This is a genomic window from Saccharibacillus deserti, from assembly GCF_013618475.1.
GTDB classification, from domain to species: Bacteria; Bacillota; Bacilli; order Paenibacillales; family Paenibacillaceae; genus Saccharibacillus; species Saccharibacillus deserti.
Genome location: NZ_JABJVN010000002.1, coordinates 806,125 through 863,795 on the forward strand (window position 1 = coordinate 806,125; position 57,671 = coordinate 863,795).

Annotated in this window: 61 protein-coding genes (1 of these 61 running past the window's edge); 60 read left to right on the top strand and 1 reads right to left on the bottom strand. The window is 53.8% G+C overall.

The window, feature by feature from the left end:
• The 13 genes from ffh to HOP44_RS09715 form a co-directional block, all read left to right on the top strand.
• Nucleotides 1-333 carry the final stretch of a signal recognition particle protein gene (ffh, locus tag HOP44_RS09655; protein ID WP_172252769.1) on the top strand. The gene continues 1,047 nt to the left of window position 1, outside the view, so the window shows 333 of its 1,380 coding nt (coding positions 1,048-1,380); the start codon falls outside the window, past its left edge; its stop codon occupies nt 331-333.
• 64 nt (nt 334-397) lie between these two features.
• On the top strand, nt 398-670 hold the full coding sequence (gene rpsP, locus HOP44_RS09660) for a 30S ribosomal protein S16 (RefSeq protein ID WP_037282436.1): 273 nt from the start codon (nt 398-400) through the stop codon (nt 668-670).
• A gap of 23 nt (nt 671-693) precedes the next feature.
• The gene (locus HOP44_RS09665; protein WP_172194419.1) at nt 694-924 is read left to right on the top strand and encodes a KH domain-containing protein; all 231 of its coding nucleotides are present in this window, start codon (nt 694-696) and stop codon (nt 922-924) included.
• A gap of 180 nt (nt 925-1,104) precedes the next feature.
• On the top strand, nt 1,105-1,638 hold the full coding sequence (gene rimM, locus HOP44_RS09670) for a ribosome maturation factor RimM (protein ID WP_172252771.1): 534 nt from the start codon (nt 1,105-1,107) through the stop codon (nt 1,636-1,638).
• The gene (trmD, locus tag HOP44_RS09675) at nt 1,638-2,498 is read left to right on the top strand and encodes a tRNA (guanosine(37)-N1)-methyltransferase TrmD (RefSeq protein ID WP_172252773.1); all 861 of its coding nucleotides are present in this window, start codon (nt 1,638-1,640) and stop codon (nt 2,496-2,498) included. Before rimM ends, trmD begins: the two co-directional genes overlap by 1 nt.
• Nucleotides 2,499-2,673: 175 nt before the next feature.
• On the top strand, nt 2,674-5,055 hold the full coding sequence (locus HOP44_RS09680) for a TPM domain-containing protein (RefSeq protein ID WP_172252775.1): 2,382 nt from the start codon (nt 2,674-2,676) through the stop codon (nt 5,053-5,055).
• 192 nt (nt 5,056-5,247) lie between these two features.
• Nucleotides 5,248-5,592: a 50S ribosomal protein L19 gene (gene rplS / locus HOP44_RS09685; protein WP_172194423.1), complete on the top strand. Its 345-nt coding sequence runs from the start codon at nt 5,248-5,250 to the stop codon at nt 5,590-5,592.
• A gap of 187 nt (nt 5,593-5,779) precedes the next feature.
• Entirely contained in the window at nt 5,780-6,406 is a 627-nt protein-coding gene (gene lepB, locus HOP44_RS09690) for a signal peptidase I (protein ID WP_172252777.1), read from the top strand.
• Nucleotides 6,407-6,497: 91 nt separating this feature from the next.
• Nucleotides 6,498-7,361 carry a ribosome biogenesis GTPase YlqF gene (ylqF, locus tag HOP44_RS09695; RefSeq protein ID WP_172252779.1) on the top strand — a complete coding sequence of 288 codons (864 nt, stop codon included), beginning with the start codon at nt 6,498-6,500 and terminating at the stop codon, nt 7,359-7,361.
• Between the two features lie 222 nt (nt 7,362-7,583).
• Nucleotides 7,584-8,261, top strand: a complete 678-nt coding sequence (locus HOP44_RS09700) for a ribonuclease HII (protein ID WP_172252781.1) — start codon at nt 7,584-7,586, stop codon at nt 8,259-8,261.
• Nucleotides 8,262-8,376: 115 nt separating this feature from the next.
• A complete protein-coding gene (locus tag HOP44_RS09705; protein WP_172252783.1) occupies nt 8,377-10,491 on the top strand; it encodes a flagellar hook-length control protein FliK in 2,115 nt (704 codons plus the stop codon).
• Nucleotides 10,488-10,787 (top strand): EscU/YscU/HrcU family type III secretion system export apparatus switch protein, encoded by a 300-nt coding sequence (locus HOP44_RS09710; RefSeq protein ID WP_172252785.1) that lies wholly within the window; start codon nt 10,488-10,490, stop codon nt 10,785-10,787. The genes HOP44_RS09705 and HOP44_RS09710 overlap by 4 nt, the downstream gene beginning before the upstream one ends.
• Entirely contained in the window at nt 10,784-11,242 is a 459-nt protein-coding gene (locus tag HOP44_RS09715; RefSeq protein WP_172252787.1) for a YraN family protein, read from the top strand. Before HOP44_RS09710 ends, HOP44_RS09715 begins: the two co-directional genes overlap by 4 nt.
• 130 nt (nt 11,243-11,372) lie before the next feature.
• Here HOP44_RS09715 and HOP44_RS09720 read toward each other — a convergent pair whose 3' ends face one another.
• Nucleotides 11,373-12,953, bottom strand: coding sequence for a YifB family Mg chelatase-like AAA ATPase (locus tag HOP44_RS09720; protein ID WP_172252789.1), 1,581 nt, complete (start codon nt 12,951-12,953; stop codon nt 11,373-11,375).
• A 233-nt stretch (nt 12,954-13,186) separates the two neighbouring features.
• On the opposite strand from HOP44_RS09720, the gene HOP44_RS09725 reads away from it, so the two are divergent.
• From HOP44_RS09725 to tsf, 47 genes are all read left to right on the top strand, one after another.
• Nucleotides 13,187-13,654, top strand: a complete 468-nt coding sequence (locus tag HOP44_RS09725; protein ID WP_172252791.1) for a MarR family winged helix-turn-helix transcriptional regulator — start codon at nt 13,187-13,189, stop codon at nt 13,652-13,654.
• 287 nt (nt 13,655-13,941) lie between these two features.
• Nucleotides 13,942-15,102, top strand: coding sequence for an ADP-forming succinate--CoA ligase subunit beta (gene sucC, locus HOP44_RS09730; RefSeq protein ID WP_172194432.1), 1,161 nt, complete (start codon nt 13,942-13,944; stop codon nt 15,100-15,102).
• Nucleotides 15,103-15,189: 87 nt separating this feature from the next.
• Entirely contained in the window at nt 15,190-16,119 is a 930-nt protein-coding gene (sucD, locus tag HOP44_RS09735; protein ID WP_172252793.1) for a succinate--CoA ligase subunit alpha, read from the top strand.
• A gap of 137 nt (nt 16,120-16,256) precedes the next feature.
• On the top strand, nt 16,257-17,384 hold the full coding sequence (dprA, locus tag HOP44_RS09740) for a DNA-processing protein DprA (RefSeq protein WP_172252795.1): 1,128 nt from the start codon (nt 16,257-16,259) through the stop codon (nt 17,382-17,384).
• 114 nt (nt 17,385-17,498) lie between these two features.
• A complete protein-coding gene (gene topA / locus HOP44_RS09745) occupies nt 17,499-19,598 on the top strand; it encodes a type I DNA topoisomerase (protein WP_172252797.1) in 2,100 nt (699 codons plus the stop codon).
• 17 nt (nt 19,599-19,615) lie between these two features.
• The gene (trmFO, locus tag HOP44_RS09750; RefSeq protein WP_172252799.1) at nt 19,616-20,950 is read left to right on the top strand and encodes an FADH(2)-oxidizing methylenetetrahydrofolate--tRNA-(uracil(54)-C(5))-methyltransferase TrmFO; all 1,335 of its coding nucleotides are present in this window, start codon (nt 19,616-19,618) and stop codon (nt 20,948-20,950) included.
• 27 nt (nt 20,951-20,977) lie between these two features.
• Nucleotides 20,978-21,517 carry an ATP-dependent protease subunit HslV gene (gene hslV / locus HOP44_RS09755; protein WP_172194437.1) on the top strand — a complete coding sequence of 180 codons (540 nt, stop codon included), beginning with the start codon at nt 20,978-20,980 and terminating at the stop codon, nt 21,515-21,517.
• A 90-nt stretch (nt 21,518-21,607) separates the two neighbouring features.
• Nucleotides 21,608-23,017 carry an ATP-dependent protease ATPase subunit HslU gene (gene hslU / locus HOP44_RS09760; protein ID WP_172252801.1) on the top strand — a complete coding sequence of 470 codons (1,410 nt, stop codon included), beginning with the start codon at nt 21,608-21,610 and terminating at the stop codon, nt 23,015-23,017.
• A 325-nt stretch (nt 23,018-23,342) separates the two neighbouring features.
• Entirely contained in the window at nt 23,343-23,750 is a 408-nt protein-coding gene (gene flgB, locus HOP44_RS09765; protein WP_172252803.1) for a flagellar basal body rod protein FlgB, read from the top strand.
• Between the two features lie 2 nt (nt 23,751-23,752).
• Entirely contained in the window at nt 23,753-24,205 is a 453-nt protein-coding gene (gene flgC / locus HOP44_RS09770) for a flagellar basal body rod protein FlgC (protein ID WP_172252805.1), read from the top strand.
• A 73-nt stretch (nt 24,206-24,278) separates the two neighbouring features.
• A complete protein-coding gene (fliE, locus tag HOP44_RS09775) occupies nt 24,279-24,590 on the top strand; it encodes a flagellar hook-basal body complex protein FliE (protein WP_172194441.1) in 312 nt (103 codons plus the stop codon).
• A 49-nt stretch (nt 24,591-24,639) separates the two neighbouring features.
• Nucleotides 24,640-26,232 (top strand): flagellar basal-body MS-ring/collar protein FliF, encoded by a 1,593-nt coding sequence (fliF, locus tag HOP44_RS09780; RefSeq protein ID WP_172252807.1) that lies wholly within the window; start codon nt 24,640-24,642, stop codon nt 26,230-26,232.
• A 12-nt stretch (nt 26,233-26,244) separates the two neighbouring features.
• Complete coding sequence (gene fliG / locus HOP44_RS09785) at nt 26,245-27,261, top strand: flagellar motor switch protein FliG (protein ID WP_172252809.1); 1,017 nt, start codon at nt 26,245-26,247, stop codon at nt 27,259-27,261.
• A complete protein-coding gene (locus tag HOP44_RS09790) occupies nt 27,254-28,078 on the top strand; it encodes a FliH/SctL family protein (RefSeq protein ID WP_172252811.1) in 825 nt (274 codons plus the stop codon). The genes fliG and HOP44_RS09790 overlap by 8 nt, the downstream gene beginning before the upstream one ends.
• 159 nt (nt 28,079-28,237) lie before the next feature.
• Entirely contained in the window at nt 28,238-29,557 is a 1,320-nt protein-coding gene (gene fliI, locus HOP44_RS09795) for a flagellar protein export ATPase FliI (protein ID WP_172252813.1), read from the top strand.
• Between the two features lie 12 nt (nt 29,558-29,569).
• Complete coding sequence (fliJ, locus tag HOP44_RS09800; protein ID WP_172253047.1) at nt 29,570-30,013, top strand: flagellar export protein FliJ; 444 nt, start codon at nt 29,570-29,572, stop codon at nt 30,011-30,013.
• A 40-nt stretch (nt 30,014-30,053) separates the two neighbouring features.
• Nucleotides 30,054-30,998, top strand: coding sequence for a MotE family protein (locus tag HOP44_RS09805; RefSeq protein ID WP_172252815.1), 945 nt, complete (start codon nt 30,054-30,056; stop codon nt 30,996-30,998).
• A gap of 30 nt (nt 30,999-31,028) precedes the next feature.
• Entirely contained in the window at nt 31,029-32,405 is a 1,377-nt protein-coding gene (locus HOP44_RS09810) for a flagellar hook-length control protein FliK (RefSeq protein ID WP_172252817.1), read from the top strand.
• Between the two features lie 21 nt (nt 32,406-32,426).
• Nucleotides 32,427-33,083 carry a flagellar hook capping FlgD N-terminal domain-containing protein gene (locus HOP44_RS09815; RefSeq protein WP_172252819.1) on the top strand — a complete coding sequence of 219 codons (657 nt, stop codon included), beginning with the start codon at nt 32,427-32,429 and terminating at the stop codon, nt 33,081-33,083.
• Nucleotides 33,080-33,454 carry a TIGR02530 family flagellar biosynthesis protein gene (locus tag HOP44_RS09820; RefSeq protein ID WP_172252821.1) on the top strand — a complete coding sequence of 125 codons (375 nt, stop codon included), beginning with the start codon at nt 33,080-33,082 and terminating at the stop codon, nt 33,452-33,454. The genes HOP44_RS09815 and HOP44_RS09820 overlap by 4 nt, the downstream gene beginning before the upstream one ends.
• A 167-nt stretch (nt 33,455-33,621) precedes the next feature.
• On the top strand, nt 33,622-34,446 hold the full coding sequence (flgG, locus tag HOP44_RS09825) for a flagellar basal body rod protein FlgG (RefSeq protein WP_172252823.1): 825 nt from the start codon (nt 33,622-33,624) through the stop codon (nt 34,444-34,446).
• 71 nt (nt 34,447-34,517) lie between these two features.
• Nucleotides 34,518-34,742 (top strand): flagellar FlbD family protein, encoded by a 225-nt coding sequence (locus tag HOP44_RS09830; protein WP_172194451.1) that lies wholly within the window; start codon nt 34,518-34,520, stop codon nt 34,740-34,742.
• A complete protein-coding gene (locus HOP44_RS09835; RefSeq protein ID WP_172252825.1) occupies nt 34,742-35,212 on the top strand; it encodes a flagellar basal body-associated FliL family protein in 471 nt (156 codons plus the stop codon). The genes HOP44_RS09830 and HOP44_RS09835 overlap by 1 nt, the downstream gene beginning before the upstream one ends.
• Before the next feature lie 82 nt (nt 35,213-35,294).
• Complete coding sequence (fliM, locus tag HOP44_RS09840; RefSeq protein WP_172252827.1) at nt 35,295-36,293, top strand: flagellar motor switch protein FliM; 999 nt, start codon at nt 35,295-35,297, stop codon at nt 36,291-36,293.
• Nucleotides 36,283-37,626 (top strand): flagellar motor switch phosphatase FliY, encoded by a 1,344-nt coding sequence (fliY, locus tag HOP44_RS09845; protein WP_172252829.1) that lies wholly within the window; start codon nt 36,283-36,285, stop codon nt 37,624-37,626. Before fliM ends, fliY begins: the two co-directional genes overlap by 11 nt.
• Before the next feature lie 28 nt (nt 37,627-37,654).
• Entirely contained in the window at nt 37,655-38,020 is a 366-nt protein-coding gene (locus HOP44_RS09850) for a response regulator (protein ID WP_141449400.1), read from the top strand.
• Nucleotides 38,021-38,027: 7 nt separating this feature from the next.
• The gene (locus HOP44_RS09855) at nt 38,028-38,570 is read left to right on the top strand and encodes a flagellar biosynthetic protein FliO (protein WP_172252831.1); all 543 of its coding nucleotides are present in this window, start codon (nt 38,028-38,030) and stop codon (nt 38,568-38,570) included.
• A complete protein-coding gene (gene fliP / locus HOP44_RS09860; RefSeq protein WP_172252833.1) occupies nt 38,567-39,340 on the top strand; it encodes a flagellar type III secretion system pore protein FliP in 774 nt (257 codons plus the stop codon). Before HOP44_RS09855 ends, fliP begins: the two co-directional genes overlap by 4 nt.
• Nucleotides 39,341-39,376: 36 nt before the next feature.
• Nucleotides 39,377-39,646 (top strand): flagellar biosynthesis protein FliQ, encoded by a 270-nt coding sequence (gene fliQ, locus HOP44_RS09865; protein ID WP_141449403.1) that lies wholly within the window; start codon nt 39,377-39,379, stop codon nt 39,644-39,646.
• 12 nt (nt 39,647-39,658) lie between these two features.
• Nucleotides 39,659-40,447 (top strand): flagellar biosynthetic protein FliR, encoded by a 789-nt coding sequence (gene fliR / locus HOP44_RS09870; RefSeq protein WP_172253049.1) that lies wholly within the window; start codon nt 39,659-39,661, stop codon nt 40,445-40,447.
• A gap of 41 nt (nt 40,448-40,488) precedes the next feature.
• Nucleotides 40,489-41,577, top strand: a complete 1,089-nt coding sequence (gene flhB, locus HOP44_RS09875) for a flagellar biosynthesis protein FlhB (RefSeq protein WP_246369696.1) — start codon at nt 40,489-40,491, stop codon at nt 41,575-41,577.
• A gap of 22 nt (nt 41,578-41,599) precedes the next feature.
• Complete coding sequence (gene flhA / locus HOP44_RS09880; protein WP_172252835.1) at nt 41,600-43,633, top strand: flagellar biosynthesis protein FlhA; 2,034 nt, start codon at nt 41,600-41,602, stop codon at nt 43,631-43,633.
• Nucleotides 43,630-45,066 carry a flagellar biosynthesis GTPase FlhF gene (gene flhF, locus HOP44_RS09885; RefSeq protein WP_172252837.1) on the top strand — a complete coding sequence of 479 codons (1,437 nt, stop codon included), beginning with the start codon at nt 43,630-43,632 and terminating at the stop codon, nt 45,064-45,066. The genes flhA and flhF overlap by 4 nt, the downstream gene beginning before the upstream one ends.
• Nucleotides 45,063-45,950: a MinD/ParA family protein gene (locus HOP44_RS09890; RefSeq protein ID WP_172252839.1), complete on the top strand. Its 888-nt coding sequence runs from the start codon at nt 45,063-45,065 to the stop codon at nt 45,948-45,950. The genes flhF and HOP44_RS09890 overlap by 4 nt, the downstream gene beginning before the upstream one ends.
• A 33-nt stretch (nt 45,951-45,983) precedes the next feature.
• A complete protein-coding gene (locus HOP44_RS09895; RefSeq protein ID WP_172252841.1) occupies nt 45,984-47,459 on the top strand; it encodes a chemotaxis protein CheB in 1,476 nt (491 codons plus the stop codon).
• Nucleotides 47,460-47,488: 29 nt separating this feature from the next.
• A complete protein-coding gene (locus HOP44_RS09900) occupies nt 47,489-49,573 on the top strand; it encodes a chemotaxis protein CheA (RefSeq protein WP_172252843.1) in 2,085 nt (694 codons plus the stop codon).
• A gap of 132 nt (nt 49,574-49,705) precedes the next feature.
• The gene (locus tag HOP44_RS09905) at nt 49,706-50,167 is read left to right on the top strand and encodes a chemotaxis protein CheW (RefSeq protein ID WP_172194462.1); all 462 of its coding nucleotides are present in this window, start codon (nt 49,706-49,708) and stop codon (nt 50,165-50,167) included.
• A 4-nt stretch (nt 50,168-50,171) separates the two neighbouring features.
• The gene (locus tag HOP44_RS09910; protein WP_172194463.1) at nt 50,172-50,798 is read left to right on the top strand and encodes a chemotaxis protein CheC; all 627 of its coding nucleotides are present in this window, start codon (nt 50,172-50,174) and stop codon (nt 50,796-50,798) included.
• The gene (locus tag HOP44_RS09915) at nt 50,791-51,288 is read left to right on the top strand and encodes a chemotaxis protein CheD (RefSeq protein WP_172252845.1); all 498 of its coding nucleotides are present in this window, start codon (nt 50,791-50,793) and stop codon (nt 51,286-51,288) included. The genes HOP44_RS09910 and HOP44_RS09915 overlap by 8 nt, the downstream gene beginning before the upstream one ends.
• A 122-nt stretch (nt 51,289-51,410) precedes the next feature.
• Entirely contained in the window at nt 51,411-51,752 is a 342-nt protein-coding gene (locus HOP44_RS09920) for a hypothetical protein (RefSeq protein WP_343059829.1), read from the top strand.
• Nucleotides 51,753-51,754: 2 nt separating this feature from the next.
• Entirely contained in the window at nt 51,755-52,543 is a 789-nt protein-coding gene (locus HOP44_RS09925; protein ID WP_172194466.1) for a FliA/WhiG family RNA polymerase sigma factor, read from the top strand.
• Between the two features lie 67 nt (nt 52,544-52,610).
• Nucleotides 52,611-54,014: a FapA family protein gene (locus tag HOP44_RS09930; protein ID WP_172252849.1), complete on the top strand. Its 1,404-nt coding sequence runs from the start codon at nt 52,611-52,613 to the stop codon at nt 54,012-54,014.
• Nucleotides 54,015-54,071: 57 nt separating this feature from the next.
• On the top strand, nt 54,072-54,389 hold the full coding sequence (locus HOP44_RS09935; RefSeq protein WP_172252851.1) for a hypothetical protein: 318 nt from the start codon (nt 54,072-54,074) through the stop codon (nt 54,387-54,389).
• Nucleotides 54,390-54,403: 14 nt separating this feature from the next.
• Nucleotides 54,404-54,985 (top strand): hypothetical protein, encoded by a 582-nt coding sequence (locus tag HOP44_RS09940; RefSeq protein WP_172252853.1) that lies wholly within the window; start codon nt 54,404-54,406, stop codon nt 54,983-54,985.
• Nucleotides 54,985-55,869 (top strand): endolytic transglycosylase MltG, encoded by an 885-nt coding sequence (locus HOP44_RS09945; protein ID WP_172252855.1) that lies wholly within the window; start codon nt 54,985-54,987, stop codon nt 55,867-55,869. Before HOP44_RS09940 ends, HOP44_RS09945 begins: the two co-directional genes overlap by 1 nt.
• Nucleotides 55,870-56,132: 263 nt before the next feature.
• Nucleotides 56,133-56,831, top strand: coding sequence for a 30S ribosomal protein S2 (rpsB, locus tag HOP44_RS09950; protein ID WP_141449421.1), 699 nt, complete (start codon nt 56,133-56,135; stop codon nt 56,829-56,831).
• A 143-nt stretch (nt 56,832-56,974) separates the two neighbouring features.
• The gene (tsf, locus tag HOP44_RS09955) at nt 56,975-57,622 is read left to right on the top strand and encodes a translation elongation factor Ts (RefSeq protein WP_172252857.1); all 648 of its coding nucleotides are present in this window, start codon (nt 56,975-56,977) and stop codon (nt 57,620-57,622) included.
• Nucleotides 57,623-57,671 lie beyond the last annotated feature (49 nt).

The following is a 57,671-nucleotide window of genomic DNA, read 5'->3' on the forward strand; positions in this document are numbered from 1 at the left end:
ATGGATATGATCCCGGGAATGAACAAGATGAAACAGAAGACCGACCTCAAAGTCGATGACAAGCAGGTCGGCCGGATCGAAGCGATCGTGCACTCGATGACGAGCGTGGAGAAACAGACGCCGGACATCATCAACTACAGCCGTCGCAAGCGGATTGCGGCAGGCAGCGGAACCTCGCTTGCCGAAGTCAACCGCTTGATCAAGCAGTTCGACGAGATGAAGAAGATGATGAAGCAGCTCTCGGGGATGATGGATCCTAAGGGCGGCGGTAAGAACAAAGCAATGAAACAGATGCAAAAGATGGGTAAGGGCATGCGTTTCCCGTTCCGTTAAGCCGGAAGTGAAGCGATTAGCATAAAGCCTTAAAGCAGTTTATTTCTTGAAGGAGGTGATTTTCGTGGCAACTCGCATTCGTCTGAAGCGTATGGGCGCTCATAAAGCTCCTTTCTATCGTATCGTGGTATCGGATTCCCGTTCCCCGCGTGATGGACGCTTTATCGAGGAGATTGGTTACTACAACCCGGTCGCAGAACCGCAAGTAGTAAGCATCAACGAAGAAAAAGCATTGGCATGGCTGCAAACCGGCGCGCAAGCGTCCGATACCGTTCGCAACCTGCTGAGCAAAGCCGGAATCATGAAGAAATTCCATGAATCCAAACTGCAAAAATAAGACAGTGACGCGGAGGGGTTGACGTGGAACAGTTAGTAGCGGTTATCGCAAAAGCTCTGGTCGATCATCCGGAAGATGTTGCAGTCCGTACCGTAGAGAAAGAGTCCTTGGTCGTATACGAACTTTCCGTGCATCCCGATGACGTAGGCAAGATCATCGGGAAGCAGGGGCGGATCGCCAAGGCGCTGCGTACGGTTGTAGCATCGGCAGCAGTCAAACTGGACAAGCGGGTAACCGTGGATATCCAGTCTTAAAGGGGGAGTTCGGTACGGCAGCGTATCCGAAGCCTCTCCGGTCTTAAAGATATACGAAAAGGGGTTAGGAGGTTTTCTTCCTAGCCCCTTTTCGTACATGGTCAAGACTTTCTCGGCTAACGCCGCCCCTATATAATGTAAGAAAACTCCAGACAAGAACCGAAAGGACAGAACCCAACCATGAATCCGAATACCCAACCCGAATTTTTGAGTGTAGGCAAGATTGCCAATACGCACGGCATACGCGGAGAATTGAGAATTTTTCCGTTTACCGATTTTCCCGAAATCCGTTTCGCCCAAGGCAAACAGCTTCTGCTGATTTCTCCGGAAGACGGAGCGATGCTGAAAGTGAAAATCGTAGGCTCCCGCGAGCAGAAGAATGTTTATGTCGTCAAACTGGACGGTTACGACAACATCAACCAGGTTGAGAAATACAAAGGCTGGGACGTCAAAGTACCGAAAGACGAAGCGGTCGAAGCCGAAGAAAATGCGTATTATTTCCATGAAATCATGGGCTGCAAAGTGTTGAACGAAACAGGCGAAGAACTGGGTCTGATTACCGATATTTTGACGCCGGGCGCCAATGATGTATGGGTAGTGAAAACAAAAGGCGGCAAAGAGCTGCTGATTCCGTTTATCGAAGATATCGTGAAAGACGTCAATATTGCCGAAAAAACGATACGGATCGAAGTCATGGAAGGACTGCTTGACTGATGCGGATCGACGTACTCACTTTGTTTCCGGAAATGTTCGAAGGCGTCTTCGGTGCCAGTATTCTCGGTAAAGCCAGAGACAAAGGCTTGGTGAAGCTGTCGGCGGTGAATTTCCGCGATTATTCCACCAATAAGCACGGACAGGTCGACGATACCCCTTACGGCGGAGGCGGAGGCATGGTGCTCAAGCCCGAGCCGATTTTTGCCGCGGTCGAAGATCTGCTGAGCCGCAGCGAATCGGCGATGGACAAACCTGTTTCGGCCAGTGCGGTTCAGCCGGGAGAAGCGCCGGCAGCCGCGTCTGCGTCTGAAAAATCGTTATCCGTTCCCGCCGCTTCGGGTTCCCGGCCCCGGATCGTTCTGCTTTGTCCGCAGGGAGAGACGTTCACCCAAAAGAAAGCGGAAGAGTTTGCTCAGGAAGATCATCTTATTTTTATCTGCGGCCATTATGAAGGATATGACGAGCGTATCCGGATTGGACTTGTGACGGACGAAATTTCGATCGGCGACTATGTGCTCACAGGCGGAGAACTGCCCGCCATGGTCATGATCGACAGTACCGTGCGTCTGCTGCCCGGCGTGCTCGGCAACGAGAACAGCGCGATCACGGACTCGTTCAGCACCGGACTGCTGGAATATCCGCATTACACCCGGCCGACCGAATTCCGGGGGATGCAGGTCCCGGATGTTCTGCTGTCCGGACACCACGCCCATATCGAAGCTTGGCGTCGGCGCGAATCGCTGCGGCGTACCCTGCAGCGCCGCCCGGAGCTGCTCGATCGCCTGACGTTGACGAAGCAGGAACAAAAGTGGCTGGAAGAACTCAAACGCGAAGAAGCTTCTTCGGTCCCGACCGATTAAAGACCGGATTCACCCGGCAAAAGAAATGCCCAGAGCGCCGCAGGATTTGCGGCGCTCTTTTTTTGTGCGGGAAATGCTAAACTGGAAGGGGCAGCCGCTCCCAAAAAGGTTACATAAGAAAAGAACGTATAACGGGATACCGGCGATAGAGAAAGAAGAAAGGAAGGAACTTACCATGGGAAGAAAACGCATAGAAAAGGTTCTGCCTGCACTGCTTGCGGTCCTACTGTTTGCCTTGGCGCTGCCGATAGCCGCTGCAGCTCCCCTAAAAAGCGGCATCGTCACCGATGAAGCGAATTTGTTCACCTCAAACGAGAAGCGGCAGCTGGAGAAAGAACTGTCGAACGGATCGCGTCCGATTTATGTACTGACGGAAAGCGGATTGAGCGAAAGCGAAGGCTCAAGATTGTCGGCCGAAACGTATGACAGCTGGGGGCTGGACAAAAACGAGCTGCTGCTTGTGATCGTGAGCGATCCCAATTCGGTGCATTTGGAAATGGGAGACGGACGCGACGGCGAGGCGCAGCAGATTCTCGACCGGTATTTCGTTCCGGAAGCGACCAGAAACGGGCCGGCTGCCGGTGCGCTTGCCGTCGGCGGTTATATCAACGGAAACGGATCTTCCGGCGGATTCCTGGCGGGAGGAGGATGGTTGTACGCGATTCTTGCCCTTGGCGTTCTCGGAATCGTGTTGTATATCTCCTTCAGTATGTATCGTGCAGGCTCGCAGGTGAAAAAGCGTGCCGGAGAGCTGAGGCAGCGCCAGCAGAAAGCAGCGGCCGTTGTGGACGGCATTATGCTGTCGGATCTGTTTCGCGAAGTCGAGATGGGCTTTGTGCAGGGCGAGACGCTGAAGGAAGCGGAAGAAATCAGCCGGGAAACGGTTGAACTGCATCAGGCGGGCGGAGAACTGGCTTCGCGTCTCGAAGATTTTCGGCCGGGAACCTTCGCTTCCGGAGCCCAGCGCAAGCGCTTGGATACGCTGACTCTCGAAGTCGGGGAATGGGAAGACAAGATCGAAGCGCTGAACGAACGCTACGAGCTCGTTGCAGCGAGTTTTGCGGATGTGCGGCGCCGGGTAAGCGAAGGCAAGGTCCTCGCCGAAGAGACGCGCCGGAAGCTCGAGAAGCTGCGCGAGGAAACCGGCTATCCGCTGGATGTCCTGCAGCGCGAATTCGAGGGGGCTTCGGCGCTGCTTGCCCAGGCGGATGGTCTGGACGAGTTCGATGTCATGCAGGCAGCCGCACCTGCGGAACAGGCGGCAGCCAAGCTGCAGGAAGTGTCCGGCAGTCTGGGAACGCTGAGCGCCATCGCAGCGGAAGCTCCGCAGTGGCCCGAAAGGATCGTCCGTACGGAGCGTGAACTTCGCCCGGTCGTGGAGCGCGAAGAGTTAAAGCTGACCGAAGAAGATCCGTTCCGGGTATTGAGCGAAGCGGGCGGCGAGACGGAGCGGCTTCGGGATCTGATCCGGTCCGGGGATGTGCCGGCAGCCCAAGCGTGTGCGCAGGAGATTGCCGCACGGATCGAAGAAGCGAAGCAGATGGTGAACCGCCGTCTGGAGAGCCGGACTTCGTCTGCGGAATCGCTGCGGGATGCGGAAGTGCTGCTGCAGGAAGTGGAAGCGTTCGAACCGCGGTACGAGCAGGGTCTGGCGCAGCTGCGCAGCCGGTATGCCGAATCCCATCTGGATTCGCAGCGCCGCCGCCAAGAAGAGATTGCCCAAGCGGCGGAAGAGATTCGGCGCCTGCTGCCGGAAATCCGTTCGGCACTCAACCCGCAGGTCCAGTATTACAAAGCCGCACGGGAAAAAAGCGACCGGGTCGACGAACGGACTGCGCGTTCGCGCGAGCTGATGCGCGAAGCTTTGGGGTATGCCGAAGAGCTGGAAGCGCAGCATTGGGCGGCGCAGCAGCGGTTCGAAGGAGCGCGCAGCGTGTTCCGGCAGGCGGGTGCGTCGTATCGGGCAATGGGCGTGAGGATGCCGGAATATGAACGGGTCCTGGATACCGCCGAATCCGGCGGCGAAGCCGTATCTGCCGCGCTGCAAAGCGTACCGGTCGATCTGCTGCAAACGGAGCCCCTGCTGGCCGCCTATGAGCGCAATGCGGCAGATTTTGCCCGGCATATCCGTGAATTGGAACAGCAGAGGAACGAAGCGATCCGGCAGTTGGAACAGCTGAACGGGGAATTCCTCGGCCGCGAACCGTCTTATCGCCGGTATCTTCAGACCCGTTCGTATATGGGGCGTTACGAAGCTTTTGAGTCGGAAGCCCGGAGACAGATCGCGGAAGGGCGGTTTGACGAAGCGGCCTCTCAAACGGCGTATGCCCGACAGGTATTCGAAGAGATGGAACGGGATTACCGGATAGCTGTTCAGCGTGCGAATATGGGCAGCCGGGGAGGCGGAGGCTTTGGAGGCGGTCTGGGCGGAGGTTCGGGCGGCCGCAGCGGTGGCGGCCGTTCTTCAGGCAGTTCCAGCTGGGGAGGCGGACGCTCCAGCGGATCTTCTTCCTGGGGCAAAGGAGGAGGCCGTTCATCGGGTTCTTCCAAGTGGTAACGGGTTCTGCATGGGCTTCTCTGAAGAATCGATTTGTTAGAAAAGAAAAAGTTTGCATTAATCTATTGCCTTTTTGCCTGCATACATGGTAAAATCAATCCGTTGTGTAATCTTGCGGTCCTCTGCGAATGATGAGGCGGAAATTTTTCCGAAGAAGACGTACGAACGCATGTGTGGAAGGAGGAAACAAACATGAATCTGATTCAAACTCTTACTCAGGAACAACTGCGCAAAGATATTCCGAGCTTCCGTCCTGGCGACACTTTGAAAGTGCACGTTAAGGTTATCGAGGGAACTCGCGAACGTATCCAGTTGTTTGAAGGTGTTGTGATCAAGCGCAAAGGTGGCGGCATTGCCGAAACTTTCACAGTTCGTAAGATCTCTTACGGCGTGGGCGTGGAAAGAACTTTCCCGATCAACTCGCCTAAACTCGACAAAATCGAAGTCGTGCGTTACGGTAAAGTTCGTCGCGCGAAACTGTACTACCTGCGTGATCTGCGCGGTAAAGCAGCAAGAATTAAAGAAGTTCGTCGTTAATTTCCCGTTTCGGGAAAAGAACGGACGAAAATGGGGAGCTTGGAAACAAGCTCCTTTCGTTTTATTCCCAAAACCTCCGGAAATATGAGCATTTCTCAAAACCGGACGGCGCGAGGTATCCCTTCGCTGTCGGACGTTTTTGCAAAATGCTGATGTTTGGATATTAACCGTAAGGAGAGGGCAAGCTATGGAAGAAAACGTGAACCATCCCGCGCAGTCATCGGAAGAAGCGCCTAAAAATCCGAAGAATAAAGTGAAAAGCGAGACGCTCGAGTGGGTAAAGGCGATCGCGATCGCGCTGGTCTTGGTCTTTGTGATCCGCTGGCTTCTGTTTGCGCCTTACATGGTCGACGGGTCCTCGATGCAGCCGAATTTTCATGACAGCGAGCGGGTTATCGTCAACAAGATTCTTTACGACATCCGTCCTCCGAAAAAAGACGAGGTTATCGTTTTCAAAGTGCCTTCCGAAGACAACAAGGAGTTTATCAAACGTGTAATTGCGCTGCCGGGCGATACCGTCAAAGTCGAAGGCGACGAAGTGACGGTCAACGGCAAAATCATCAGCGAGCCTTATATTCAGGGTGTGCTGGACGAGGCTCACGCCAATAACGTCACTTACAACAACAACACGAATTTTCCGAACTCGAGCTTTCCGGACGGAACGGTTCCCGAAGGGCACGTGTTCGTTATGGGCGACAATCGTCCCAACAGCAAGGACAGCCGGATGATCGGCTACGTTCCTTACAGCGACATTACCGGCCGTGCGGATCTGGTCTTCTGGCCGTTCAGCGACTTGCATATCGTCAACCATTAAGCGCCTTCGGCCGTAAGACGGCAGGCGGAGCATGACAGGCCGGACCGCGTTCAGTTGAGCGGTCGGCCGCCAAGAGAGGTGAAACACCGTTATGACAATCCAATGGTTTCCCGGTCACATGACCCGTGCGCGCAGACAGATCGAAGCGAAGCTGAGTCTGATCGATCTTGCGATCGAGCTGCTTGATGCCCGACTTCCGCTGTCCAGCCGCAATCCGATGATCGGTGATATTTTAAAAGACAAGCCCCGCCTGATCCTGCTGAACAAGTCGGACCTGGCGGATCCCGAAATGACGAAAAAGTGGATCGACTATTTCCGCGAAGAAGGCCATACGGCGATCGAGACCGATTCTTCGGGCGGACGCGGCATGAAAGATATTTCGATTCAGGCCAAACTGCTGCTGCAGGAAAAAATAGACCGCCAGATCGCCAAAGGCATGAACCCGCGTGCGATCCGGGCATTGATTGTCGGGATTCCCAACGTGGGGAAGTCGACGCTGATCAACCGCCTTGCCGGCAAAAGTATCGCCGAGACGGGCGACCGTCCGGGCGTAACCAAAGGCCAGCAGTGGATCAAAGTCGGCAAAGAGATGGAACTGCTCGATACGCCGGGCATTTTGTGGCCGAAGTTCGAAGATCAGAACGTCGGCATGAAGCTTGCGGTAACCGGTGCGATCAAAGAAGACGTACTGAACGTGGAAGAAGTTACTTTCTTTGCAATCAAGTATTTTGCGGAACATTACTGGGGCCGTTTGTCGGAGCGTTTCGTGCTTGGCGAGCGCCCGGAAACGTTCGATGATGCGGACGAAATTATCCGGATTATGGAAGCAATCGGTCGCAAACGCGGCTGTCTGATGAGCGGAGGGCGGGTCGATCTGCAAAAGGCTTCGATTCTGTTCCTCCGGGAACTTCGTTCCGGCAAAATGGGCCGTTTCTCGCTCGAAGAACCGTTTTAGGGCTTCGCGCCCCAAACGGATCATCAGGCTGTATGTATCCGCAGTAAACCGCGCAGGCAGCGCGGCAAAGGATCGTCGAATCAGGAGCATGGATCGCACGGGGAATGTTCGCATGCCGAACATTCCCGGCGGTCGCTGCGGCTGCTGCGGCGGTCCTTTTTACATACGGATCGAACCGGACAAAGCAAATGCGTTAATATAAAGAAAACGGAGGAGATTCACATGCCCAAAACAAAAAAAGGACCGGACAGCCCGCCCAAACCGAAAAAGGAAAAAGTGGAGATCGACCGTCTGGCTCTGGAGAAAGAACTGTGGGCGGAAGGATACGAACGGATTGCCGGCGTGGACGAAGTCGGACGGGGCTGCATGTTTGGCGATGTGGTAGCGGCCGCGGTTATTCTGCCGACGGGACTCAAAATCGAAGGAATCGACGATTCCAAAAAACTGTCGGAGAAAAAGCGCGATGAGCTGTATGACCTCATTACAGAAGAAGCGGTGGCTATCGGAATAGGCCGCGTCAACGCGGAAACGATCGACCGGATCAATATCAAACAAGCCTCCCGGCTTGCGATGAAAATGGCCGTGGAAGCGTTAAACGCCGAGGTTCAGGCTCTGCTTGTCGATGCGGAGACGATTCAGGTAGATCTGCCGCAGCGCGCGATCATCAAAGGGGATTCGCTCAGCCAAAGCATCGGAGCGGCATCTATCATTGCGAAAGTGACCCGGGATCGTCTGTGTGCCGGAGAGTGGGAACGGGACTATCCCGGTTACGGCATTGCGGTACACAAAGGTTACGGTACGGCTGCGCACCGCGAGCGTATTCTCGAACTCGGAATCAGCCCTTTGCACCGGCAAAGTTTCTTGGTGAAAATGAAAGCGGAATACGAACAGCTGCGATAGAATCGGATATTTGGTACCGGGTTCTTAATGAGCGGGGATGTTTTTCCGATATACCGGTATAGGAAGGTTTGCCCGTGAACGGGCAGCTACGAACTGGGAAAGCGAGGTGAGCGAGATGAATATCGGATCGTTATTCAAAAGTATGATCGGGGATGCCAAGCCCGGCGAAGTCAAACAGTTGGATCTGCGCGAAGGACAGGTCGTGCGCGGCGTTGTTCAATCGGTATCGGAAGATGGCAAAGAAGCGGTGATTCAGATTCAGGGCGTCAAAGTGAATGCGAAGCTGGAAACGCCGCTGCGGGCGGGCCAGACCGCGTTTATGCAGGTTCAGCCCGCCGCCGAAGACGGTTCGGTCGTCATGAAGCCGGTAGCGGCTCCTCCCGGTGCCGCCGGCGGCGCCCAGTCGATGGAGGACACACTGAAGCAGCTGGCGCTGCCGGACAATAAACAGAACCGCGAACTCGTTCGGATGATGCAGCAGGCCGAGATCCCGCTCACCCGCGAACAAGCCGCAGATGTACGCAATCTGCTTGCGCAAAAACCGGCTGCGGTCGATGCGCAGCAGTGGGTCCGTTCGATCGGGATTTTGCAGCAGCGCGGACTTCCGGTCACGCCGCAGAGTATCGCCGGTATGCAGCAGGCCGTGTTTGGGCCTCCCGCTTCCGCGGTACTCCAGAATCTGGGTCAGCAGGTTGCGGCCGTACTGGCACAGCTGGGAGACTCGGCGGGTGAAGAGCCTGCGCTGCCAGGCCGTACCGCCGCCGGCGGGCAGTCGGGCACAGCAGGCCTGACGGGGCCTGCAGGGAGCGCGCCGGGCGCCGCTGCGGCCGGCGGCCAAACCGCGGCGGCACCGACGCCGGGTGCAGCTGCCGCAGCCGCGGGCAGCGGAAGCCCCGCCGCGCCGCCGGCAGCTGCCGGCGCGGGCATGACTGCCGCTGCCGGACAGCTCGGCAGCGAGGAGAGCGGGCCGGCAGCGCAGGCCCGCGCGGCCGCCCGGGCATCTGCCGGTGCAGGAACCGGCACCGGCGAAGCGGGCGGACCGAAAGCCGCTGCAGGGGCGGCAGGTTCGCCCGCAGCCGCGGCCCAAGCGCCGGCAGCGGCGGCTCCGCAGGCCGCTCCGGCGTCCGCCGCGGACAGCCGCGCGGCGCAGGGAACCGCCGCAGCGAACGGAACGGCGTCCGCTTCGCCGGATGCCGTCCTGCTGCGCAAAGTGCAGGCGCTGCTCGGCGAACTGCGTTCCGCCGCCGCCGGAAGCACGGCAGCGGCGGGACAGCCGCCTGCCGCTGCCGCCCAAGCGGCTCCGCAGCAGGCACCGCCAGATGGAGCGGAGAACGCTCCCTGGGTCGGCCGTCTGCTCAAGATGCTCGGCGCGGAGCACGAGCAGCAGGCCGCGCGTTCGACGCTGATGAACGCGGCACCGCCCGCTGCGGCGCAGCCTGCGGCCGCCCAATCGGCACCGGCCGCTGCATCGCCGCAGCCGGAACCCCGGGCGGGTACGCAGCCGCCTGTCCCGGCAGCGCTTGTGCCGACGGCGAATACCGACACGCCGCCCGGCATTTCCGCGGCCGTTCGGGCCGCCGCAGATCAGGTGCTGCGCGGTGTGCAGGGCGAGAATACGCGCCTTGGCAGCGAACTTCCTTCCGCCGGAACCGTCCAACCGGCGGGTGCCGCGCCGGCCGCTGCCGAAGTGCGCGAGACGCTTAAGTCGCTGCTGCTCCAGCTCTCCGCTTCGGATACGCTCCCGGCCGCAGTGAAAGACGCGGCGCAGCAGGCCGTTCAGCAGTTGACCGGACAGCAGCTGCTGCTGAATACGGACCGTACGGCTCCGTTTGCCCAGGTGACGATGTTTCTTCCGTTTGTGGGCCCCGACGGCAATCAGACCGCTTCGGTCCAAATCGAATCAAGACGGGGGGCCAAAGGCGAACTCGATGCTTCGAACTGCCGCCTGTGGTTCGACCTGGATATGAAAGCACTGGGACATACGGTGGTGGACGTTCAGGTAGTCGACCGTAAAGTCAGTCTTAATTTCCGCAACGACGAAGAATGGGTGCGTCCCCTGCTTGAAGCCGGACAGCCGCAGATTGCTTCTGCGCTCGAATCGGCCGGGTACCAGCTGATGGCGCTGCGGACGGATACCCTGCCCCAGCGTGCGGAAAGCGCCGCGGGAGCAAGCGAAACTCCGCTTTCTTTTGTTCCGTCGTCCTATCGGGGAGTGGATGTGAAAATATGAAAGAAGCCAAACCTGAAGAAACGGCGCGAAAACGCGCGGTTGCCCTCAAGTATTCTCCGGAGCAGATGGCCGCTCCAAGCGTCGTAGCCAAAGGCAGCGGTACGGTAGCGGAAGCGATTCTCGCCCGCGCCCAGGAAGCCGGTGTGCCGATCCAGGAAGATGCCGCCCTGGTTGAAGTGCTGTCGAAGCTTGATCTGGATCAGCAGATTCCGGCCGAACTGTACGGACTTGTCGCCGAGCTGCTCTCGTTCGTTTATCGCAGCGACCGCGAAGCGGCAAGGAGAATCGGGCGATGAAGGAGTTCTCCGCTCGGCCGGGACCTTCCAAGCCAACCGCTTTGCAACAATCGTCCTTTGCTGGATCGGGTACATCCGGATTTGCCGAATCGTCGCCTCCTACCCGCAAAGACAAAGGAAAAGCCGCCGAAGACGCGGCGGCTTTGTATATCCAGCAGCAGGGCTGGCAGCTGGTGGAGCGCAACTGGAACTGCCGGTCCGGTGAACTGGACATGATTGCGGCCCGGGGAGAAACGGTACTGTTCGTCGAAGTTCGCAGCCGGAGCGGCAGCGGCTTCGGTCTGCCTGCCGAATCGGTGGATGCCCGCAAAATCCACAAAGTCAGACGAACAGCCGAAATTTATCTCCAGCGTGCCGGATGGTCCGATCGTCCGATCCGTTTCGACGTGATTGCGGTTATGTTGGGAAGAAATCTCGAGATTCGTTCTCTGGAGCATATCGAAGAAGCTTTTTGAACGGTCCCTATGGAGATAGGGCCGGAATTAAAGATCGACAGCGATGCGGATTTCCCGTCATGGCCGGACCGGAGACTTTCCTGTCCCGTCCGTGGCGGAACTCCGCTTTTTGGCGTTTGCGTCAAAAAAATTATTCCGGCATTTTGCGATCCAGCTGCCGGTATTGAAGCGCTTCGGCGATATGTTCGCTTCGGATTTCATCGGAGTCCGCCAGATCCGCAATGGTAAGCGCCAGTTTAAGGATACGATCGCGCGAACGCATGCTGAGTCCCATTGCGCCTATCGCGGTATCCAGCAGCAGCCGGGCTTCTTTTCCGGGAGCCGCATATCGGCGCAGCGCCGCACCGCCGAGGTCGCTGTTCACCTGTATGCCCAGCGATCGGTAGCGTTCCCGCTGCCGCCGGGCAGCCGCTTCCACTTGAATACGCAGCGCGGCGGACGACATGCCCGACGCGGACAGTTCATTCGTGGAAGGCCGGGGAACTTCGACCTGCATATCGATCCGGTCGAGAAGCGGACCGGAAATCCGGGCGCGATAACGGGCGATCGCCGCCGGCGAGCAGACGCAGGAAGAAGTTCCGTCCGGTCCCGGCGCTCCGCCGCAGGGGCAGGGATTCATGGAGCATGCCAGCATAAAGTGGGCGGGGAACGTGAAAGCGGCGCGGGCGCGGCTGATTGTCACATTGCGGTCTTCCAGCGGTTGACGCAGTACCTCGAGCGTTCCGCGCGAAAATTCGGGCAGCTCATCCAGAAACAGCACGCCGCGATGGGCCAGACTGACTTCTCCCGGACGCGGAATCGTTCCTCCTCCGGCAAGACCCGACGGCGAAATGGTGTGGTGCGGCGAACGGAACGGCCGAAGGCGAACCAAGCCCTGGCGTGCGCGTGCGCTCTGCAGCCGGCCGGCCGCGCTGAGAATTTTGGTCGCTTCCAACGCTTCACTGTCGGTCAGCTCCGTCATGATGCCGGGCAGCCGTTTGATCAGCATTGTTTTTCCGGTTCCGGGCGGTCCCGACAGCAGAATGTTGTGCATCCCGGCTGCTGCAATCGTCAGTGCGCGTTTGGCCTGCTCCTGACCCAGCACATCCACGTAATCTTCGTTCGCGGCAGCCGTTTCCGGCGTATCGGCGGGGCGGCCGGGTTGATGCAGCAGGCCTGCCGCATCAAAGGTATAGCGTTTTTCTTTGCCCGAAGCCAGTTCCGCACGTTCCTGCTCGGGCACAAGCAGGCTCAGATGCGGCAGTGCGTGAACGGCAAGGCCGCCGGTGAGCGACGCTTCGTCCGCGTTCCCGGGCGGGACGAGCATGGCGTCGAATCCTTGGCGCCGTGCGCAGTCGGCCATGGCCAGAACGCCAGGGACGGGGCGGAGAGTACCGTCAAGCGACAGTTCGCCGACCGCGACGAAGCGCCGGCCATCCGGCAGACCCAGCTGTTCGTCGCTGAGCAGAATGCCCAGCGCGATCGCCAGATCAAGCGAAGAACCTTCTTTTCGCAAATCGGCCGGTGCCAGATTGATCGTGATCCGGCGGTTCGGGAAGCGGAATCCGCAGTTCTTGAGCGCCGCTTTGACACGGTCCGTCGATTCCCGGATCGCCGAGTCGGGCAGACCGATAATCGTTGTCTGGGGCAGTCCGTTCGCGATATCCACTTCCACTTCGACAATAAAGCCGTCTACGCCGTACAGGCAGGCGCTGTAACTTTTTCCATACATAACAAAAAACACCTCGTTTCACAGGATGGCAGGGTTGTCCCGCAGGCCTCGAAAAGGGTGCTTCCTCTTTTTCGAAATCGTTCTTTCTTTATTGTAAGCCAGCAGCCGAGTAAGTCAATAAGCGGGTTTTTTACATAATTCGCGTCAAACGTATTTACAACAATCAAATTTAATGCGATTATGTTTGTACATCAAATTCGGAAATGACCGAAGCAAGGAGAGGAGTGCGCAGAATGAGCAAGGTTAACGAATATCCACAGCTTCAGCTGGACAATATGCTGTGCTTCTCGATTTATGCCAGCTCGCGCGAGATTACGAAGATGTATCAGCCCTACCTGGAATCGCTGGGCGTAACGTATTCGCAGTATCTCGTACTGATCGTATTGTGGGAGCAGGACGAACGAACGGTCAAAGAGTTGGGCGAGGAGCTGTTTTTGGACTCCGGTACATTGACTCCGCTGCTTAAGCGGTTGGAGAATGCCGGTTTTGTGTCACGCAAACGATCGACGGAAGACGAGCGCAAAGTATTCATTTCGCTGACGGAAAAAGGACGCGAGCTGCAAGGCAAAGCCGCTCCAATTCCGGAATGTCTTGCCAAAGATCTGAATATGGACGTGCCGGAATTTGTGGAACTGCTCGGCAGATTCCAGAATCTGCTGGCACGCGCGCATCAGGCGAACGTATCTTCATCGGGAAAATAAGACCGTTTTTTATAGCGGCTCTGATCGAATACAAAAACCGGAACCCCAAGGGTTCCGGTTTTTTGAATGCCCGCGGTTGCGCGGATTAGGGCTTTTTGTCGGATCGGGCGGACTTCGGTTCGGACAGCGGATCGGGCATTAAAAAAAATGTCGAAAAAAGCGGAATAGTTCGAATTTTAAGAAAGCGTTTCAATTTTGATTGTCACTCGTGCTATAATGATTGAGGTTGTACTTTTTCTGCCTGGCAACCCGCCTGGTGCGAGCCAATTTGATAGGAGGATTCACACATGAATATCCATGAATATCAAGGCAAAGAAGTTTTGCAGCAGTACGGAGTTTCCGTGCCGCGCGGTAAAGTGGCGTTCAGTGCGGCGGAAGCCGTTGACGCAGCCCGCGAGCTCGGAAGTCCAGTCGTCGTCGTTAAGGCGCAGATCCACGCGGGCGGACGAGGCAAGGCCGGAGGGGTCAAGATCGCCAAAAGTCTGGATGAAGTGCGGACCTACGCCGAAGAATTGATCGGCAAGGTGCTCGTGACCCATCAGACAGGTCCGGAAGGCAAAGAGATCAAGCGGCTTCTCATTGAAGAAGGCTGCGATATCAAGAAAGAGTATTACATTGGCGTCGTCGTGGACCGGGGAACCGGCAGCGTCGTGCTGATGGCTTCGGAAGAAGGCGGCACGGAGATCGAAGAAGTGGCGGCCAAGTCGCCCGAGAAGATCTTCCGCGAAGTGGTCGACCCGGCTGTCGGGTTGCAGACGTTCCAGGCCCGTCGTCTGGCGTATGCGATCAATATTCCGAAAGAGCTCGTCAACAAAGCGGCGAAGTTCATGCTGGCGCTGTACGAAGCGTTCATCGACAAAGACTGCTCGATCGCCGAGATCAATCCTTTGGTCGTGACCGGCGGCGGAGACGTGATGGCGCTCGATGCCAAGCTCAATTTCGATTCCAACGCCCTGTTCCGCCACAAAGATATTTTGGCGCTGCGCGATCTGGATGAAGAAGACGAGAAAGAAATCGCGGCGTCCAAGTTCGACCTGAGCTATATTGCGCTGGACGGCAATATCGGCTGTATGGTTAACGGTGCGGGCTTGGCTATGGCCACCATGGATATTATCAAATACTACGGCGGCGAACCCGCCAACTTCCTGGACGTAGGGGGCGGTGCAACGAAGGAAAAGGTAACGGAAGCCTTCAAGATCATTTTGTCCGATCCCGAGGTCAAAGGCATCTTCATCAATATTTTCGGAGGCATTATGCGCTGCGACGTAATTGCGGACGGTGTAGTCGAAGCCGCGAAGCAGATCAAGCTGGACAAGCCGCTTGTCGTGCGTCTGGAAGGCACGAACGTTGAGCTGGGCAAGAAAATCCTGAACGAATCGGGACTGAATATCGTTTCGGCGGACTCGATGGCCGATGGCGCACAGCGAATCGTTGAGCTGGTCCGTTAATACGGATCAAGCGCTTGACGCGCAGGACTTTAATTCCTTGGGCTTCAGCTTCGCAAACCGAATTTATACGGAGGATGTGGATCGGACATGAGTATTCTGGTGGATAAAAATACGAAGGTCATTACACAGGGCATTACGGGCGAGACAGGGCTTTTCCATACCAAAGGCGCCCTCGAATACGGCACTCAAATGGTCGGCGGCGTAACGCCGGGCAAAGGCGGCACCGATATCGAGATCACCTTGGAAAACGGCAGCAGCGTTAAACTGCCGGTCTTCAACACGGTCAACGACGCGGTAAAAGCCACGGGTGCCACGGCGAGCGTCATTTACGTTCCGCCGGCATTCGCTGCGGACTCCATTCTGGAAGCGGTAGACGCCGAGCTTGAATTGGTCATTTGTATCACGGAAGGCATTCCGGTGCTGGATATGGTCAAGGTCAAGCGTTACATGGAAGGCAAAAAAACGATCCTGATCGGGCCGAACTGCCCGGGCGTCATTACGCCGGAAGCCTGCAAGATCGGCATTATGCCGGGCTATATCCACAAAGCCGGCAAAGTGGGCGTCGTTTCCCGCAGCGGAACGCTGACGTATGAAGCCGTGCACCAGCTGACCACGCGCGGTATCGGCCAGTCGACTGCGGTCGGTATCGGCGGAGACCCGGTCAAAGGTTCGGAGTTCATCGACATTCTGAAGATGTTCAACGAAGACGAAGGCACGCAGGCCGTTGTCATGATCGGCGAAATCGGCGGTACGGCGGAAGAAGAAGCGGCCGAATGGGTGAAAGCCAATATGACCAAACCGGTCGTGGGCTTCATCGGCGGTGCTACGGCGCCTGAAGGCAAGCGTATGGGCCATGCCGGCGCGATTATCTCGGGCGGCAAAGGCACGGCAGCCGAAAAAATCGCCAAGTTGGAAGAATGCGGAATTCGCGTTGCTCCGACTCCGGCCGAAATGGGCGCGACTCTTGTAGCCGTACTCGAAGAACGCGGTGTACTGGAAACGTTCACGGCAGGTTGATCGGCGGTTCAATTAAGCGCTAAGAAACATGAAACTTAAATAGTAAGCCGAACAAGGCAGGCAGCCTTTCTTTCCCTATGGGAAGAAAGGCTGCTTTTTTGCTTTTTTCCAACAAAACTCAAGGAGGATGAATATCCATGATCCGGCAGCCCCTGCCCGAAGCTTTATGGTTGATGGCACTTCACGAAACGAAAGGAATCGGCTGGCAGAGCCTGTACAGTCTTGTAAGAATCGTTTCCAGGCAGCAGATTCCTTATGGTCGGCTGTTCGGAATGACCGAGCGGGAATGGACCGCGCTGGGAGCGGACGGCAAATCCGCGGCCGCTGCGGGACAGCTGAATATCGGCCGGGCCCATGACCGAGCGCTGGAACTGGAGAAGCTCGGGATCGAGCCTATTTCTTTTTACGACGACGCTTATCCTACTTTAATGAAGGAAACCGCCAAACCTCCCTGGATCCTGTATACGGTCGGAAGGCGGGAACTTCTGCACGAATTCGGGATCGCTATCGTGGGTACTCGGGCTCCGACCTCCTACGGGAAAATCGTCTGCGAACGGATTGCCGGCTCGTTGGCGGAGCAGGGAGTGTGTCTGGTAAGCGGGATGGCACGGGGCATAGACGGCTGCTGCCACCGGGAAGCGTTGAAGCGCGGAGGGGCGACCATTGCGGTACTCGGTGCGGGACCCGATATCGCCTATCCGCCGGAACACCGGCAACTTCACCGCGATATTGCCGAGCAGGGGCTGATCGTTTCGGAATTCCCTCCGGGCACGCGCCCGTCTCCGGGATTGTTTCCGCTGCGCAACCGAATTATCGCCGGTTTATCGCGCGGGGTGCTGATTGTGGAAGCGGCCGAGAAAAGCGGCTCGCTGATTACGGCCGATTATGCACTCGAAGCCTGCCGTGACGTCTTCGCTGTGCCGGGTCCCGTCACTTCGCCGAAAAGCGCAGGAACTTTTGAATTGATCAAAAACGGAGCAAAACCCTGTGGCAGCGCGGATCACATTTTGGAAGAGTATGCGCATTTGTTCATTCCGTCCGCGCAGCGTCCTGCAAAAAAAGAGAGACATGAAAAATTGACAAAAGAGGAGCGGAAGATATACGTTATATTGGAGCAAGGGGATGCCAGCATCGACGAGCTGCAGCGGAAGACGTCGTGGGACTTTGGACTTTTACATTCCGTTCTGCTATCGTTAATCATAAAAAGCCAGGTAAGGTCGCTCTCCGGTGCCGTTTATACGTGGGTAGGAGAACCAAACGGCTGACTCCGACCTTGAATCTATCCAACATCCATCAACGCAATATCCGAAGAAACGTCGCGGTTCAGGACATGGGGTCCGAAAAGCCGCGCTCGCACAACCTGAGAGGAGGACGAACCTATGGCGGATGCGCTCGTCATCGTGGAATCGCCCGCAAAGGCAAAAACGATCGGCAAGTACTTAGGCAGTAAATTTATCGTTAAAGCTTCTATGGGCCACATCCGGGATCTTCCGAAAAGCCAGATCGGCGTCGAGGTCGAGAACGAATTCAATCCAAAATACATTACGATACGCGGCAAAGGTTCTATCCTTAAAGAACTGAAAGACGCCAGCAAAAAAGTGAAAAAAGTGTATCTCGCGGCCGACCCCGATCGCGAAGGGGAAGCGATTGCCTGGCATCTGGCGCACGCGCTCGATTTGGACAATACGCAGGACTGCCGAGTCGTATTCAACGAAATTACCAAACAGGCGGTTAAGGATGCGTTCAAGACGCCGAGACCCATTAATATGGATCTGGTTAACGCCCAACAGGCCCGTCGCATTTTGGACCGGCTGGTCGGCTACAAGATCAGTCCGCTGCTGTGGAAAAAAGTCAAAAAAGGGCTGTCCGCAGGACGTGTACAATCCGTGGCCGTCAAGTTGATTATTGACCGTGAAAACGAAATCTCGGAATTTACACCGGAAGAATACTGGAGCATTACGGCCAAATTGGCCGTGAAAGGCAACGAATTCGAAGCCAAGTTCCACCAATTGGACGGCGGCAAGAAAGAACTGCACAGCGAGCAGGAAGTGCAGGAAGTCATGGCCGTTTTCCAAGGGAAAGATTTTACGGTAAGCGAAGTCAAGGAAAGAGAACGCCAGCGGAATCCTTCGCCGCCGTTCACTACAAGTTCGCTGCAGCAGGAAGCCGCGCGCAAGCTGAACTTCCGTGCAGCCAAGACCATGTCGGTAGCCCAGCAGCTGTATGAAGGAATCGACTTGGGCAAAGAAGGAACCGTCGGTCTGATTACGTATATGCGTACCGACTCTACCCGGATCGCAGGCAGCGCCCAGGAAGAAGCCAAAGCGTTCATCACCGAACGGTACGGAGCGGAATTCTCGCCGGAAACGCCGCGTCAATATTCCAAAAAGTCCGCGGGCTCGCAGGATGCGCACGAAGCGGTTCGTCCGACTTCGATGGATCGCGATCCCGAATCGGTAAAAGCGTCGATGAGCCGCGATCAGTTCCGGTTGTACAAGTTGATCTGGGAACGTTTCGTTGCCAGCCAGATGTCGTCGGCAGTGCTCGATACGCTGTCGGTGGACATTGCGGCGGGCAGCGCGACTTTCCGGGCGGTCGGCTCGAAAGTCCGGTTCCAGGGTTTCATGAAAGTCTATGTGGAAGGCAACGACGACGGCAGCGTGGAAGAAGACAAATTCCTGCCGGCACTCGCGAAAGGCGACAAACTCGAAAACAAAGAGATCGAGCCCAAACAGCATTTTACGCAGCCGCCGCCAAGATATACGGAAGCGCGCCTCGTCAAAACGCTGGAAGAGCTGGGAATCGGACGTCCGAGTACGTATGCACCTACTTTGGAAACCATCCAAAAACGCGGTTACGTCGCTATCGAAGAAAAGAAATTCATGCCGACGGAACTCGGAGAGCTGATCAATGAGCAGATGGAACAATTTTTCCCGGAAATTCTGGATGCCGAGTTCACCGCCCACATGGAAGAAAGTCTCGACCATGTGGAGGACGGCGAAGAAGAATGGGTTCGGGTTCTGCAGGAATTCTACGGTACGTTCGAGAAACGTCTCGAATTTGCCGAAGAAGAAATGAAAGAAATCGAAATCCAGGATGAAGTTTCGGATGAAGTGTGTGACAAATGCGGCAAACCGATGGTGTACAAAATGGGACGGTTCGGCAAGTTCCTGGCCTGTTCCGGTTTCCCGGACTGCCGCAATACGCGCCCAATCATCAAAAATATCGGCGTGACTTGTCCGAAATGCAAAGAAGGACATGTGGTGGAGCGCCGCAGCAAAAAAGGCCGCGTGTTCTATGGCTGCGACAAGTATCCGGAATGCGATTTCGTTTCGTGGGATCGTCCTTCGGCGAAGCCTTGTCCGGTATGCAGTTCGCTGATGGTCGAAAAACGCAGCAAACAGGGGACAAAGCTTCAATGTACGTCGTGCGATCATACGGAAGTGCTTGAAGACAGCGAAGACGCGGCGGAAGTTTAATATAGGGGGAACATGAAGTGAGCAGCAATCAACGGGTAACGGTAATCGGGGCGGGACTGGCGGGGAGCGAGGCGGCTTGGCAGATTGCCAGCCGCGGCGTTCCGGTCACGCTTTACGAGATGCGGCCGAAAGTGAAAACTCCGGCGCATCATACTTCTTATTTTGCGGAGCTGGTTTGCAGCAATTCGCTGCGGGCAAACGGCTTTACGGGAGCGGTCGGCGTGTTGAAAGAAGAAATGCGCCGGCTCGATTCGCTGGTGATCGGCAAAGCGGATGCCAGCGCCGTTCCGGCGGGCGGAGCGCTTGCCGTCGACCGGGACTTGTTCTCGGGCGGCATTACGCAGGCGTTGAAAGAGCATCCGCTTGTGGATGTACGGGAAGAAGAAGTGACGGAGATTCCCGAAGACGGAATTACGATCATCGCTACGGGACCTCTTACTTCTCCCGCATTGTCCGAGCAGATCAAAAGCTTTATGGGCGAAGAATACTTCTACTTTTATGATGCGGCGGCACCGATCATCGAGAAAGATTCGATCGATATGGATAAAGTTTACCTCGCTTCCCGTTACGACAAAGGAGAAGCGGCGTACCTGAACTGCCCGATGACCGAAGAAGAGTTCGACCGTTTCTACGAAGCGCTGGTTACGGCGGAAACGGCGGAACTCAAAGAGTTTGAAAAAGAAATTTACTTCGAGGGCTGCATGCCGATCGAGGTCATGATGCAAAGAGGACGTCAGACCGCGCTGTTCGGGCCGATGAAACCGGTAGGACTGCCCGACCCGCGCACGGGCAAAAACCCGTTTGCCGTCGTGCAGCTGCGCCAGGACAACGCGGCGGGCACGCTGTACAATCTGGTCGGTTTCCAGACGCACCTGAAATGGGGCGAGCAGAAGCGGGTATTCCGGATGATTCCGGGCCTTGAGAATGTCGATATCGTCCGCTACGGCGTCATGCACCGCAATACGTTCATCAATTCGCCGAAGCTGTTGGAACCTACCTACCAGTGCAAAAACAAACCGAATCTGTTTTTTGCAGGACAGATGACCGGTGTGGAAGGCTACGTCGAATCGGCGGCGTCGGGTCTGATTGCGGGAATCAATGCGGCACATCTGGCCCTCGGCCGCGAGCCGATCGTTTTCCCGGAAGCAACGACGCTTGGTGGAATGGCGCGTTATATCACGACAGCCGATCCGGATCATTTCCAGCCGATGAACGCCAATTTTGGACTGCTGCCGAAACCGGAACAGAAGATCCGCAACAAAAAAGAAAAAAACGAAGCTCTGGCCATGCGCGCGTTGGATGCGTTGGCGGCTTTTACGGCGGAAAATGCGCTGAATCCCGTCCGCAGCTGACCGCCCTATCCGGAGAGGAGGATCACGATGGAAATTTCGTTTCACGCGACGACCATTTGCGCGGTGCGCAAAAACGGTAAAGCGGCCATAGCCGGAGACGGCCAGGTAACCATGGGACAGAACGTCATCATGAAGCAGCACGCGAAAAAAGTGCGCAGATTGTACCGCGGCCAGGTATTGGCCGGGTTCGCCGGCTCTGTCGGAGATGCGATCACTTTGTTCGAAAAATTCGAAGGCAAACTGGAAGAGCATCAAGGCAATCTGCAGCGTGCAGCCGTCGAACTGGTCAAAGAATGGCGTACCGACCAGATGCTGCGCAAGCTTGAAGCCCTGATGATCGTCATGGATAAAGACGGCATGCTGCTGATTTCGGGCAACGGAGAGATTATCGAGCCGGACGACGATATTATCGCGATCGGTTCGGGAGGCAACTTCGCTTTGTCCGCGGCAAGAGCGCTGAAGCGTCATGCGGATCTGGAAGCCAAAGAGATCGCTTTTGAATCGTTGAAAGTCGCGGCCGAGATTTGTGTCTATACGAATGATAATATCATTGTCGAAGAACTTTAATGCCAATTACAGGTCGGTGCGTCCGTTTCTACAAAGTCCGGCAGCGGACGATCGAAACGGCGTTCAGGCCAAGGAGTGGAGGGTATGGTCATGAAAAACGAAGCCCTGACACCGCGGGAAATCGTGTCGGAACTGGACAAGTACATCGTAGGACAGAAGAATGCGAAACGTTCGGTAGCGGTTGCCCTTCGCAACCGATATCGCCGCAGCCTGCTGTCCGAAGAAGCTCGTGACGAAGTCGTGCCGAAAAACATTCTCATGATTGGACCTACGGGCGTCGGCAAAACGGAAATTGCACGCCGGCTGGCAAAACTGGTCGGGGCGCCTTTTATCAAAGTCGAAGCGACCAAATTCACGGAAGTGGGTTATGTCGGCCGGGACGTCGAATCGATGGTTCGCGATCTGGTCGAAACTTCAATCCGCATGGTTAAGGCAGAGCGTACGGAGAAAGTGAAAGACCGCGCGGAAGAAATGGCCAACGAACGGATCGTCGAGATTCTGGCTCCGGCCTCCAAATCTTCGTCTTCCCAGCGCAACCCGTTCGAAATGCTGTTTGGAGGCCAGAACAAAGCGCCTTCCGAGCCCGAACCGGAGAAAACGCGCTATGAAGAAGGTACGCTTAGCGAACGCCGTCGGAAAATCCGTTTCGAGCTGCTTGCCGGGAAACTCGAAGACGATGTGATCGAGATCGATGTCGAAGATGCGATGCCGAATATGTTCGACATGCTGGCCGGGCAAGGAAACGACCAGATGGGCATGAATATTCAGGAAATGCTCGGAAACTTCATGCCCAAGCGGAGCAAGCGCCGCAAGCTTCCGATCCGGGAAGCCCGCAAAGCCCTGACCCAGGAAGAAGCATCGAAGCTGATCGATATGGACGACGTGAATCAGGAAGCGGTGCGCCGGGCGGAACAGGCCGGAATCATCTTTATCGACGAGATCGACAAAGTCGCCGGCGGAGGCAGGGGCCATGGCCCGGATATTTCCCGCGAAGGCGTACAGCGGGATATCCTTCCCATTGTGGAAGGATCGACGGTTGTGACGAAGTACGGCCCCGTCAAAACGGATTATGTGCTGTTTATCGCGGCCGGCGCTTTCCATGTGTCGAAACCTTCGGATTTGATTCCGGAACTTCAGGGCCGTTTCCCGATTCGGGTAGAACTGGAAAGTTTGACGCTGGAAGATTTCATCGCCATTTTGACCGAACCCCAGAACGCCTTGACCAAACAGTATGTCAATCTGCTTCAAACCGAGAATATTGAAATTTCGTTCTCGGCGGAAGCGATTCACGAAATCGCGAGCATTGCCGCTTCGGTAAACCAGAATACCGAAAACATTGGCGCGCGCCGTCTGCATACCATTTTGGAAAAGCTGCTTGAAGATTTGTCGTTCGAAGCTCCGGAACTGAATCTGGAGCAGATGACGATTACTCCGGAGTACGTTCGGGAAAAATTGTCCGATATCGCGAAAGACCGCGATTTGAGTCAATACATCCTGTAGGGACGGCGGATACGCGTTGTAAGCCTATTCATTTTTTTCCGAGGAGGCCGCTTGCTTCGGATTGATCGAAATAAGAAAAAGCCCTGTCTTCCAACCATGGAAAGATAGGGCTTTTTTCTCATTGTTTTATAGGCCCAACTCGAAGAAACTTAGATTAGGCATTATCAAGTTTACAACGACAGACATATTGCGGTTTTAAAGCAATGAGCAGAAGCTCATACACCAAATATCGGCAGTACGGGCAAAAAAACAATAGTTTAGTCGAACTTAATTTTGTATAATTTATAATACGCACGAGTTTTTAATACCTAAAGGAGTGGAATCGATGAATATTCTGAACGACACCGGTTTTAACCGCCTGCGCAGCGCGATCGATGCTTCGAATACAAGGCAGCAGGTCGTTTCCAACAACATTGCCAATGCGGATACGCCTTATTTTAAGCGTTCCGAAGTATCCTTCGAGAGCCTGCTCCAGTCGGAAATGAACGGTGTAAGTTCGATTAAAGGGCGTATGGCCAGTTCGCGTCATATTGCAATCGGTTCTTCGGGTTCCATTCCTACCGCGCGCGTTACCAGCGATAACAGTACGGCGATGAACAACAACAAGAACAATGTGGATATCGACAGCGAAATGACGGCCCTTGCCGAAAATCAGCTGCGCTATAACACGTACATCGAAGAAGTGAATCATCAAATCAAAATGATGCGTACAGCGCTGGGAGGCAACGGATAATTATGAGAATCAGCAGCGGTTTTGATGTTAACGCATCCGCTCTTACGGCACAGCGTCTTCGGATGGATATCATCTCGTCGAATATTGCGAACGCCGATTCGACGCGAGCTCAAGTGGTCGACGGCCAAGCCCAGCCTTACCGGCGCAAAGTGGCGGTCCTTTCGGAAAACAGCCAAACCCCTTTTGCACAAACGCTGAATTCGGCCATGAATGGAAAAAGTTCGGCAAGCGGAGTCAAAGTGACGGCCATTCAAGAAGATCACGAGCCTTTCAAGCTGGTCTATAACCCGACTCACCCGGACGCGAATACAGACGGATACGTGCAGATGCCGAACGTGGATATCGCCAAAGAAATGGTCGATATGATTTCGGCTACACGCTCTTACGAAGCAAATGTAACGGCTCTCAATGCGACAAAGGCCATGCTCACCAAGGCTCTTCAGATCGGCAAGTAACTTCGCTCGAATAGACGGATTTTCAAATCCCTGCGGGGTCGCCTAAGCGAACCCGACAGAAAGGAAGATTGCGATGATTCAAAACCATATGTTCAATCCGGTACAAATGGCTAACCGTGCGGTTTCCGGTGTTCAGGAGAGCGGGGGCGCAACGCCTCAGGAATCGATCGAGAACTTCGGCCAGTATTTGCAGGACGCTCTTCAAGGCGTATCGGATATGGAGAAAACGGCCGATACGACCGGGAAACAATTCATGCTTGGACAAGCGAATGTGGATCAGGTCATGATTACCGCCGAGCAAGCTCTTCTCGGTCTTCAAATGACTTCGCAGGTGCGAAACAAAGTGATCGAAGCCTATCAGGAAATCATGCGGACACAACTGTAAAAGTAATCGAAAGCAAGTCAAGTACAATGCTGCGTAGTGGGGTGAAATTGTGAACGAAAGACTGACCCGAATAAGGGATTCGCTCTTGGGCTATTGGAACCGGCTCAGCAAAACCCAAAAGGGCCTGCTGGTATCGACGGTCGCCATTACGCTGCTGACCATCGTGATTCTGACCATGCAATTTTCTAAAACGGAATATGAAGTGGCTTTTCAGGATATGAACAGCGAAGATGCGGCCGCGGCCATGGCTTATCTGGATTCGGCCAGCATTCCGTACAAACTGGGCGCTGACGGTACGACTTTGTCGGTACCGAGTACGGATGCCGCGAGAGTTCGTGTAGATATCGGATCGCAGGGAATCATCCAGAACGGTTCGGTCGGTTTCAACAAAATGTTCGGAACGACCACTTCGGCTCTGGGAATGACCGAAAATGAATTCGATGTCAAATACAACAGCGCTTTAAACGGAGAAATCGAATCGATGCTGAGAATGATGAGCGGCGTAGATTCGGCGAAGGTACTGATTAATCTGCCGAAAGAAAGCTTGTTTGCAAACAGCGAAGATCAGGAACAGGCCTCCGCTTCGGTCGTAATGACGTTCAAACCGGGTTACCGTGCGAGCCAGGAAGTCATTGACGGATACTTCAACCTGGTCAAGACATCGGTGCCGAATCTGCCTATCGACAATATTACGATAACGAGCGATAACACCGAATTGTACGCTTCGAATGCAGGCAACGGCTTTGGAGCCGGAGCGGCAGGAGCGATTCAGGATAACCTGGCGATCCAGCGCAAATACGAAAGTGATATCGAAAAAAGCGTGAAGATGTTTCTCGGGACTATAGTTGGGGCCGATCGGGTGAATGTGCTCGTGGCTTCGAAGCTGAATTTCGATCAGGTCAATGCGGAAGAAACAACGTATTCGCCGGTTGACGTAGAAAACATGCGGGGGATCGAGCTCAGCGTTCAGGATATTCAGGAAAGTTACACCGGAGCGGGTGCGGCGGAAGGCGGAGTCGCGGGAACCGGAACGGAAGCCGTTCCGACTTATCCCGGCGATACTTCATCCGGCCAATCCACTTCGGAAAGTTCCAATAAAATCATCAATTATCAAGTCAACCAGATTAACAAGCAAATCGTACAAAGCCCGTATGTCGTAAAAGATTTAACCATAAACGTGGCGATTGAACCACCTAGTGGACAACTTCCATTGGATTCAGCTATTGAAGACTCGGTCACAAGCGTGTTGTCCAATATCGTGTCAGCCTCGCTTGCCGATTCCGGAGTGGAGTATAGCGCAGATGAGCTTGAAGCCAAAGTCCTTGTGTTTGGCTCGGTTCCGCCAGGACAAGAGGCAGCCGCCGATACGGGAATGTCCAGAACGCTGCTGTGGGGAATTATTGCCGGATTGGCCGTTCTGCTTGCCGCAGCGGTATTCCTGGTTCTGCGCCGCAGAAAAAGAAATCGGGAAGAAGAAGAGCTGCTCGAAGAAATGGCACTTCCGACTCCTGCCGAAATGCCGTCCATCAATCTGGATACGGTCAACGGGGAAAGCCAGATGCGCAAGCAGCTTGAATCGCTCGCCAAGAAAAAGCCGGACGAATTCGTTAATCTGCTGCGCACTTGGCTAGCTGATGAATAGGAGTGAAGAAGTGTGGCCAAAGCAAGCGCGCAAACGTTAAGCGGTCGGCAGAAGGCTGCTATTCTGTTGATTTCGCTGGGGCCTGAAGTCTCGGCTCAAATATTCAAGCATCTGCGCGACGAAGAGATCGAGCAGCTTACGCTCGAAATTGCGAACGTACGTAAAGTGGACAGTTCGGAGAAGGACTCGGTGCTTGCCGAGTTCCATCAGATCTGTCTTGCACAAGAATACATTTCGCAGGGCGGCATCAACTATGCAAAAGAAATTTTGCAAAAAGCGCTCGGCGAACAAAAAGCTTTGGAAGTGATCAACCGTCTGACCGCTACCCTGCAGGTTCGCCCGTTCGACTTTGCACGCAAAGCCGATCCGAGTCAGATTTTGAACTTTATCCAAAACGAAAATCCGCAGACAATCGCTCTTGTCCTGTCTTACCTGCAGTTCGAGCAGGCGTCGATCATTCTTTCTTCGCTGCCTCAGGAGAAACAAGCCGAGGTAGCGCGCAGGATTGCGATGATGGACAGTACTTCTCCGGAAGTCATTGCCCAGGTCGAACGGATTCTCGAGCAGAAACTTTCTTCGACCGTTACCCAGGACTTCGCTACGGCGGGCGGTATCGAATCGATCGTCTCGATCCTCAACGGCGTCGACCGGGGAACGGAACGCACCATCTTGGATTCGCTCGAAATTCAGGATCCGGAACTGGCGGAAGAAATCAAAAAAAGAATGTTCGTATTCGAAGATATCGTCAATATCGACGATCGTTCGATCCAGCGGATCATTCGCGATGTGGAAAATGCGGATCTGCAGCTTGCGCTCAAAGTCGCGAGCGAAGAAGTTCGCGAAGTGGTATTCAAGAACATGTCCAAGCGGATGGCCGATACGTTCCGGGAAGAAATGGAATTCATGGGTCCGGTGCGGCTGCGTGACGTTGAAGAAGCCCAGACTCGTATCGTAACCATTATACGTAAGCTGGAAGAAGCGGGCGAGATCATCATCGCGCGCGGCGGAGGAGATGATATTATTGTCTAACCTCATTAAATCTTCGCAGTATGTGCCAAAAGAAGACTTTGTCAAACTGGATCTGCATCGGCATTACGCTTCTCCCAAGCCGGATGGTACGGAAGGGTCCGACGAACCGCACCTTCCCGCGGTGGATTCACAGACGATACAGACCAAAGACGAAATGATCCGGGATGCAAAGGAATTTGCGGAATTCCAGATTCGGGACGCGGCCGAGCAGGCCGAACGTATGCTGGCGGAAGCGGAGCAGCAGATCGAACTCTGGTGGCAGGAAAAGCGGGAGCAGGATGAGCTTTTGATCGAAGCGGTCAAGTCTCAGGGATTTCGCGAAGGTTATGAGGAAGGCCGGCTTCAAGCGGAAGCGGAGCTGAATGTTCAAATCCAGCAGGCTGCCGAAGAATCGCAGCTGTTGATCCAGGAAGCGGTCCGTACCAAGGATGAAATCATTCAGGAAGCCGAACCGTTTCTTGTCGAACTCAGCTCGGCCATCGCCGAAAAAATTATCGACCGCAAGCTGGAAGAAGACGCTGCACTGACCCTGTCCTTAATCCGTCAGACCCTTGCGCGCAAAAGGGAACAGGGAACGATTACGCTCTGTGTGGCACCGGCCCAATTTTCGATGATCAACTCGGCTCGTGAAGAGCTTGCTATGTCGATCGACTCGCAGGCGGAGCTTCAAATCCTGCCCGATTCCACGGTCAAAGACCGCGGCTGCGTCATTCGGTCCAATTTCGGCAGTGTAGATGCAAGAATCGATACCCAGCTCGCCGAAATCAAACGCGAACTTCTTCGATTGGCCCTGCACGAAGAGACGTCGGGGAGCTAGAATCGGAAGGGTACTCCTAGTCGCTGAAGATTCCTATAGGAACTTCAGTAGGAGCCCGGGTTTTTTTCAATGGCAAAATAGCACTTTTTAGCCTTAGTGGTTTTTTTATAACCATGTAGAATAAGGGTATAAAGCGAATGACGGTGCGGAGGTGAGGGGATGAAAGGATTTCTGGTCGACAAATACTTGGAACAGCTTAAACAGCTCGATCCGGTTCGGGTGAACGGCAAGGTGACGCAGGTTATCGGGCTGATGGTGGAATCGGAAGGGCCGGATGCAAGTATCGGCGAGGTGTGCTACATCTATCCCACCAAAACCGCCGCGCCGCTCCAAGCCGAAGTCGTCGGATTCCGGGACAACAAAGTGCTGCTGATGCCGCTGGGCGAACTGCAGTCGATCGGCCCGGGATGCGACGTGGTCGGCACAGGCAAACCGCTGACCGTTCAAGTAGGGTCGGAGCTGCTGGGCAAAGTGCTCGACGGTCTGGGAAGACCGCTTGACGGTTCGCTGCTTCCGGCACGAATGGCCCATGCTTCAACGTTCAACATTCCAAGCAATCCGCTGCAGCGTCCGAGAGTGCACGAGCCGATCAACGTCGGTGTCCGGGCGATCGACGGACTGCTGACAATCGGCAAAGGACAGCGGGTCGGCATCTTCGCCGGCTCGGGTGTCGGAAAAAGTACGCTGATGGGAATGATTGCCCGTAATACTTCGGCCGACATCAACGTGATCGCTTTGGTCGGGGAACGGGGCCGGGAAGTACTGGACTTTATCGAACGGGATTTGGGAGAAGAAGGCTTGGCACGTTCGGTCGTGATCGTCGCTACCTCGGATCAGCCGGCTTTGGTTCGGATCAAGGCCGCTTTGATCGCAACGAGCATCGCCGAATATTACCGGGACCGGGGAATGAACGTCATGATGATGATGGACTCGGTAACGCGTTACGCGATGGCCCAGCGCGAAGTCGGGTTGGCCGTAGGCGAGCCTCCGGCGATGCGGGGATACACGCCTTCGGTGTTCGCAAGCCTGCCGAAGCTGCTGGAGCGTGCGGGAACGGGGCCTACCGGATCGATCACCGCTTTCTACACGGTGCTCGTCGACGGCGACGACATGAACGAACCGATCGCCGATGCGGTACGCGGGATTCTGGACGGTCACATCGTACTGAATCGCGGGATTGCGAATCGGGGACACTTTCCGGCAATCGACGTACTGGCCAGCATCAGCCGGGTCATGAAAGATATCTCCCCGGAGATTCAGACGGATGCGGCGAACAATCTCAAACGGCTGCTCTCGGTATACAAAGAATCGGAAGACTTGATCAACATCGGAGCTTACCAAAGAGGTTCGAGCGCGGAGATCGACGAAGCGATAGAAAATATCCAACGCATTTGGGACTTCACGAAACAAAAGGTAGACGAAAAAACAACGTTGCATGAAACGATAGAGCGTTTAATCCAAGAATTCTCAAGGAGCTGACCTTAAGAAATGTTGAAATTCAACTATTCTTTCCAAAAAGTCGTGGATCTGAAAACAAGCGAGAAAAATCATGCCGAAATGCATCTTTCTTCGGCAATCGGAAAACTGCAGGCTGAAACGCACACATTGGGACAACTGTTTTCCGATAAAGATCATATGGCCGATTCCCTTCAGGACAAAGCCACAAACGCGGTTTCAGCTTTCCAACTCCAGCAGATGCAGGATTATATCAACTATATCGATCAGTGCATCTTACAAAAACGTCAGGACATTCAAATGGCACAGGTGAAAGTCGAAGAAAAGAAAGAACACCTGACCACCAAAATGCTGGACGAAAAAGTATGGCTGCAGGCGCGCGGAAAAGCGCTCGAATCGTTCCAAAAAGACGAAGGACTGCGCGAGCAAAATGAGCTTGACGAGATGGCGACCGTTCGTTTCGCCTCACGGGCCCGCTAACAGCAAACGGGCAGCGCAGGTGCAAAAGGAGGTCAAACACATGGCAAAAGCCGGAACGGAAGCCGAATTGGATCTGGAACAGCCTTCGGGCAGTAAAGCCGGACGAATTCTCTTGTTCGCCGTACCGATCCTGTTCACGGTTGTATTGGTCGGGGCGCTGTTGGCTTTATCCAATCCCGCTACACGCAATACCGTATTGGAGACGGCGAACAAGGTGCCGATCGTAGGCTCCATGCTTCCCAAGCCAACCTATACGCCGGAACAGCAGGCGCAGAAGAAGGAAGAGAAGCAGGTCGAAAGCGCGGAAGCGACAATCAACGAACTTAAAACGCAGCTGGCCAAAAAAAATACCGAATTAAAAACGGCCCAGCAGGCTCAAGTCGATACGCAAACGAAAGTGGACGACTTGACGAAAAAGCTGGAGGCGGCGCAGGCCAAGCAAAAAGAGGCGGCCGCCGAAAAAGAACCCGAAAAGCCAAGCGATCAGGTCAAGCAGTTGGCTCAAACTTACGGATCCATGAGTGCCAGCAAAGCGGCTCCTATTCTCGAAACGCTGACGGATGCGGAAATTGCCATGATTCTGGATGCCATGAACACGGAGCAGCGTTCCTCGATCATGCAGAAGATGGCAGCCGACAAAGCGGCCAAGGTATCGATTATGCTTAAAAATGCAGCGTCCCCTTCGAAGTTGGAAGCGGCGGCCAACACGGCGCGTGCGGCGGCAGACAAGGCGGCACAACCTGCACAGGCGGCATCTCCAAGCGGAGCTTCGCTGAACCAGGATCAGTTGGCTCAAACCTTCTCTTCCATGGAAGCTTCCAGTGCTTCAACCTTATTGGCCCAAATGGCTAAAACCAACCAAACAAAGGTGCTGACCATTTTGAAATCGGTAGATGATACGACACGTTCCAATATTCTGTCCCAAATGGCAGGTACGGACAGCGAAACAGCCGCTTCGTTGGCTAACAAATTAATCGGCGGCTAAAGCCGCTCGAAAGGAGGTGGAACAATAAAAATGGGAATGACGATTCCAGGTATGACAGTCGCCGCTTCGGCACCTGCGGCGGGAGGAAAAGCTACAGCCGCTGCGGCGGGAAGTGGTGCGGCGGCCGTGTTCGGTCAGTCGCTCCAGCAGTTAATGGGAGCTTCGGCAGCGGGAACAGCATCGGGAGAAACGGCCGAGACGCCGACCAACCCTTTGTTGTCCGCCCTGCAGCAGCTGATTGCGGCGGCAGCGGGAACTGCGGAAGACGGCAGCGGCTCCAACGCGCCGGCCTCCGAAGAACTTGACGTAAAGCTTGAAGAATTGATGAAGCAGTTGGATACGCTCGATGAACAGCTGACAGAAAATCCGGAATTGATGTCCATGCTGCAAGGCTGGATTCAGCAAGCCCAGACCCTTCTTAACCCGCAGAACGAATCGGCGGAGCAAGAAGGCGGCCAGCTCCAAACGGAAAATACATTAGAGAGCTTGTCTTCCAATCCTTCTACGCTAAAATTTGCTTTGCAGGACGCGGTGGCGCAGCTTATCGAACTGCAGCAGGCGACTGAAACGGCTCCTCAACTGAAAGTACAGGCTGGGCAGGCACTCGCGGCTCTGGAAGACACGATCCAAACAGCGGAAAACAAGATCCAACAGAGTCAGGTTAAGACGGCACCGGTACTGCAGGCAATGGAAGCTGCTGCGATTCAAGAAGAAACCCAGCCTGCAAAAACAGAACAATCGTCGGTTAAACCTGCGGGAGATTCGACGATCGTATCGTCGAAAAACCAGAGTCAGCCTTCCGGAAACGGCACCCAGCAGGACGGACAGGCTTCGGAAGAAGCTCCGCAGGAATTCAAGCTGCAGGGAACGATCACGGCCGGAGAGTTGGCGCTTCGCACAAACGGTCTGATGCCAGCCAAACCTGTTGAAGCCGTACCCGTCCATCGGATGGCTCAAGAAGTAGAGAAGCTTGTGGTAGACCGCTTGGAAATTTTGCAAAAGCAAGGATTTACCGAAGCGAAAATCTCGCTGACACCGGACCATCTCGGTAAAGTGGATATTCGGATTACGATGCACGCCGGACAGCTGGTTGCGCACTTTGTCACTGAACATGCCGCAGCCAAAGATATGCTGGAACAGCAGATGGTTCAACTTAGAGGCTCGCTGCAAGGGCAAGGGCTGACCGTAGAAAGACTTGAAGTTACACAAAGTTCTTCGCTGCAGTCGCAGATGGATCAAAACGGCGGCCAGGCAAACAGCGGACAGCAGCAGGGAAGACGTTCGCGTACACGGGAAGAAGCCAATGACGATGCAAGATTGACGGCTGAACTCGGCGAAGAACTCGGCGAGTGGTTAAGACAGAAGACAGCCGCACAGTCCGGAAGCTCGTTCATCGCAGAAGCTTAACTCAGACAGGAGGGCAATTTTTTGGCAAATGATAATGTTTCGACTTCAAACATTTGGCCCAACTATTCGGCGCAGAACGTACAGAAGGCGTCGGCCGCTTCCACCAAAGACTCGGCAACGATGGGCAAAGAGCAGTTTCTGACGATTCTTATCGCACAGCTCAAAAACCAGGATCCGCTCGCTCCGATGGACAATTCACAGTTTACCGCTCAAATGGCGCAGTTCTCCTCGCTGGAGCAGTTGATGAATATGTCCACGCAGCTGACACAGATGAATTCTTCTATGGGATCGGCTTCGCAGCTGATCGGTCAGAAAATCACTTGGTACGATGAAGAATCGAAAAATTATCTGACCGGCGATGTGGCTTCCGTTCTGCAAAAAGACGGCAAAATGTTTGCGGCAGTCGGCAAATATCTGGTTCCTACGTCGGATATCACCATGGTAGAACCCGCAGGAACAACCGGCGAAAAAACGGAAGGTGCAGTATCTGTCAAAGCCGCCGAAGCAGCAGCTTCAGCCGAGGATAAACCAGCGGGCGCAACCGATACGACAGCGGCGGAACCGACAGCGGAAGCTCAGGCCGCCGCAGCGCAAACCGCCCAAAGCCAGCCCTCGCAAAATTCTGCAGAGGAGGCTGCCGGGACTTCGACATCCGGCGATAACGGAGGTGCAAAATGAATGACCCGATTCGCGTAGGACAGTTATATCCTGCGAAAATACCGCCGAAAACATCGCGAGCAGCTACAGCTCCGGCAGTCGGCAAAGAAAGCTTCCAGACGGTGCTTGAAGACAAAATGCTGAAATTCAGCGGGCATGCTTCAAAAAGACTGGAACAGCGGGGAATCGAATTTAATCCCGAACAGCTTCGCAAGATCGGCAGCGCAATCGATAAAGCCGCCGCGAAAGGGTCCAAAGAATCGCTGCTTCTTATGCAGGATATGGCCCTTATCGTAAACGTCCGCAATCGAACCGTAGTTACGGCAGTCGACGGGGGATCGATGAAAGACAATGTATTCACCCAAATCGACAGCGCCGTCATTGTTTCCTAGTTTAAACGGCTGGCCCGATAGGAAGCCGTATTACCGCCGAACGCATGACGCGGTAAAAAATAGCACTTTATAGCCGGGTTTTTTCCTGGCAAAGTCAAGTAAAATGAAATCAGATCAAAAGAGTCGAACAAAATCAAAATGTGTCAAACCATAGGAGGAATCATTTAATGTTGAGATCTATGTATTCGGGCGTGTCGGGTATGAAAGGCTTCCAGACGAAATTGGACGTCATCGGCAATAACATCGCGAACGTCAATACGGCCGGATTCAAATCCTCCCGCGTTATGTTCAAAGATATTCTCAGCCAAACGGCAGCGGGTGCCACAGCGCCGACAGATAATCCTACCGGCGGTTCGAACGCCAAACAAATCGGTCTCGGCGTATCGATCGGTTCGATCGATACCCTTCACCTGGCGGGCAGCGCAATGACGACCAATAACCCGACCGATCTGCGGATCGACGGCGACGGATTTTTTGCGGTGGCACTTGAAGGCGGCGGAGAAATCGGTAACACCTTCCTGACAAGAGCTGGCGATTTCCATGTCGACGGAGCAGGCAACTTGGTTAACTCCGACGGATTGTTCGTTTTGAACACAGCGGGTGAAGCGATCAACGTACCGCAGGGTTCCAGTTTCCAAATCGGAAGTGACGGAACGGTCGCTATCAAAAACGCCGAGGGCGAAGTGGATACGGAAAACCGCCTTGCGGTTGTCGTGGTACGCAATCCTGAAGGTTTGGAAAAAGCCGGAGGCAACCTGTACCGGGTCGGACAGAACGCGTTGGGACCCGAAGCGGTAATTTCTCTCGATCCGGAAGACGAAGCCAACGGCGGAGCGGGCGGCATCGTAGCCGGTCAGCTGGAAATGTCCAATGTCGATCTGACAAGCGAATTCACGGAAATGATCACGGCTCAGCGCGGTTTCCAAGCGAACTCCAGAATTATCACCACATCCGACGAAATGCTGCAGGAAGTCGTTAACCTGAAACGTTAATCCGGATTGATTAGCGGCGGAAGGGCGGGCTGATTACAGCCTCCTTTCCGCTCATTTACGGGAGGAAAAACATGATTCCAGTTACTCGTTTGAACGGATCGCCGCTGTGGCTTAATGCGCTGCAGATCGAGATGGTCGAAGAAACGCCGGACACTTACGTTACGCTGGTTAACGGCAAGCGCATGATCGTGCTGGAAAAGTCCGCCGACGTCGTCAAGCTGATGACCGAATATTATGCCGCAATCGGCCTGCACACCGCTTCGATCAAAGTGCAGAATACGGGAGAAGAAGAATAATGAAAAAACTTTTACCATGGATCATTACGATGTTTCTGGCGATTACGCTGATCGTAGTGGCTGTATTCCTGGTTTTGGGGAACAACGACAAAGAAACGACGGCATCGGCGGCTGAAAAAAAAGAAGAAGCCAAGCAGGAAAAGAAGCTGACGGCGAAAGAAATCGTGGCCGTGAGTTCCGATATTTCCGGAATCAAGACCAATCTGTCCGATCCTTCCTACATTGTACAAGTCGATTTCTCGTTCCAGTTGGACAGTGCGAAGGTCAAGGCGGAATTCGATGCAATCAAAGAGATTACGATCAAACCGATTATCCTGATGACGCTTGCGGATATGTCGCCTGAAAGCGTAGGTACCGCAAAAGGAAAAATGCAGTTGAATACGAAACTTAAAAACCTGATTAACAAAGCGATGCCGGAAGGCGAAGTCGTGAATGTCAGTATCACAAACTTCATTTTGGCAAATATCTGATCAGAGAGTTTCGCAATCTGCTGGATGAATTCGAGGCCGTGCCGCAAGGGGCGGCCGTGTTTATGGGAAGGGGGTGAAAGGTTTGGTTGATGTATTATCCCAGAACGAGATCGACGCCCTATTAGCCGCGCTTTCATCTGGCGAAATGGATGCCGACGAACTCAAAAAAGAAGATACGCAGCGAAAAATCCGTTCCTACGATTTTAAAAGAGCGGTGCGTTTTTCCAAAGATCATATTCGAAGTTTAACCCGGATTCATGAGAATTTCGCGCGAAACTTGACCACTTATTTTTCCGCACAGCTTCGCACCTTTGTTCAGATCAGCGTTGTGCAGGTTGAGCAGCTGCCTTATGACGAATTCATTCGCTCCATTCCGAAAATGACCGTTCTGAACATTTTCGAAGCGGAGCCGCTCGAAGGACGCATGGTACTCGAAGTGCACCCCAACATTGCGTTTACGATGGTGGACCGGATGCTGGGAGGTTCGGGCACGGCGCCTCTTAAACCGGGAGCGTTGACCGAAATCGAAACCATCATTATGGAGCGGATCTTCAGCCGGGCCTTGGAGAATTTGCAGGAAGCCTGGAAAACGGTCTTTGATCTTACGCCAAGAATGGAAGCGCTGGAGACCAATCCGCAGTTTATGCAAATTGTATCGCCCAATGAGACAATTGCGCTGATTTCGCTCAGTACCAAGATCGGGGATACAAGCGGGATGATCAATCTGTGTATTCCTCACGTTGTCATCGAGCCGATCATGTCCAAATTGTCGGTGCACCACTGGTTCGTTTCGCAGAAAAAAGCGCGTGTTCCGGAGGAACTCGAAGCACTGCGTCAACGGGTAAGGCGCGCCGAACTTCCGGTTATTGCGGAACTCGGGCAATCTCAGCTGACGATTCGCGAATTCCTCAGTTTGGCTCCGGGAGACGTCATTACGCTGAATAAAGCTACAGAAGACGGCCTGGCTATCCGTGTCGGAGAAAACCTGAAGTTTATCGGCAGTCCGGGCATGATCAAGGATCGGCTTGCCATACAAATCGATGAGATCGTCAACGAAGGAGTTGAGGAATTTGACGAGTAAGGATTATTTGTCCCAAGAAGAAATCGACGCGCTGCTGCGGCAGTCCGAATCGGACGACGGAAGCTCGTCGGAGGGAGCGGAACAGACGGTCGATGATTTCCTGACTTCCATGGAGCAGGATGCCATGGGCGAAATCGGGAATATCACGTTCGGCAGCGCCGCAACGGCTTTGTCTACGCTGCTCGGCCAGAAGGTTGATATCACGACACCAAAAGTTTCCATTATCACAAGAAGTCAGTTCGAATCAGAGTTTCCAAAGCCCCACGTAGCCGTGCATGTCAACTACGTAGACGGTTTCCAGGGAATCAACTCGCTTGTCATCAGGACTAGAGACGCCCAGATTATCGCCGATCTGATGCTTGGCGGGGAAGGGGATCCCCAGGATGAAGAACTGAACGAAATCCATATTAGCGCCGTGCAGGAAGCCATGAATCAGATGATGGGTTCTTCCGCTACCTCCATGTCCACCCTTTTCAACCGTTTTGTCAACATATCTCCGCCGGCAATCGATATTCTCGACGTCAGCAACGGAGACGGAGTCAGTAATCTTCCGATGGAAGAAACATTGATCAAAGTTTCGTTCCGTCTCCTGATCGGGAATCTGATCGATTCGACCATCATGCAGTTGATAACGGTCGAATTTGCCAAAAACATGGTCAATATGCTTCTGGGTGGGGGAATGACCGAAGAAGAGCCGGCGGCTCCGGCGCAGCCTCAGGCGGCGGCGCCGGTTCCGGAACTCCAAGTGCAGCAGCCGGCTCCGCAGCCGCAGATGCAGCAGCCTTCCGCTCAGAATGCCCCGTATCCGGATCCTTACGGCGTCTCGGGACAGCCGCAGGGTATGCCGCCTTACGGAATGCCAGGACAGCCGCAGATGCCTTATCCGGGCTACGGAGCACCTGGCATGCAGCCGGATTACGGCACGCCTTATCCGGCTTATGGGCAGATGCCGATGCAGCCGCAGATGCAGCAGCCGCCCCAGCCTAATCATTACGGAAACCCGGGGCGCAATGTCAATGTTCAGCCTGTTCAGTTCGGGAATCTGCAAAACGGCGGATATGGCCCATCAGATGAAAATAATTTAGGATTATTGATGGACATTCCCCTCAAAGTAACCGTAGAATTAGGAAGGACCCAAAAGCAGATTAAAGATATTCTTGAATTGTCCCAGGGTTCCATCGTCGAGCTGGATAAACTTGCCGGCGAACCGGTTGACATCCTGGTTAACAATAAGCTGATCGCCAAAGGCGAAGTCGTCGTTATCGACGAAAACTTCGGTGTACGCGTGACGGATATCGTAAGCCAGTGGGACCGCATTCAAAACTTACAATAACGTAAACGACAGGGAGGATTTTTAATCAATGGCAAACCGTATTCTTATCGTGGACGACGCCGCTTTTATGCGCATGATGATCAGAGATATCCTGACAAAAAACGGATTTGAAGTCGTAGGTGAAGCTCAAGACGGGTCGCAGGCAATCGAGAAATTCAAGGAGCTTAAGCCGGATCTGATCACCATGGATATCACAATGCCGGAAATGGACGGAATCGCCGCTTTGAAAGAAATCAAGAAAATCGATGCAAGCGCAAAAGTAATCATGTGCTCGGCTATGGGCCAACAAGCCATGGTTATCGATGCCATTCAAGCGGGTGCAAAAGACTTCATCGTGAAACCGTTCCAATCCGACCGCGTTGTCGAAGCTATCAATAAAACGCTTGGCGCGTAATGCGCCTATGCTTTTATTGAACGAAGAGCAGCCGAATTTCACGGCAGATACCGGCGCCTATTCTTATCTGTTATGGGTAATCTTCGTCCTGATTGCGATCGTTGCCCTCATTGTTTTTTTGATCCGCTACCTGGGCAAAAAAAATCGGGGCTGGTTCAGCGGCCGCTCTGTCCGTACACTCGGCGGAGTAGGTCTCGGCCAGAATAAATCACTGCAGATCATAGAGATCGGCGGCAGCATTTATTTGATCGGCGTTGGCGAGAATATCTCGCTGATCGACAAAATTTCAGGTCCTGAGGAAGTGAAGCAGTTGATCGAGGCACTGGAACAGGAAAATACCGGCCCGAACATCGCATTGCCCGCTTGGGCAGATAAACTCACATCCAGATTCCGAAGCGGATCAAATCCTCCTCCCGAAGCGGAAGAGCTTGAAGCGGCTTCGTTCCAACAGTTATTCGAAACGCGTCTGCGCGAATCATCCGACCGCCGACGCAAAGTCGACGATCTATTGGATCCAGAAGAATCTGCCGACCGATCGAGGGAACCATGAAAAAAAAGTTAACGTTAACCTTCCTACTGTTACTCGCATTCGTATTTATTCAAGCTCTGCCGACCGCACATGCGACCGGCACGGAAAATCCGATTCCGAATATCGATCTTCAGATAGGCGGCGATTCGGAAGGAGCACCGGCAACAAGCACGCTTTCCGTGCTGCTTTTGATTACGGTCATCAGTATTGCACCGGCTCTGCTGGTTCTGATGACAAGTTTCACCCGTATCGTCATTGTGCTCAGTTTCGTCAGAACGTCGCTCGGTACGCAGCAAATGCCGCCGAATCAGGTGCTCGTGGGACTGGCACTTTTTTTAACGCTTTTTATTATGTCTCCTACAATGTCGGCGATCAACGAGACAGCTCTGCAGCCGTACATCCAGGGCGATCTTACCCAGATGGAAGCTTTGAATCAGGCAGCCGTTCCCATGAAGGAGTTCATGTTCAAGCACACCCGCGAAAAAGACCTGCTGCTGTTTATGGAATACACCGGTGCCGAGAAACCTGAAAGTTTTCAGGACATTCCGCTCACTGTCATGGTACCCGCTTACGCCATAAGCGAGATGAAGACCGCTTTTCAAATGGGTTTTATGATTTATATTCCTTTTTTGGTGATCGATATCGTCGTATCCAGTACGCTTATGGCGATGGGCATGATGATGCTTCCTCCGACCGTCATCTCGCTGCCGTTCAAGATTTTGCTGTTCGTGCTCGTGGATGGTTGGTATCTGGTCGTCAAGTCGCTGCTTCTCAGCTTTGACACGGGTTAACTGCCCAAGATCGGATAAATTCGGGAGGGAAACGATATGGATTCAAACTTCATTATCGGTCTCGCGGGTCAGGCGATCTACGTCGTATTAAAGGCCAGTGCCCCGATGCTGATTTTGGCTCTTGTAGTAGGCTTGATTGTCAGCGTGTTTCAGGCGACGACACAGATTCAGGAACAAACGCTTGCTTTCGTGCCCAAGATTGTGGCCGTTATGCTGTCGGTTCTGATTTTCGGTCCATGGATTCTGAATACGCTTGTCGATTTCACTTACACGATTTTAAATAACTTGTATCTGTATGTCGGATAAGGCCGGTTTATGATGATAAATCTGATGCAGTCTTTTCCGGTATTTTTGCTTATTTTTTGTCGGGTGACCACTTTTTTTGTCATAGCGCCCCTGATTTCTTCGCGAAATGTGCCAACCCGATTCAAAGTCGGGCTTGCGACAATGGTTGCGATTCTCGTATACCTGAGTTACGGAACGACCCAGACGGCTGCTTTTGACGGAGAATATATACTTTTGATCGTACGCGAGATGCTGATCGGGCTCCTGCTCGGTTATGTCGCTTATCTGATGATCATAGCGATTCAAATCGCAGGTGCGGTTCTCGATATTCAAATCGGTTTCGGTATGGCAAGCGTTTTTGATCCGACAACGGGCGCCGTGACGCCGCTGACCGGTAACTTCAAATACATGATTGCCATGCTGATGTTTTTATCCATGGACGGCCATCACAGACTGCTGGATGCGATTGTATACAGTTACAACTGGGTACCGATCGACAACGAACTGTTTGTGAAAATTTACGACGGAAGTCTTATGGAGTTTTTGCTCAAAGCTTTTGCGATGGTGATGGTCGTCGCTTTCCAGATGGCGGCACCGATCGTCGTAGCGTTATTTTTGACGGATGTCGGCCTTGGCTTCCTGGCAAAAACCGCTCCGCAGTTCAACATATTCGTGATCGGAATTCCGATCAAGATCATTGTGGGCCTTGTGCTGATGTTGCTGCTGATGCCTAGTCTGACGTACATTTTCGACCACCTGTTTTCATTGATGGCCGAAAGTATGCAGGGATTTTTGGGGACGGTTGGAGGCAGACCGGAATGAACAGGGAAGCAGCAAGGCGGACAGCGAAAGGAGCTGGAACATTGGAGCTCAGGCATAAACTCGACCTGCAGATGTTTTCGGGAGAGAAGACGGAGAAAGCCACGCCGAAAAAAAGAGACGAAAGCCGGAAAAAAGGCCAGGTTGCCAAAAGCCAGGAGCTGCCTGGCGCGGCGATTCTGATCGCGTCAATCGCAATTTTGATGGTGTTTGGCGGCCAGTTTCTTACCGTTATTACCCACCTGTTTACGGATGTCTTTACGGACCGTATCAATATGGAAATCACGATCGACAATGTGATGAATATGATGATGCAGTATATGATCGAGATTATGAAACTGCTTGCTCCGATTTTTATCTCTGTTGTACTGCTTGCGATTATAGCGAGTTTTGCCCAATACGGCCTGCTGTTTGCAAGCGAAGGTCTCAAACCCCAGTTCAGCAAGCTCGATCCGATCAAAGGATTCAAGAACATCTTCGCGCTGCGTGCACTGGTGGAGATGTTCAAGTCGCTGTTGAAAATGACCGTTATCGGTTTTCTGGTCTACAGTACACTGCAGGGCCAACTCGAAGCCATATCGAAGATGCACTCCATGTCGCTGGAAAATATTCTCGATTTTGCTTCTTCCGTAACGGTAACACTGGGGATCAAAATCGGTGCCGCACTGCTTGTTCTCGGCGTACTCGACTTTATGTACCAAAAGTACGAATTCGAAAAAGGCATCCGGATGTCGAAGCAGGATATCAAAGATGAGTACAAAAAAGCGGAAGGCGATCCGATGATCAAAGGCAAAATCCGCGAACGGCAGCGTCGTATGGCCATGCAGCGGATGATGCAGGATGTTCCGACCGCCGATGTTATCATTACGAACCCTACGCATTATGCAGTGGCGCTCAAATACGACGGCACCCAGATGCAGGCGCCCGAAGTGGTTGCGAAAGGCCAGGATTTCGTCGCACTGCGGATCCGGGAGATTGCGAAAGACAACGGTGTACTGATTATGGAAAACAAGCCTCTGGCACGCGCGCTGTTCGCTCAAGCGGAGATTGGGGATACTGTTCCCGCAGATCTTTTCCAGGCGGTTGCGGAAGTGCTGGCTTATGTATACAAGTTAAAAGGCAAAGTGAAGTAATCGAGCCCGGAGGGAGAAAATTATGAAGAAAACGGACATAGTCATTCTTGCCGGCGTGCTCGGAATCATTCTGATGATGATTCTGCCGATTCCGACCTGGCTGCTCGATATTTTGATTGTAATCAATATTGCGGTTGCGATGCTGATCATGCTGCTTGCGATGAGTACCAAGGAAGCGCTGCAGTTTTCGATCTTCCCGGCCCTGCTGCTGATCACGACGCTTTTCCGGTTGTCGCTTAACATTTCGACAACCAAACTGATTTTGGGACAGGCTGATGCGGGTTCCGTTGTCGCGACATTCGGCGAATTCGTGGCGGGCGGAGAGATCGCGATCGGCTTTATCGTCTTTCTGATCTTGGTCGCGGTTCAATTTATCGTTATTGTCAAAGGTTCTGAACGCGTAGCCGAAGTAGGAGCGCGCTTTACGCTCGACGCGATGCCCGGCAAGCAGATGAGCATTGACGCCGATTTGAACGCCGGCCTGATCAATGAACAGCAGGCGCGGGAAAGACGTTCTAAAATCGAGCGCGAAGCGGACTTCTACGGCGCAATGGACGGAGCAAGCAAATTCGTAAAAGGCGATGCGATCGCCAGCATTATCCTGCTGATCATCAACTTGGTCGGCGGTTTCATTATCGGCATGACGATTCACGGCATGGAGTTTTCGGACGCCTTGTCTACCTATTCGATCCTGACTATCGGGGACGGACTGGTAAGCCAGATCCCGGCGCTGCTTATCTCGACCGCATCGGGTCTGATTGTAACGCGCGCCACTTCGGAAGGGAACCTGGCGGACGATGTGGTCGGACAGCTGTTCTCGTTCCCTAAACTTCTGTATATCGTAGCTGCGGCAATCGCCCTGCTTGGCTTCCTGACTCCGATTCATTGGTTCTCGACACTGCCGCTTGCAGGTCTGCTCTTTTTCGCAGCGCGGCGTATGCAGAGCAATCTGACCCGGAAGCAGGTTGCGGAAGAACTTCAGGAAGAAGAGCAGCAGATCGAAGAAGTACGCAGTCCCGAAAGTGTGGTCAGTCTGCTGCAGATCGATCCGATCGAATTCGAGTTCGGCTACGGACTGATTCCGCTTGCGGATATGCAGCAGGGCGGCGATCTGCTGGACCGGATCATTATGATTCGCCGGCAGTGCGCGCTGGAACTGGGACTTGTCGTTCCGGTCATCCGGATTCGCGACAATATTCAACTAAGACCTAACGAATACGTGATCAAAATCAAAGGAAACGTGGTTGGTCGGGGAGAGCTTCTGCTCAATCATTATCTGGCCATGAGCCCGGGTTTCGACGACGAGAGTATCACCGGGATCGAGACGATGGAACCCGCATTCGGGCTTCCGGCGCTGTGGATCGACGAGACGACCAAAGAACGCGCCGAACTGTCGGGTTATACGGTGGTCGATCCGCCTTCCGTCGTAGCTACGCATTTGACCGAACTGGTCAAACGCCATGCACACGAACTGCTTGGCCGTCAGGAGACGAGAGCTCTGATCGACAATCTCAAGGAAAGCTATCCCGTGCTTGTCGACGAGCTTATTCCTTCGGTATTGGCAATCGGGGATATCCAGAAAGTGCTGGCGAAGCTGCTCAAGGAGAAAATTTCGATCCGCGATATGGTCACGATTTTCGAAACGCTGGCGGATTACGGCACTTACACGAAAGATCCCGAAATATTGACCGAATACGTACGTCAAGCGCTGTCGCGCCAAATCACCCAGCAGTTCACGCAGCAGGGAGAAACGATGCGGGTTATCACCGTAGGGCCGAATCTTGAAAAGAAAATCGCCGAAAGCGTGCAGCAGACGGAACAGGGCAGTTATCTGGCTCTCGACCCGGTATCGACACAGGCGGTCTATCAAAAGCTGACCGAGCAGGTAAACCGTGCCGTTCAATCCGGACAGCAGCCGATTCTGCTCGCTTCGCCTACCATCCGTATGTATATGCGCCAAATTATCGAACGTACCATGCAGGACATTCCGGTACTCTCCTACAGCGAACTTGAGCCGAGTGTTGAAATTCAAAGTGTCGGAGTGGTGAACTTATGATCGTTAAGCGTTATGTAGTGGAGACGATGATTGAAGCCATGCAGAAAATCCGGACCGATCTGGGCTCCGATGCCGTGATCCTGAGCACCAAAGAAACCAAAGTCGGAGGATTGTTCGGACTGTTCGGCAAAAAAAGGTTGGAAGTGGTAGCGGCTCTGGAAACAGAAAAAAAAGCCGATGAAAAAGCGCGCAAGTCGGCCGAACCGCCGGCTCCGGCGCTGTCGGTTCCTGCTGCAATCCCGCGCAGTGCGGGGGCTGGCGCTTATCGCAAAGCCAGTGCCGCAGGTGCATCCCCGCAGATGCCGGCCGTTCAAAAGGAAAAAGCTGCAACGTTGGAAACTGGGCCAAATGTCGCGGTTTCTTCTTCAATTAAGAGTCTTGAGAACCTTCATATAAATCCTGAGGCCCAATCTTCCGATAATTCTTTTAACGGGAGTATGAGGCCCGCGCCTTCTCCGGAAAGAAGGACGACGGTTCCGGAAGATTACAACCCCGCCGTCCAAGCCGAGCAGCAGCTCCAGTTGGAACGCAGCATTCGGGAATTCCAGGGCGAACGGGTACAGGCGGGAGAAGACAGGTTGTACGAAGAGCTTCATCGGATGCGTCTGATGATCGACAAATTGTCCAAAAGCGACGACCGGTCCGACCCGCTTCCGGAAAACCTGGAGAAGCTGTTGACCCGACTGCGCGAGCAGCATGTCGAGGAAACCCTGATTGAAGAATGGCTGGAAAGTGTACGCGGTTCAAACGAAGCAGCTTTTTCCATCTCTTCCGCAGAGGCGTTGAAGCAGACTATTCGGGACTTCGCGACGGCTCGCGAAGGAGGAGGAGTCGGAGCCGAGACGCGCATCGTGTATATCGCGGGTCCTACGGGAGTCGGGAAAACGACAACGATTGCAAAACTGGCTGCCGAACAAATGTTCAAGAAAAAAAGAAAGGTCGGCTTTATTACTTCCGACACCTACCGGATCTCCGCGATCGAACAGCTTCGGACCTATGCGTCGATCCTTAACGTTCCGCTCGAAGTCGTCCAGTCGCCGGGGGACCTGCAGAGAGCTTTTCAGAAGCTTGAAGGCTGCGATCTGATTTTGATGGATACGGCAGGGCGGAATTACCGGAACGAAATGCTGGTGTCCGAGCTTCAGGCTTTGATCGCTCCCATCGAACACAGTGAAACCTATCTTGTATTGAGCCTGACGTCCAAGTATGGGGACATGGCCGAAATCACGGAGAACTTCAGCCAATACCCTCTGGATAAAGTCATCTTTACCAAAGCCGACGAAACCGGAAGCTTTGGCAGCATTTTCAGGCTGCTTCATCAGTATCCGCTTAAGTATTCCTACATCACGAACGGACAAAACGTACCGGATGATCTGCTGCTTCCCGGCGGTGAACTCCTTGTCGACGTCCTGCTGAGAGAACAAAGCTTATGAGCGATCAGGCCGCGGCACTCCGGGAGATGATTTCTTCACTCAGATCCGCTCCGTCCAGGAAGCCCGACTCTTCCGAGAAAACGGCACACATCATTGCGGTTACAAGCGGAAAAGGAGGAGTCGGCAAATCGAACTTTACTTTGAACTTTGCTCTAGAACTCCAAAAGTTGGGAAAAAAAGTGCTGGTGTTCGACGCCGATATCGGAATGGCCAACATTGACGTGTTAATGGGTGTCCGTTCACAGTACAATTTGTTTCATCTGCTAAAGCGAGAAAAAAGTATGAGCGAAATTATTCAGTCGGGTCCGAATTCGCTTCCTTTTATCGCAGGAGGATCGGGCATGACCGAATTGTTCTCGCTTTCCGAAGACGATCTGCTGCACTTTACCGGACAGATCGAAGAAATCGCCCAAGACCTGGATTACATCCTGTTTGATACCGGTGCAGGATTATCCAAAGAGACGATTCGCTTCATTACGGCTTCCGATGAATGCATCGTGGTCACCACCCCGGAACCTACTGCCATTACCGACGCTTATGCGTTGGTCAAAGTGGTGCACGACCTTGAACATTCCGCGTCATTCCGACTGGTCGTGAATCGGGCTTTGGACCGGCGGGAAGCCCAGCAGACGGCGGACAAGATCAGGCTGGTGGCCCAAAAATTTCTCCATTTGGATATTCCGGTTCTCGGGCATGTCAGCGACGACCCCCATGTGAGTCAGGCGGTCAAAAAGCAGACGCCCTTCTCTATCCGGTTTCCGAACAGTCAGGCTTCGAAAGACATCCAAGAGCTGGCCTTTCGTTATACGCAACATTCCTTGCAGGTTCGGGCCGATTCGCCGAAAGGGATTAAAGGCTTTGTAAACAGACTATTAAAACGGTGAAACTGATTCTGGAGCAGGACAGGAGTTGAGGGAATGACGCCATATCGCGTGTTAGTGGTCGACGATTCCGCTTTTATGCGCAAGATCGTATCCGACCTGATCGAACGGGACGTATCCTTCTCTGTTGCCGGTACGGCAACGAATGGACGGGAAGCGGTCGAGAAAATCAGAAAAATCAAACCGGACATTGTCACGATGGACGTGGAAATGCCCGAGATGAACGGCTTGGAATCGCTTCGGGTCATTATGGGCGAATATCCCCTTCCGGTCATCATGCTCTCTGGAATCAACGAAGAAGGCATGAGGGAGACCATTATGGCCCTGGAGGCTGGGGCCTTCGACTTTATCCGCAAGCCTTCCGTATCCAATTCCCAGGATATCGAAGCGGTTGGAGAAGCGCTGCTGCGTCAGCTGCATGCGGCCGTACACGACTCCGCCTGGAGAAAAGACAAGCCCGCTCCTTCAAAAGCTTTAAGCGCGCTGCCCGATTCGGCAGAAGAACGGCGGGTGGAGCCCGGTATCCCATCCCCGGAAGAAAAGGCGGCGGAAACGCCGCGGCCGAAAAGCGATCCTCCGCTGACGGCAGGCCGAAGCCGCAAAGAAAGCGCGGCAGAAACCAAGGTGCCTGCCGGAAGCGTGCCGTCGCCCAAAGCGAAAACGCCTGCCGTACCTCCTTCTTCGAAGCCTCCGCGTTCGGCGGCGCCGCGCGAAGAGAAAAAAGTGGAGCGTCCGGCAGCTCCCCGGTCTTCCGCTTCGGCGGACAAGATCCAGCCTCGAGGCGATACAGCGGCTTCGTCGATCAAAAAGCCCGTACCGCCGCTTACCGGATCGAAAACGCCGCTGCCGTCGGAACGTAAAGTGCCCGACAAAACATCCGAGCGTCCGGCTTCGCCTCCGCCGGTTTCCCGTGTTTCTGCGGGTGGCGATGTGATTGACCAGATTGTGGCGGTCGGGTGCTCGACCGGTGGACCGAGAGCCCTCAAAGAACTGCTGGAAAATATTCCGGCGTCGTTCCCGGCTCCGATTGTCATCGTGCAGCATATGCCGCCGAAGTTTACCCACTCTCTCGCACAGCGTCTCAACACGCTGAGTCCGCTCGAGGTGGTCGAAGCCCAGCAGGGTATGCCGCTGCGAAAAGGAACGGCTTATATCGCTCCAGGCGGCCAGCACTTGCTTGTAAAACGTACCGGCAGCAGCCAGTATGCGATTGAGCTCTCCGACGCCCCGCCTCAGAACGGTCATCGACCTTCGGTAGGCGCCATGTTCGACTCGATTCTTCCGATCAGCGAAGTTCGCCGGCATGCGGTCATTATGACGGGGATGGGCAGCGACGGAGCCAAAGAAATGAAAAAATTGTACGACTCGGGAATTTCCACCACGATTGCAGAAAGCGAAGAGACCTGCGTGGTTTACGGGATGCCAAGATCGGCAGCCGAATTAAACTGTGTGATGCACCTGCTTCCTCTGCCGCAAATCGCAACAAAATTAAATCAGGTCGTCAAATCATAACTGCATTTTAACGGAGGAGGTGTCTCGCGATGGACATGAATCAATATCTATCCATGTTTATTGATGAGTCGAATGATCATTTGCAATCGTTAAACGAAAAAATGTTGGAACTTGAAGCAAGCCCGGAAGACATCGGGATCGTACAGGTTATTTTCCGCTCGGCGCATACGCTGAAAGGGATGGCTGCCACGATGGGATTCGAAGATCTGGCTGCGCTGACCCATCAGATGGAAAACGTGCTCGATCTGGTCCGCAACGACAAGTTGAAGATGCAAAACTTTATCTTCGATACTTTGTTTAAAAGTCTTGATGCTCTCGAAGCCATGGTTGAAGACATCACGCAGGGCGGAGAAGGCAAAGAAGACGTTACCGCCATCGTCGCTTCCCTTCAATCGATCGTGCGCGGCGAAGTACCAAGCGGCGACGGCGCGGCGTCGGCCGCAAAAGATTCGGCTTCCCAAGCGGCTGCTTCGGAAACTCCTACTTCCAAAGAACAGGTTCAGCTCGACGAATTTCAATATTCGATTCTTCAGCAGTCGCTCGCGGCAGGACATCGGGTACTCTATATCGAAGTTTCCATTCGGGAGGATTGCCAGCTGAAAGCAGCCCGCGCCTATATGGTGTTCGATCTGCTCGAACGCAGCGGCGAAGTCGTGAAATCGCATCCAACCGTCCAGGAAATCGAACAAGAGAAATTTGATCGCAGTTTCTCCCTTTATTTCATTACCGAAAAAGATCCGGAAGAACTGCGCTCGATGATTCTGAACCTGTCCGAGATCGAAGATGCCAAAATGGCTTCGATCGATTCCGACACCTTGTCCCAGTTAGCCCAGAAGCTTGAACTCGAAGAAGCTTCGGCCGCTTTGGAAACCGCGCCTTCGGAAGCGGCTCCCGTGGAGGTCGACAAAGCGCTGGTCGCCGAAAAAGACAAACCGGTTGCAACCAAAAAAGTGGTCGCCGCACCTTCGCGTACGATTCGGGTCGATATTGAACGTCTCGACGTGTTGATGAATCTGTTCAGCGAACTGCTGATCGACCGTGTACGGTTGGAACAGCTGGCTACCGAGATCAAAAGCCAGGAGCTGACCGAATCGGTCGAGCATATGGGCCGCGTAAGCAGCGATCTGCAGAATATCGTCATGAAACTTCGGATGGTGGCGATCGATACCGTCTTCAACCGCTTCCCGCGGATGGTGCGGGATTTGGCCAAATCGCTCGGCAAAAAGCTCGACTTGGTGATCACCGGCGCCGAAACGGAGCTTGACCGTACGGTTATCGACGAAATCGGCGATCCGCTTGTCCACCTGCTGCGCAACTCCGTCGATCACGGCATCGAATCGATCGCGGAACGGATCGCGGCCGGCAAACCGGAAACGGGCACCGTTCATCTGCGCGCATTCCACAGCGGCAACCACGTGTTTATCGAAATCCAAGATGACGGCAAAGGCATCGACCGCAACAAGATTCTGGCTTCCGCGATCAAAAAAGGTGTCGTAACCGAAGACGAGTCGCGGACCATGACCGACGAGCAGGTGTATCAACTGCTGTTCGCAGCAGGCTTCAGTACGGCGGAGGTTATTTCCGACATTTCGGGACGCGGCGTAGGCCTTGACGTGGTAAAATCGAAAATCGCTTCTCTGGGCGGCCATGTGGCCGTTACGTCGACGCTCGGCGAAGGAACGCTCTTCTCGGTTCAACTGCCGCTTACGCTGTCGATTATCTCCGCCATGATGATTCGTCTGGGTTCGGAGAAGTATGCAATTCCGCTGTCTTCGATCGTGGAGACGGGCATTATCCGCAAAGAACAGGTTCGAAACGTTCACGGAAGCAAATTGATTCCTTACCGCGAGGCTCATATTCCGCTCATGTCGCTGAGCCGTTTCTTCGACGCCACGGATTACAACGAGGACGACGAAGAAGAGACGGAAATCGTGGTCATCCGCAAAGGAGATCGTTTGGCTGCACTGGCTATCGATTCTTTCATTGGCCAGAACGAAATCGTCATCAAGAACCTGGGCAAATATTTGCCTCAAGTTCAGGGGATTTCCGGTGCTACCATCCTGGGCGACGGTCAAGTGGCCTTGATTCTCGATCCAAACGCGCTTATTAAATGATCGGGACCCAAAATCCTTGACCGGTTCGAATAACGCTTCGAAGCGCCGCACGGTGCCGGATGGCAGGCGAAATCGGCTGTCGGAACAAGCGGAACGGTCAAGGGCCATGGGCCCAATAAAGGGGGATTTTTTGTGGCAGAACAAATCAAGGTAATTGTGTTTGCATTGGGTAATGAAGAGTACGGTATTGACGTTGATAAAGTGCGGACGATCGAACGCATGATGCCGATCACGCGCGTACCGAAGACCTACTCGTTTATCAAGGGTGTGATCAATCTTCGCGGCGTGGTTATTCCGGTCATCGATCTCAGAGGACGCTTTAACCTCGTGGAGTCGGAATACACGGACCAGACCCGTATCATTATTGTCGCCGTCGGAGATATGGAAGTCGGCTTTATCGTGGATGCCGCAAACGACGTCGTCGATCTGGATCGAGACAATATCGATTCGCCGCCGGAAGTCGTTGGAGGAGTCAAAGCGAAATATCTGGACGGAGTAGCGAAAGTCGGCGAAGACCGCCTGCTGATCATGCTGAATCTGGCGGAAGTACTGAACCGGGGTGAAGTGGCGCACCTCGAGCAGTTAGAGGACTAGAAGCATGGAGATTTATTCGAAACTCGAAGGCTTCAAACTCGACGTACTAAAAGAAGTAGGGAATATCGGGGCCGGCCACGCGGCCACGGCGCTGTCGCAGCTTTTGAACAAGCCGATCGACATGGCGGTACCCAAAGTACAGCTTCTGCCTTTCGAAGACATTGCGGAGAAAGTGGGCGGCGCCGAAAAAATCGTGCTGACCGTCTTTTTCCGGGTCGAAGGCGATGCTCCGGGCAACCTGTTCTACATCATGGCGCCCGAAGCCGGCAAATCGCTGCTGCGGCGTCTGGCCGCTTTCGAAACGAGTGAAGGACTGGAATTGACCGAAATGGAACAATCCGCGCTGGGCGAAATCGGCAATATTCTGGCCGGTTCTTATCTGTCTTCGCTTGCTGATTTCACCAATTTAGCCATGTCTCCTACCGTACCGGCGCTCGCGCTGGACATGGCGGGAGCCATTCTCAGCTACGGCATGATCCAGTTCGGCGAAATGGGCGATGCCGCGTTATTGATCGATACCACGTTTGTGCAGGGCAACGATGAGGTCGAGGGTCAGTTTTTCCTCATTCCGGATCCGGAATCGTTTAACAAAATCTTCACAGCGCTTGGAGTTCCGTTCGACAATGACTGACGGACAGAATCTTGTAAAAGTGGGCATGGCCGATCTGAACGTAGTGGGGAATTCCGGAATTCTTCGTACCACGGGACTTGGTTCCTGTGTCGGATTGACGCTGTATGATCCGCAGACCAAAGTGGCAGGCATGGCTCACGTGATGCTGCCTTCATCGGACATTGCCCGCGAAAACCAGATTAATATCGCCAAGTATGCGGATACGGCTCTGCCGGTTCTCGCTGACAAACTGGTTAATATGGGCGCGTCCAAGCGGCGGCTCATCGCCAAAATGGCTGGCGGTGCGCAGATGTTTGCGTTCGCAGGCAGTGGCGACACAATGCGTATCGGACCCCGTAACGTGGAATCCTGCAAGGAAATGCTGAAGAAATTGGGCATTCCCCTGCATGCGGAAGACACGGGTGCCAATTACGGCCGAACGATCGAGATTAGTTCGGAAAACGGAATTTTAACCATACGCAGCGTTCAAAAAGGGGTAAAGGAATTGTAGAGATGAAGGGAACCATACGAGTAAATCTGATATTCGCTTTAATCGGATTCGTCATTACTTTTTTGTTTGCGATCCGAAATAACCTCCCCATTACAAGCTTGACCCGGGGAGGGATTGGGGCGTTGGTCTGGTTTCTTTTGGCCTTCCTTTTTCGCATCGTGCTTGGAGCACTCGAGCCGCTGCCCAAAGAAAAGACCGGCAGCGGCTCTTTGGCGGCAGACCCGGTAACGGGAGAAGAGATGCGGGGGGCCCGGCTGGATCTGGTAACGCCGGATGAAAGCGACGAATTGAACGATTTGTTGAGACCGGATGCGGATAAGACTCGTGCAGCCGGAGAACAAAGAGGACAAGTGAACGATTTTCAGCCGCTGAACCCGCCCAAATTGGTATCCACACAGGATAAAGATCCCGAAGAACTGGCGAAAGCCGTACGTCATCTCACGGAAGATGAAGGAGGGAGATAGCAATGGATGAACGCAAATCCGGTCAGTTGAATCACCTGGATTTATGGATAAGCTGGAAAGAGCACAATGACGTCGAAGCCAAGAAGAAACTGATCGAGAATCACTTGTCCATTGTCGATTACGTCTCTTCGCGGCTTGCGGTGGGACTTCCGAAAAACGTTTCCAAGGACGATTTGGCAAGCAACGGAGTCATGGGGCTGATCGACGCAATCGAAAAGTTCGACTACAAGCGTGGACTGCAGTTTGAAACCTACGCTTCCTGGCGCGTAAGAGGAGCCATTCTTGACGGACTGCGTCAAGGCGACTGGGTACCTCGTTCCGTACGCGAAAAAGCGAAAAAAATCGAGGAAGCTTACCAAAAACTCGAGCAGGAAAATATGCGCGGCGCTTCCGACCAGGAAATGAGCGAATTTTTGGGCATATCCGAAAAAGAATTCCAGCAGATGCTGCAGGACGTTTCGGTCATGTCGCTCGTTTCGCTTGAAGATCCGATCCGCGAAGAAGAATCGGAAACGCGGATCTCTGTCCTGGTTGACGAGAAGGCCAAGAATCCCGATCACAAAGTCAATGAGTTTTACCTCAAAGAAGCTTTGGCCAAAGGAATCGAGAAACTGACCGAAAAAGAACGGATTGTCATTTCGCTGCTTTATTTCGAAGATCTGTCGCTCAGCGAAATTGCCGAGGTCATGTCGCTGTCGCCTTCAAGAATCTCGCAGCTGCATTCCAAAGCGATTCTGCGACTGCGCGGAACGCTGGATAAACAAAAAAGCCTGCTGATGCAGGATCGTTAACATCGGATAGCAAGCGGCCGGGGGGCTACTGGCCAGCGATAAGCAAAGTTGAAAAGAGGGGTTGTCCGTGGTTGAGCGTCTGGCTTTGGATCGGCATCTTGCCATTGTATTAGAACCGTCCAAAATGTCGGCCCGTCTGCGTTTTACAAAGGCGGAAGAAGACTTTGCTTGTACGGAAGAAAGTTTGAGACATTTTCTGCACGACCAAAACGTGCGTCACGGTCTGCTGGACGAGGCGATCAGAAGTTTCGTTGCGTCGCCGGAAAACTACTTTTTTGACGAAATCGAAATTGCCAGAGGGACCTCTCCGATAGACGGAGTGGACGGCACGATCGAATTCATGTTCGACAAAGAAGAAGAAGCGAGACCGATGGAACGCGAAGACGGCCGGGTCGATTACAAAGAACTCATCCGTCTTAAGAATGTCGGCAAAGGCCAGCTTCTCGCCCGCCGTCATCCGACTCGTCCGGGTACGCCGGGCACTGCGGTAACGGGCGAAGAAGTCCCGTTCAAGCCCGGCAAGGAAGCAAGATTCAAAGTCGGAAAAAACGTGGTGACGGATGAAAAGCAAACTTCGATGTACGCAACGATCGAAGGAATGGTCAGCCAAACCGACAATGGCAAAATCAATGTATTCACGGTGTACGAAGTGCACGGGGACGTGGATTACAGCAGCGGCAACATCGATTTCGTGGGAACCGTCGTTATTCGCGGAAGCGTTCTGCCAGGATTCCGCGTCAAAGCGGCAGGAGACATTCGCGTTCAGGGCGGTGTTGAAGGCGCGGAATTGTTTGCGGACGGATCCATAGAGATTACGGGCGGCGTGATCGGCTACCATAAAGGGATCGTCAAGGCCGGAATGAATATCAAAAGCTCCTTTATCCAAGATGGCAATGTGGAAGCCGGTGAAGATATCATCGTTTCGCAAAGCATCATGCATTCCGAGATCAGAGCCGGGAAAAATGTCGTCTGCAGCGGAAGCAAAGGATTGATCGTGGGCGGTCATATACAAGCCGGCGAGACAGTAACGGCGCGCACCGTGGGCAATACGATGGCTACGGCCACCGCAATCGAAGTAGGCGTTCTGCCGAATCTTCGCAACGAATTGGCGGACCTACATAAACGACTGCGGGAAACCGCCGAAAACATGCAAAAAACGACGCAGGCTCTGGGATTGCTGGATCAAATGGCGCATGCCGGAACGCTGAACGCGGATAAATTGGCACTTCGTGCCAAATTGAACGTGACAAAGCGCCAGCAGGAGCAGGAACGCGCCTATGCAAAAGAGCGTATTTTCGAGATCGAACATATTTTGGAAGATACCGGCCGCGCGCGCGTTGTCGTGAACGATACCATTTACGGCGGCGCCAAGGTCGTAATCGGCCGTTACACCAAGTTTGTGAAAGAAACGACACATCGCGTGTCTTTTCAATATTTGGAAGGCGACATCGTGATGTCCGTCAATCACTGATCGGTCGGTAGGAGTACCGAAGATTCGATAAGAATACAGGAATAGGGGTGTTCGATCATGAAGGCGATAGAGGTCCAGTTGGCGGTTCATCGAGCTCCCGAGACAAGCCGGATGCAGCAGGATCAGCTGCAGCGTCCCTTGACCGATCAAGCTCTGCTTGCCGGACAAACGAACACCCAGCTTGAAAGGGCCCGTCATCGCAGTGCGCCCACCACCGAAGCATCGGACGCGGGAATTCGCAAAGAGAGCGGCGGGCAGGAAGGGGATCCTTCCCAGCGAAACACAGCCGGCGAGTCGGAAGAACAGGAAGCGGCCGTCGCCAAAATCGCCGCTCCCCATCCTTTTAAAGGAAAACATCTTGACTTGTCGTTGTAAGAAAGGAAACTGAGATGAACGATGCCTGGCTTTACGTAGTTCTGCTCGGCGCGGCGGCGGTTGTGTATGCTTTTCTTATTCCGAAAGGAAAGACGGGCCAAAAAGCCACCGGCAGCGACCGAGTTGTACGCGAAGTGGAGAAGACCCTCGAACAGTACATGGCCGAGATGGAAAAAGAAAACGACGACCTCGTCAACCTGCTGGTGCAGATCCGACAAGAGACGGGTGCCAAACAATCTTCGCTTCAGGAACAGCTGGCGGAAATGCGAAGCCGGCTCGCTGAAATGGAGCGTACCTCGGGGAAGCATGAAGCGAGAATCGAACAGTTGGCGTCTGCGGAAATGTCGGCTGTGGATACAAGAGCCATGCAGGAAGCGGCAAGGCAGCTGCGTAACGAATTGATCGAGAGCGCTGCCCCCCAGCAAATCCAAGTGGAAACGGAGCCGGAACCGGAAGATTCCGTCCGTCTCCGTTATCCTCAGCTTTTCGAACTGCACGATCAGGGAAAGTCCATTGATGCCATTGCCAAGGCTATCGGTCTTCAACGAGGCGAAATCCAACTGATTTTGCGTTTGGCGAAAAGGGAGGAAACGTAGTGTTCAAAAATCGCTCTTTTATGCTGGGACTCGGAATCGGAATTATGGCAGGGGCACTGCTGCTCCAGTTGATGCTGCTTGCGCAAAGCGGGCGTGAGGCGGGACCTTCGGCTGCCGTCGATACGCCAAATACCCGGACGGAGCAGCAGGCCGCAGCCGGCATTGCAGAAGAACCGGCTGCAGAACCATCCGAAGCACCGAGCGCTTCCAAAAGCGAAACACCGGAAAAATCCGCATCGCCAGACTCCGCGCCGACAACCTCCGCTGGTGCAGAGTCCGCACCGGCCGAAGACAAACCGGCGGAATCCAAGCCTGCGGCAGCCGCACCGGCAGGCACGGCGGGCAAGCCGGATACCGCTGCGGGTGACACGGGCAAGGCGGAAGCATCCAAGCCGGTAGAAGCGGCTGCACCGGCCAAAGCTCCAACGGAGCCTGTCTCCACGCCTGCCGAAAAGCCGGAGGCCGGAAAAAAACCTTCCGTATCCGAACCGACAGCGCAGGAGACGGTGAAGCCTTCCGCGCCGCAGGCTGCGGCTTCGACGAAGCCTGCGGCTCCCCAGAAACCGGACAAGGCCGCTTCTTCGGAGCAGGCTCAGGCGCCCCAAGCTCCGGAAGAGCCGAAAGCGGCGGGCGAAGTAAAGCCCCAGCAGTCGGAAGCCGCCGCTTCGTCGCGGGTGACGTTCGAGATCGAAAGCGGGATGAATCTTCAATCCGTGTCGCGGGCACTCGAGCAGGCCGGCATTGTCGACGACGCCGCGACTTTCCAGCGGCAGGCTGCGGAAGCCGGTGCAACGGCCAAACTTCAAGTCGGCAATTACTCGTTTAAACCGGGAGACTCGTATACGGAAATCATACGCGAGATCTCGACCCCCAAAAAAGAATAGCAAGCGATACCGGGCTGCGGATTCCTATCGGAATTTGCGGCCTTTTGCAATGTGCTTTTTCGGTAGATCCGAACCTAAACCGAATCAAAATAATGCCTAACAGGGATTGCACAGTCTCGCGGCATGTGTTAAACTAGAAAACGGTGTTAAAACACACGCTGATTGATTCTGCGGAAGGTGCTTCGCCCGGGGCGGAGTCTCTACAGGAAATGATTTCGGCGGAGGTACATCAAAAAACCAAACCCATAGGAGGTGTATGGAGAATGGCAGTTATCTCCATGAAACAGCTTCTCGAAGCTGGCGTACACTTCGGTCACCAAACTCGTCGTTGGAACCCGAAGATGGATCGTTACATTTTTACCGAAAGAAACGGAATCTACATCATCGACCTGCAAAAGACAGTCAAGAAAGTTGACGAAGCTTATAACTTCGTAAAAAGCCTGGCTGGCGAAGGCGGTACCCTGTTGTTCGTAGGTACCAAAAAACAAGCTCAAGATTCCGTGAGAGACGAAGCGGAACGCTGCGGCATGTACTTCATCAACCAACGTTGGCTCGGCGGCACGCTGACCAACTTCCAAACGATCCAAAAACGGATCGATCGTCTGAAAAAGCTCGAAGCTTGGGAAGAAGACGGCACGTTCGAAGTTCTGCCTAAGAAAGAAGTTATCCTGCTCCGCAAAGAGAAGGATCGCCTCGAAAAATTCCTCGGCGGCATCAAGAACATGAAGAAACTGCCTAGCGCACTCTTCATCATCGATCCACGTAAAGAGCGTATCGCTGTTGCCGAAGCTCGCAAGCTGAACATTCCGATCGTAGGTATCGTAGATACAAACTGCGATCCGGACGAAATCGACTACGTTATCCCAGGCAACGACGACGCGATCCGCGCCGTTAAACTGCTGACAGGTAAAATGGCCGACGCGATCATCGAAGGCAACCAAGGCGAACAAACAACTGCATAAGTCAGGCTGTACCGGAATCGGTACGTAATGCCCGACGATAGCAGAGTTAATAAAAGAGGGTGGTTGGTGGTGAATAGCCTCTTAACCGCCCTTTTTTTAGGAGTAAATCCCGAAACCAAATACTTAACTGGAGGTCATCAACAATGGCAGTAAACGCGAGCGCAGTAAAAGAACTTCGTGAAAGAACGGGCGCAGGTATGCTCGATTGCAAAAAAGCACTGGAAGAAACCAACGGCGATATCGACAAAGCCGTAGACGTACTCCGCGAAAAAGGCTTGTCCGCAGCAGCGAACAAAGCCGGTCGTACCGCTACCGAAGGTACGGTTGAGTCTTACATCCACGCTGGCGGACGCATCGGCGTTCTGGTGGAAATCAACTGCGAAACAGACTTCGTCGGCAAAACCGACCAATTCAAAAGCTTCGCGCGCGACATCGCGATGCATATCGCTGCCGCAAACCCGCTCTACGTTCGCCGCGAAGAAGTACCGGCTGACGCGATTGAAAAAGAAAAAGAAATCCTGAAAGCCCAAGCCCTCAACGAAGGCAAACCGGAAAAAATCGTTGAGAAAATGGTTGAAGGCCGCATCAATAAGTACTATGAAGAGTACTGCCTATTGGAGCAATCTTTCGTTAAAGACCCGGACAAAACCATTTCGCAGTTGCTGAACGAAAAAGTCAGCACAATCGGCGAAAACATCTCGATCCGTCGTTTTGCTCGTTTTGAGCTGGGCGAAGGCCTGGAGAAAAAAGTCGATAACTTCGTAGAAGAAGTTATGGCTCAAGTTAAGTAATTCGGCCAAGCCATTAAAGAATAATCACAGCTTCTGTGTATGGGGGGAA

Excerpts from the sequence above, each read along its gene's own strand:
- rimM (WP_172252771.1), top strand. The coding sequence starts at position 1,105 with ATGAATCCGAATACCCAACCCGAATTTTTGAGTGTAGGCAAGATTGCC.
- trmD (WP_172252773.1), top strand. The coding sequence starts at position 1,638 with ATGCGGATCGACGTACTCACTTTGTTTCCGGAAATGTTCGAAGGCGTC.
- HOP44_RS09680 (WP_172252775.1), top strand. The coding sequence starts at position 2,674 with ATGGGAAGAAAACGCATAGAAAAGGTTCTGCCTGCACTGCTTGCGGTC.
- rplS (WP_172194423.1), top strand. The coding sequence starts at position 5,248 with ATGAATCTGATTCAAACTCTTACTCAGGAACAACTGCGCAAAGATATT.
- lepB (WP_172252777.1), top strand. The coding sequence starts at position 5,780 with ATGGAAGAAAACGTGAACCATCCCGCGCAGTCATCGGAAGAAGCGCCT.
- ylqF (WP_172252779.1), top strand. The coding sequence starts at position 6,498 with ATGACAATCCAATGGTTTCCCGGTCACATGACCCGTGCGCGCAGACAG.
- HOP44_RS09700 (WP_172252781.1), top strand. The coding sequence starts at position 7,584 with ATGCCCAAAACAAAAAAAGGACCGGACAGCCCGCCCAAACCGAAAAAG.
- HOP44_RS09705 (WP_172252783.1), top strand. The coding sequence starts at position 8,377 with ATGAATATCGGATCGTTATTCAAAAGTATGATCGGGGATGCCAAGCCC.
- HOP44_RS09710 (WP_172252785.1), top strand. The coding sequence starts at position 10,488 with ATGAAAGAAGCCAAACCTGAAGAAACGGCGCGAAAACGCGCGGTTGCC.
- HOP44_RS09715 (WP_172252787.1), top strand. The coding sequence starts at position 10,784 with ATGAAGGAGTTCTCCGCTCGGCCGGGACCTTCCAAGCCAACCGCTTTG.
- HOP44_RS09720 (WP_172252789.1), bottom strand. The coding sequence starts at position 12,953 with ATGTATGGAAAAAGTTACAGCGCCTGCCTGTACGGCGTAGACGGCTTT.
- HOP44_RS09725 (WP_172252791.1), top strand. The coding sequence starts at position 13,187 with ATGAGCAAGGTTAACGAATATCCACAGCTTCAGCTGGACAATATGCTG.
- sucC (WP_172194432.1), top strand. The coding sequence starts at position 13,942 with ATGAATATCCATGAATATCAAGGCAAAGAAGTTTTGCAGCAGTACGGA.
- sucD (WP_172252793.1), top strand. The coding sequence starts at position 15,190 with ATGAGTATTCTGGTGGATAAAAATACGAAGGTCATTACACAGGGCATT.
- dprA (WP_172252795.1), top strand. The coding sequence starts at position 16,257 with ATGATCCGGCAGCCCCTGCCCGAAGCTTTATGGTTGATGGCACTTCAC.
- topA (WP_172252797.1), top strand. The coding sequence starts at position 17,499 with ATGGCGGATGCGCTCGTCATCGTGGAATCGCCCGCAAAGGCAAAAACG.
- hslV (WP_172194437.1), top strand. The coding sequence starts at position 20,978 with ATGGAAATTTCGTTTCACGCGACGACCATTTGCGCGGTGCGCAAAAAC.
- hslU (WP_172252801.1), top strand. The coding sequence starts at position 21,608 with ATGAAAAACGAAGCCCTGACACCGCGGGAAATCGTGTCGGAACTGGAC.
- flgB (WP_172252803.1), top strand. The coding sequence starts at position 23,343 with ATGAATATTCTGAACGACACCGGTTTTAACCGCCTGCGCAGCGCGATC.
- flgC (WP_172252805.1), top strand. The coding sequence starts at position 23,753 with ATGAGAATCAGCAGCGGTTTTGATGTTAACGCATCCGCTCTTACGGCA.
- fliE (WP_172194441.1), top strand. The coding sequence starts at position 24,279 with ATGATTCAAAACCATATGTTCAATCCGGTACAAATGGCTAACCGTGCG.
- fliI (WP_172252813.1), top strand. The coding sequence starts at position 28,238 with ATGAAAGGATTTCTGGTCGACAAATACTTGGAACAGCTTAAACAGCTC.
- HOP44_RS09805 (WP_172252815.1), top strand. The coding sequence starts at position 30,054 with ATGGCAAAAGCCGGAACGGAAGCCGAATTGGATCTGGAACAGCCTTCG.
- HOP44_RS09810 (WP_172252817.1), top strand. The coding sequence starts at position 31,029 with ATGGGAATGACGATTCCAGGTATGACAGTCGCCGCTTCGGCACCTGCG.
- HOP44_RS09820 (WP_172252821.1), top strand. The coding sequence starts at position 33,080 with ATGAATGACCCGATTCGCGTAGGACAGTTATATCCTGCGAAAATACCG.
- flgG (WP_172252823.1), top strand. The coding sequence starts at position 33,622 with ATGTTGAGATCTATGTATTCGGGCGTGTCGGGTATGAAAGGCTTCCAG.
- HOP44_RS09830 (WP_172194451.1), top strand. The coding sequence starts at position 34,518 with ATGATTCCAGTTACTCGTTTGAACGGATCGCCGCTGTGGCTTAATGCG.
- HOP44_RS09835 (WP_172252825.1), top strand. The coding sequence starts at position 34,742 with ATGAAAAAACTTTTACCATGGATCATTACGATGTTTCTGGCGATTACG.
- HOP44_RS09850 (WP_141449400.1), top strand. The coding sequence starts at position 37,655 with ATGGCAAACCGTATTCTTATCGTGGACGACGCCGCTTTTATGCGCATG.
- HOP44_RS09855 (WP_172252831.1), top strand. The coding sequence starts at position 38,028 with ATGCTTTTATTGAACGAAGAGCAGCCGAATTTCACGGCAGATACCGGC.
- fliP (WP_172252833.1), top strand. The coding sequence starts at position 38,567 with ATGAAAAAAAAGTTAACGTTAACCTTCCTACTGTTACTCGCATTCGTA.
- fliQ (WP_141449403.1), top strand. The coding sequence starts at position 39,377 with ATGGATTCAAACTTCATTATCGGTCTCGCGGGTCAGGCGATCTACGTC.
- fliR (WP_172253049.1), top strand. The coding sequence starts at position 39,659 with ATGATAAATCTGATGCAGTCTTTTCCGGTATTTTTGCTTATTTTTTGT.
- flhA (WP_172252835.1), top strand. The coding sequence starts at position 41,600 with ATGAAGAAAACGGACATAGTCATTCTTGCCGGCGTGCTCGGAATCATT.
- flhF (WP_172252837.1), top strand. The coding sequence starts at position 43,630 with ATGATCGTTAAGCGTTATGTAGTGGAGACGATGATTGAAGCCATGCAG.
- HOP44_RS09890 (WP_172252839.1), top strand. The coding sequence starts at position 45,063 with ATGAGCGATCAGGCCGCGGCACTCCGGGAGATGATTTCTTCACTCAGA.
- HOP44_RS09895 (WP_172252841.1), top strand. The coding sequence starts at position 45,984 with ATGACGCCATATCGCGTGTTAGTGGTCGACGATTCCGCTTTTATGCGC.
- HOP44_RS09900 (WP_172252843.1), top strand. The coding sequence starts at position 47,489 with ATGGACATGAATCAATATCTATCCATGTTTATTGATGAGTCGAATGAT.
- HOP44_RS09910 (WP_172194463.1), top strand. The coding sequence starts at position 50,172 with ATGGAGATTTATTCGAAACTCGAAGGCTTCAAACTCGACGTACTAAAA.
- HOP44_RS09915 (WP_172252845.1), top strand. The coding sequence starts at position 50,791 with ATGACTGACGGACAGAATCTTGTAAAAGTGGGCATGGCCGATCTGAAC.
- HOP44_RS09925 (WP_172194466.1), top strand. The coding sequence starts at position 51,755 with ATGGATGAACGCAAATCCGGTCAGTTGAATCACCTGGATTTATGGATA.
- HOP44_RS09935 (WP_172252851.1), top strand. The coding sequence starts at position 54,072 with ATGAAGGCGATAGAGGTCCAGTTGGCGGTTCATCGAGCTCCCGAGACA.
- HOP44_RS09940 (WP_172252853.1), top strand. The coding sequence starts at position 54,404 with ATGAACGATGCCTGGCTTTACGTAGTTCTGCTCGGCGCGGCGGCGGTT.
- rpsB (WP_141449421.1), top strand. The coding sequence starts at position 56,133 with ATGGCAGTTATCTCCATGAAACAGCTTCTCGAAGCTGGCGTACACTTC.
- tsf (WP_172252857.1), top strand. The coding sequence starts at position 56,975 with ATGGCAGTAAACGCGAGCGCAGTAAAAGAACTTCGTGAAAGAACGGGC.